General features: G+C 57.4%; 49 protein-coding genes and 1 tRNA gene. 30 read left to right on the top strand and 20 right to left on the bottom strand.

The genetic code is table 11. The features are described 5' to 3' along the window. Positions 1 to 135 precede the first annotated feature (135 nt). The 4 genes from ABYV26_RS00330 (at position 136) to ABYV26_RS00345 (ending at position 3,772) form a co-directional block, all read left to right on the top strand. A complete protein-coding gene (locus ABYV26_RS00330) occupies positions 136 to 621 on the top strand; it encodes a hypothetical protein (RefSeq protein WP_372677056.1) in 486 nt (161 codons plus the stop codon). A 504-nt stretch (positions 622 to 1,125) separates the two neighbouring features. Beyond that, complete coding sequence (locus ABYV26_RS00335) at positions 1,126 to 2,067, top strand: hydrogenase small subunit (protein ID WP_372677057.1); 942 nt, start codon at positions 1,126 to 1,128, stop codon at positions 2,065 to 2,067. A gap of 55 nt (positions 2,068 to 2,122) precedes the next feature. Next, positions 2,123 to 2,314, top strand: a complete 192-nt coding sequence (locus ABYV26_RS00340; protein ID WP_372677145.1) for a nickel-dependent hydrogenase large subunit — start codon at positions 2,123 to 2,125, stop codon at positions 2,312 to 2,314. Beyond that, a complete protein-coding gene (locus ABYV26_RS00345; protein WP_372677142.1) occupies positions 2,231 to 3,772 on the top strand; it encodes a nickel-dependent hydrogenase large subunit in 1,542 nt (513 codons plus the stop codon). Before ABYV26_RS00340 ends, ABYV26_RS00345 begins: the two co-directional genes overlap by 84 nt. Before the next feature lie 62 nt (positions 3,773 to 3,834). Here the strand turns inward: ABYV26_RS00345 and ABYV26_RS00350 are convergent, their stop codons facing one another. Further along, positions 3,835 to 4,257, bottom strand: coding sequence for a 4Fe-4S binding protein (locus tag ABYV26_RS00350; protein WP_372677059.1), 423 nt, complete (start codon positions 4,255 to 4,257; stop codon positions 3,835 to 3,837). Positions 4,258 to 4,305: 48 nt separating this feature from the next. After that, entirely contained in the window at positions 4,306 to 6,264 is a 1,959-nt protein-coding gene (locus ABYV26_RS00355; RefSeq protein WP_372677061.1) for an aldehyde ferredoxin oxidoreductase family protein, read from the bottom strand. 139 nt (positions 6,265 to 6,403) lie between these two features. Between ABYV26_RS00355 and ABYV26_RS00360 the strand changes: the two genes are divergently transcribed. The 14 genes from ABYV26_RS00360 (at position 6,404) to ABYV26_RS00425 (ending at position 19,881) form a co-directional block, all read left to right on the top strand. Continuing rightward, positions 6,404 to 6,895, top strand: a complete 492-nt coding sequence (locus tag ABYV26_RS00360) for a carboxypeptidase-like regulatory domain-containing protein (RefSeq protein ID WP_372677063.1) — start codon at positions 6,404 to 6,406, stop codon at positions 6,893 to 6,895. Positions 6,896 to 7,090: 195 nt separating this feature from the next. Then, positions 7,091 to 7,603, top strand: coding sequence for a HyaD/HybD family hydrogenase maturation endopeptidase (locus ABYV26_RS00365; RefSeq protein WP_372677065.1), 513 nt, complete (start codon positions 7,091 to 7,093; stop codon positions 7,601 to 7,603). Beyond that, a complete protein-coding gene (locus ABYV26_RS00370; protein WP_372677066.1) occupies positions 7,581 to 7,823 on the top strand; it encodes a HypC/HybG/HupF family hydrogenase formation chaperone in 243 nt (80 codons plus the stop codon). Before ABYV26_RS00365 ends, ABYV26_RS00370 begins: the two co-directional genes overlap by 23 nt. A gap of 15 nt (positions 7,824 to 7,838) precedes the next feature. Further along, positions 7,839 to 10,121, top strand: coding sequence for a carbamoyltransferase HypF (gene hypF, locus ABYV26_RS00375; RefSeq protein ID WP_372677068.1), 2,283 nt, complete (start codon positions 7,839 to 7,841; stop codon positions 10,119 to 10,121). 162 nt (positions 10,122 to 10,283) lie between these two features. Next, positions 10,284 to 11,375 carry a hydrogenase formation protein HypD gene (gene hypD / locus ABYV26_RS00380; RefSeq protein WP_372677070.1) on the top strand — a complete coding sequence of 364 codons (1,092 nt, stop codon included), beginning with the start codon at positions 10,284 to 10,286 and terminating at the stop codon, positions 11,373 to 11,375. A gap of 65 nt (positions 11,376 to 11,440) precedes the next feature. Beyond that, entirely contained in the window at positions 11,441 to 12,451 is a 1,011-nt protein-coding gene (gene hypE / locus ABYV26_RS00385; protein ID WP_372677072.1) for a hydrogenase expression/formation protein HypE, read from the top strand. Between the two features lie 75 nt (positions 12,452 to 12,526). Beyond that, positions 12,527 to 13,570, top strand: a complete 1,044-nt coding sequence (locus ABYV26_RS00390) for an FAD:protein FMN transferase (protein ID WP_372677143.1) — start codon at positions 12,527 to 12,529, stop codon at positions 13,568 to 13,570. 194 nt (positions 13,571 to 13,764) lie between these two features. Next, the gene (locus ABYV26_RS00395) at positions 13,765 to 14,535 is read left to right on the top strand and encodes an electron transfer flavoprotein subunit beta (RefSeq protein ID WP_372677074.1); all 771 of its coding nucleotides are present in this window, start codon (positions 13,765 to 13,767) and stop codon (positions 14,533 to 14,535) included. A gap of 91 nt (positions 14,536 to 14,626) precedes the next feature. Then, complete coding sequence (locus ABYV26_RS00400) at positions 14,627 to 15,592, top strand: electron transfer flavoprotein subunit alpha/FixB family protein (RefSeq protein ID WP_372677075.1); 966 nt, start codon at positions 14,627 to 14,629, stop codon at positions 15,590 to 15,592. Further along, entirely contained in the window at positions 15,593 to 16,921 is a 1,329-nt protein-coding gene (gene rimO, locus ABYV26_RS00405; protein WP_372677076.1) for a 30S ribosomal protein S12 methylthiotransferase RimO, read from the top strand. It abuts the gene before it with no gap. Next, positions 16,918 to 17,898, top strand: a complete 981-nt coding sequence (locus ABYV26_RS00410; RefSeq protein ID WP_372677078.1) for a polyprenyl synthetase family protein — start codon at positions 16,918 to 16,920, stop codon at positions 17,896 to 17,898. Before rimO ends, ABYV26_RS00410 begins: the two co-directional genes overlap by 4 nt. Before the next feature lie 99 nt (positions 17,899 to 17,997). Then, entirely contained in the window at positions 17,998 to 19,188 is a 1,191-nt protein-coding gene (locus tag ABYV26_RS00415; protein ID WP_372677080.1) for a hypothetical protein, read from the top strand. A gap of 61 nt (positions 19,189 to 19,249) precedes the next feature. After that, positions 19,250 to 19,324, top strand: a tRNA-Val gene (locus ABYV26_RS00420). An 83-nt stretch (positions 19,325 to 19,407) separates the two neighbouring features. Next, positions 19,408 to 19,881, top strand: coding sequence for an EVE domain-containing protein (locus ABYV26_RS00425; protein WP_372677082.1), 474 nt, complete (start codon positions 19,408 to 19,410; stop codon positions 19,879 to 19,881). Positions 19,882 to 20,163: 282 nt separating this feature from the next. Here the strand turns inward: ABYV26_RS00425 and sat are convergent, their stop codons facing one another. Further along, on the bottom strand, positions 20,164 to 21,435 hold the full coding sequence (gene sat, locus ABYV26_RS00430; RefSeq protein WP_372677083.1) for a sulfate adenylyltransferase: 1,272 nt from the start codon (positions 21,433 to 21,435) through the stop codon (positions 20,164 to 20,166). Positions 21,436 to 21,624: 189 nt separating this feature from the next. Then, entirely contained in the window at positions 21,625 to 22,422 is a 798-nt protein-coding gene (locus tag ABYV26_RS00435) for a sulfite exporter TauE/SafE family protein (RefSeq protein ID WP_372677085.1), read from the bottom strand. 138 nt (positions 22,423 to 22,560) lie between these two features. Here ABYV26_RS00435 and ABYV26_RS00440 point away from each other — a divergent pair, with 138 nt between their 5' ends. Continuing rightward, the gene (locus ABYV26_RS00440) at positions 22,561 to 23,304 is read left to right on the top strand and encodes a type 1 glutamine amidotransferase (protein ID WP_372677087.1); all 744 of its coding nucleotides are present in this window, start codon (positions 22,561 to 22,563) and stop codon (positions 23,302 to 23,304) included. Here ABYV26_RS00440 and ABYV26_RS00445 read toward each other — a convergent pair. The 6 genes from ABYV26_RS00445 to ABYV26_RS00470 all read right to left on the bottom strand — a co-directional run bounded on the left by ABYV26_RS00445 (position 23,291) and on the right by ABYV26_RS00470 (position 28,604). Beyond that, positions 23,291 to 24,121 carry a M48 family metallopeptidase gene (locus tag ABYV26_RS00445; RefSeq protein ID WP_372677089.1) on the bottom strand — a complete coding sequence of 277 codons (831 nt, stop codon included), beginning with the start codon at positions 24,119 to 24,121 and terminating at the stop codon, positions 23,291 to 23,293. The genes ABYV26_RS00440 and ABYV26_RS00445 overlap by 14 nt on opposite strands. Next, on the bottom strand, positions 24,122 to 24,571 hold the full coding sequence (locus ABYV26_RS00450; RefSeq protein ID WP_372677091.1) for a YbjQ family protein: 450 nt from the start codon (positions 24,569 to 24,571) through the stop codon (positions 24,122 to 24,124). A gap of 10 nt (positions 24,572 to 24,581) precedes the next feature. Continuing rightward, positions 24,582 to 25,277: a YbjQ family protein gene (locus ABYV26_RS00455; RefSeq protein ID WP_372677093.1), complete on the bottom strand. Its 696-nt coding sequence runs from the start codon at positions 25,275 to 25,277 to the stop codon at positions 24,582 to 24,584. Positions 25,278 to 25,426: 149 nt separating this feature from the next. Then, on the bottom strand, positions 25,427 to 26,404 hold the full coding sequence (gene cmoB, locus ABYV26_RS00460) for a tRNA 5-methoxyuridine(34)/uridine 5-oxyacetic acid(34) synthase CmoB (RefSeq protein WP_372677095.1): 978 nt from the start codon (positions 26,402 to 26,404) through the stop codon (positions 25,427 to 25,429). Further along, on the bottom strand, positions 26,401 to 27,126 hold the full coding sequence (gene cmoA, locus ABYV26_RS00465) for a carboxy-S-adenosyl-L-methionine synthase CmoA (RefSeq protein WP_372677097.1): 726 nt from the start codon (positions 27,124 to 27,126) through the stop codon (positions 26,401 to 26,403). Before cmoA ends, cmoB begins: the two co-directional genes overlap by 4 nt. A 158-nt stretch (positions 27,127 to 27,284) precedes the next feature. Beyond that, positions 27,285 to 28,604, bottom strand: coding sequence for a uracil-xanthine permease family protein (locus ABYV26_RS00470; RefSeq protein WP_372677099.1), 1,320 nt, complete (start codon positions 28,602 to 28,604; stop codon positions 27,285 to 27,287). 225 nt (positions 28,605 to 28,829) lie between these two features. Here ABYV26_RS00470 and ABYV26_RS00475 point away from each other — a divergent pair, with 225 nt between their 5' ends. Then, positions 28,830 to 29,429, top strand: a complete 600-nt coding sequence (locus ABYV26_RS00475) for a transglycosylase SLT domain-containing protein (RefSeq protein WP_372677101.1) — start codon at positions 28,830 to 28,832, stop codon at positions 29,427 to 29,429. An 11-nt stretch (positions 29,430 to 29,440) separates the two neighbouring features. Here the strand turns inward: ABYV26_RS00475 and ABYV26_RS00480 are convergent, their stop codons facing one another. The 4 genes from ABYV26_RS00480 to ABYV26_RS00495 form a co-directional block, all read right to left on the bottom strand. Then, a complete protein-coding gene (locus tag ABYV26_RS00480) occupies positions 29,441 to 29,626 on the bottom strand; it encodes a DUF2065 domain-containing protein (protein ID WP_372677103.1) in 186 nt (61 codons plus the stop codon). Positions 29,627 to 29,702: 76 nt separating this feature from the next. Continuing rightward, positions 29,703 to 30,146, bottom strand: coding sequence for a LuxR C-terminal-related transcriptional regulator (locus tag ABYV26_RS00485; protein WP_372677105.1), 444 nt, complete (start codon positions 30,144 to 30,146; stop codon positions 29,703 to 29,705). Positions 30,147 to 30,303: 157 nt separating this feature from the next. Beyond that, positions 30,304 to 30,543, bottom strand: a complete 240-nt coding sequence (locus tag ABYV26_RS00490; protein WP_372677107.1) for a sensor histidine kinase — start codon at positions 30,541 to 30,543, stop codon at positions 30,304 to 30,306. Beyond that, complete coding sequence (locus tag ABYV26_RS00495) at positions 30,537 to 30,794, bottom strand: cache domain-containing protein (protein ID WP_372677109.1); 258 nt, start codon at positions 30,792 to 30,794, stop codon at positions 30,537 to 30,539. The genes ABYV26_RS00490 and ABYV26_RS00495 overlap by 7 nt, the downstream gene beginning before the upstream one ends. A gap of 350 nt (positions 30,795 to 31,144) precedes the next feature. On the opposite strand from ABYV26_RS00495, the gene ABYV26_RS00500 reads away from it, so the two are divergent. Both ABYV26_RS00500 and recQ read left to right on the top strand, forming a co-directional pair. Next, positions 31,145 to 32,326 (top strand): phospholipase A, encoded by a 1,182-nt coding sequence (locus tag ABYV26_RS00500; RefSeq protein WP_372677111.1) that lies wholly within the window; start codon positions 31,145 to 31,147, stop codon positions 32,324 to 32,326. Between the two features lie 155 nt (positions 32,327 to 32,481). Next, positions 32,482 to 34,392 carry a DNA helicase RecQ gene (recQ, locus tag ABYV26_RS00505; RefSeq protein ID WP_372677113.1) on the top strand — a complete coding sequence of 637 codons (1,911 nt, stop codon included), beginning with the start codon at positions 32,482 to 32,484 and terminating at the stop codon, positions 34,390 to 34,392. A gap of 137 nt (positions 34,393 to 34,529) precedes the next feature. On the opposite strand, the gene tatA is transcribed toward recQ, so the two are convergent. Both tatA and ABYV26_RS00515 read right to left on the bottom strand, forming a co-directional pair. Beyond that, positions 34,530 to 34,712: a twin-arginine translocase TatA/TatE family subunit gene (gene tatA / locus ABYV26_RS00510; protein ID WP_372677115.1), complete on the bottom strand. Its 183-nt coding sequence runs from the start codon at positions 34,710 to 34,712 to the stop codon at positions 34,530 to 34,532. A 78-nt stretch (positions 34,713 to 34,790) separates the two neighbouring features. Next, positions 34,791 to 35,189, bottom strand: coding sequence for a hypothetical protein (locus ABYV26_RS00515; RefSeq protein ID WP_372677116.1), 399 nt, complete (start codon positions 35,187 to 35,189; stop codon positions 34,791 to 34,793). A gap of 194 nt (positions 35,190 to 35,383) precedes the next feature. On the opposite strand from ABYV26_RS00515, the gene ABYV26_RS00520 reads away from it, so the two are divergent. The 3 genes from ABYV26_RS00520 to ABYV26_RS00530 all read left to right on the top strand — a co-directional run bounded on the left by ABYV26_RS00520 (position 35,384) and on the right by ABYV26_RS00530 (position 38,639). After that, positions 35,384 to 36,463 (top strand): hypothetical protein, encoded by a 1,080-nt coding sequence (locus tag ABYV26_RS00520; protein WP_372677118.1) that lies wholly within the window; start codon positions 35,384 to 35,386, stop codon positions 36,461 to 36,463. Positions 36,464 to 36,591: 128 nt separating this feature from the next. Continuing rightward, a complete protein-coding gene (locus ABYV26_RS00525; RefSeq protein ID WP_372677120.1) occupies positions 36,592 to 37,446 on the top strand; it encodes an AAA family ATPase in 855 nt (284 codons plus the stop codon). A 2-nt stretch (positions 37,447 to 37,448) separates the two neighbouring features. Further along, entirely contained in the window at positions 37,449 to 38,639 is a 1,191-nt protein-coding gene (locus ABYV26_RS00530; RefSeq protein WP_372677122.1) for a VWA domain-containing protein, read from the top strand. 71 nt (positions 38,640 to 38,710) lie between these two features. On the opposite strand, the gene ABYV26_RS00535 is transcribed toward ABYV26_RS00530, so the two are convergent. Further along, positions 38,711 to 39,499, bottom strand: a complete 789-nt coding sequence (locus tag ABYV26_RS00535; RefSeq protein ID WP_372677124.1) for a TatD family hydrolase — start codon at positions 39,497 to 39,499, stop codon at positions 38,711 to 38,713. 204 nt (positions 39,500 to 39,703) lie between these two features. Here ABYV26_RS00535 and ABYV26_RS00540 point away from each other — a divergent pair, with 204 nt between their 5' ends. The 3 genes from ABYV26_RS00540 (at position 39,704) to ABYV26_RS00550 (ending at position 43,042) form a co-directional block, all read left to right on the top strand. Continuing rightward, on the top strand, positions 39,704 to 40,540 hold the full coding sequence (locus ABYV26_RS00540) for a sulfide/dihydroorotate dehydrogenase-like FAD/NAD-binding protein (RefSeq protein WP_372677126.1): 837 nt from the start codon (positions 39,704 to 39,706) through the stop codon (positions 40,538 to 40,540). 108 nt (positions 40,541 to 40,648) lie between these two features. After that, complete coding sequence (gltA, locus tag ABYV26_RS00545; RefSeq protein ID WP_372677128.1) at positions 40,649 to 42,061, top strand: NADPH-dependent glutamate synthase; 1,413 nt, start codon at positions 40,649 to 40,651, stop codon at positions 42,059 to 42,061. Positions 42,062 to 42,151: 90 nt separating this feature from the next. Next, complete coding sequence (locus ABYV26_RS00550) at positions 42,152 to 43,042, top strand: phosphatase PAP2 family protein (RefSeq protein WP_372677130.1); 891 nt, start codon at positions 42,152 to 42,154, stop codon at positions 43,040 to 43,042. 133 nt (positions 43,043 to 43,175) lie between these two features. Here the strand turns inward: ABYV26_RS00550 and ABYV26_RS00555 are convergent, their stop codons facing one another. Further along, positions 43,176 to 43,502 carry a hypothetical protein gene (locus tag ABYV26_RS00555; RefSeq protein WP_372677132.1) on the bottom strand — a complete coding sequence of 109 codons (327 nt, stop codon included), beginning with the start codon at positions 43,500 to 43,502 and terminating at the stop codon, positions 43,176 to 43,178. Between the two features lie 318 nt (positions 43,503 to 43,820). Here ABYV26_RS00555 and ABYV26_RS00560 point away from each other — a divergent pair, with 318 nt between their 5' ends. Beyond that, positions 43,821 to 44,498: a zinc ribbon domain-containing protein gene (locus ABYV26_RS00560; RefSeq protein WP_372677134.1), complete on the top strand. Its 678-nt coding sequence runs from the start codon at positions 43,821 to 43,823 to the stop codon at positions 44,496 to 44,498. Between the two features lie 149 nt (positions 44,499 to 44,647). Beyond that, on the top strand, positions 44,648 to 45,208 hold the full coding sequence (locus tag ABYV26_RS00565; RefSeq protein WP_372677136.1) for a hypothetical protein: 561 nt from the start codon (positions 44,648 to 44,650) through the stop codon (positions 45,206 to 45,208). Between the two features lie 172 nt (positions 45,209 to 45,380). On the opposite strand, the gene ABYV26_RS00570 is transcribed toward ABYV26_RS00565, so the two are convergent. Together ABYV26_RS00570 and ABYV26_RS00575 are read right to left on the bottom strand one after the other, a co-directional pair. Beyond that, on the bottom strand, positions 45,381 to 45,920 hold the full coding sequence (locus ABYV26_RS00570) for a type I restriction enzyme HsdR N-terminal domain-containing protein (RefSeq protein WP_372677138.1): 540 nt from the start codon (positions 45,918 to 45,920) through the stop codon (positions 45,381 to 45,383). 63 nt (positions 45,921 to 45,983) lie between these two features. Next, on the bottom strand, positions 45,984 to 46,623 hold a 640-nt coding region (locus tag ABYV26_RS00575; RefSeq protein WP_372677140.1), incomplete at its 5' end, for a DMT family transporter.

Here is a 46,623-nt window from a genome sequence, read left to right on the forward strand (position 1 = left end):
ATTATCATTTCGGACCATCAGCGTCAATCCTTTTATCCCAATAACTTAAATGATGGTTGACATCAAAGATGTTTTGTGATGTTCCTCCGTGCACGAAAAAAAACAGCGAAATATCGCCCCTGGAGGAAGACGCTTATGAAACAAAAATATTTGGTTCTAAAGGACGATGAAGCCGGGAAGCTGGCCATTCAGGAATACGCTGAACTGGACAAGGAGATGCTCTCCCTGCTGTGTGAAGAAACCTACGATACCGCAGCCATCAAGGCTGCCATGGAAAAAGATCGCAACGCCCTGATACAGGCGCTTCGCACACACAATATGTATCCACCGGGCACATACACGGAACGTATCGCCGATGCCATTGTCGAGATGTTTCAACCTGGCGCTAACCCCTCCGCCGAACTTTTCTTCGAAGAACGGGACATGTTTGAACCGGTGGTCGAGTCGGTCGTCAACGATCCTGACGACGACGACGATGATGATGACACCGAGATAGAGGTGGATGATCTGCTCGATGATGACAGTGACATCGATGAAGATTTCGAGGAAAAGGGGATAATCAAAGGCCTTAAAAAATCCATTAAGGCATCCGATGAGGACACCAGCCTCGACGATGCCTGACCCAGTTCCACACCATCGAACCCAAAAGCGTCCGTGCTGGTATGCGGCGCTTTTGGGTCTCCTTTTGTGATTTCCACCCAGCGAAAAAGCTTCCTGCCTTAGGATCCTCAACCAGCTTGAACAATAGCCAAAATAAGCTTTTTACCTTGACTTGCCCTGGGCCTTCCACTAATAGGTAAGGACGCCGTTTAGTTTTAATTCATCACCTGTGAATCGGTATTCATTCAGAATTGTCGAAGCTCTCAGGCCGTTGTGCCTCCGCTTGACAGCCGCACGCGTCCGTGAGTTGTACAGCGATCACCGAATACCGGGCCTGATAACGGAATGGTTCCAAAACACCATTGATTGTTTCCCCAAAAAACGTTCCAACGCCTTTGAAAAGACAAGTGGAACCTGTGCGACCATGACCGCGCCGATGTGTTTCGTTACGGATGGCTTTCTCATGGACGACTGGTTCTCTTTTTTTGCTCCACACTTATCCATCATCTGCATCAGGAGGTGCTAATGGGACAGGAAAGATCATTTTATCAACGGTTGAAGGAAAAAGGCGTCTCACGAAGAGATTTCATGAAGTACTGTACAGCACTGACGGCGACCATGGGATTGTCATCATCCTTTGTCCCCAGGGTGGCCGAGGTGTTTGCCGCACCGGTGCAGCGCCCGCCGGTGGTTTGGCTGCATTTCGCCGAGTGCACCGGATGCTCCGAATCCCTGCTGCGATCCCAGTATCCCTACATTGACGAATTGGTCCTCGAGGTGCTCTCGGTGGAATACCACGAGACCATCATGGCCGCCGCCGGTCACCAGGCCGAAGAGCAGCTTCACAATGCGATCAAGAAGTATGAAGGCAAGTTCATCTGCGTCGTCGAAGGCGCTGTGGGCACCAAATACAACGGCGGCTACGGCAAAGTCGGCGGCCGATCATTCTTGGAGATTGCCAAGGATGTCTGTCCCAAGGCCGCGGCCGTCATCGCCTACGGCACCTGTGCGACTTTCGGCGGCATTCAGGCTGCAGCGCCCAACCCGGGCGGCTACAAGGGCGTCGGCGAGGCCATCGGCATCAAACCCTTACAAATTCCCGGATGTCCGCCCAACCCAATCAATCTGGTGGGCACCGTGGTCAACTATCTGCTGCTCGGCAAACTGCCCGAACTGGACGACATGGGCCGGCCGTTGTTTGCCTTCGGCAACACCATCCACGACAAATGCCCCCGGCGCTCCCACTTCGAAAACGAGGAATTCGTGGAGGAGTTCGGCAGCGAAGAGGCCGCCATGGGCTACTGCCTTTACAAAATGGGCTGCCGCGGGCCGGAGACCTACAACAACTGCCCCACCGCCAAATTCAATGACGGCACCAGCTGGCCGGTGGAGGCGGGTCATCCGTGCATCGGTTGCAGCCAGCCCAATTTCTGGGACACCATGAGCCCGTTTTACGAAGAGATGTAGGTTCTGTCATTTCAACTTGAAAACGTCCTTTGACGAATAAATGGAGGTTCTAAATATGGGCAAGCGAGTCGTAGTGGATCCAATCACCAGAATCGAGGGCCATCTTCGCATCGAAGTGGAAGTGGCCGGGGGTAAAGTCGTCAATGCGTGGAGCTCGGGCCAGATGTTCCGGGGCATCGAGCTGATTCTTCAGGGGCGCGACCCGCGCGACGCGCACCATTTCGTGGCCCGATCCTGTGGCGTCTGAACGTACACCCATGCTCTGTCCTCGGTGAGGGCAGTCGAAGCCGCAGTCAATGTCCAGATTCCCAAAAACGCCAGACTGATCCGGAATATGATGCATGCCGCCCAGTTCCAGCATGACCACCTGGTTCACTTTTATCACCTGCATGCGCTGGACTGGGTGGACATTGTCAGTGCCCTGAAGGCCGATCCCAAGAAAACCGCCGAACTGGCCGACAACGTCAGCAACGCCAAAGTGGGTGGCTCGGCCTACTACAAGCAGGTCCAGCAACGCATCCAGACATTTGTGGACAGCGGTCAGTTGGGCCCCTTCTCCAATGCGTACTGGGGCCACCCGGCCTACAAGCTGCCGCCGGAAGCCAACCTGATGGCCTGTGCTCATTATATCGAAGCGCTGCGCCTGCAGGCCAGGTCCGCGCGCATGCACGCCGTCTTCGGCGGCAAGAACCCCCACCCGCAGTTTTTGGTGGTGGGCGGCATTACCAGCGTGGCTGACCTGAAACCCGACCGCATTGCCGAGTTCCTCTACCTTCAGAAAGAGACCCAGGAGTTCATCGAAAACGTCTACATCCCCGACCTGGTGGCCGTTGCCTCCTTCTACAAGGACTGGGGCGCCATCGGCGGCACCACTAATTTCCTGGCCTGGGGCGAGTTTCCCCAAGGCGAGAATGAGCCGGACAGCCTGTTCATGCCGCGCGGCTTGATCAGCAAACGGGACCTGGCCAATATCCCCATGGCCATTCAGGAAAAGGTGGCCGAGAATGTGACCCGCGCCTGGTATGAGGACGGACCCGATCTGCATCCGTATAAGGGTGAGACCAAGCCCCTTCAGGAAGATCCCAAGTACCGTCCGGACAGCGGCAAGTACTCCTGGTTCAAGGCCCCCAGATACGAAAACGAACCCTGCGAAGTGGGTCCATTGGCACGTGTGCTGGTGGCCTACGGCAAAGGCCACAAAGAGATCAAACCGCTGGTGGACGCCACGCTCCAGAAACTCGGCATCCCTGCCGCCGCCCTGTTCTCCACCCTCGGCCGGACCGCCGCCAGAGGACTGGAGACCATCGCCATCGGCCAGGCCATGCCCGGCTGGATCATGGAACTGCTGGAAAACATCAAGAGCGGCGACACCCAGACTTACACCCCCTGGGAAATGCCTGATGAAGCCATGGGCCTGGGGCTCAACGACGTGCCCCGTGGATCGTTGGGGCATTGGATTAACATCGAAGGCGGCAAGATCAAAAACTACCAATACGTGGTCCCGTCAACCTGGAACTTTGGTCCCCGCGACGACAAGGGCAAACTGGGCCCGGTGGAAGAGGCGCTGATTGGCACACCCGTGGCCGATGCCAAGCAGCCCCTGGAAATTCTGCGCACGGTCCACTCCTTTGACCCGTGCGTGGCCTGCGGCGTCCATGTGATCGATCCGGACTCCAACCAGGTTTATAAATTCAAGGTGATTTAGTTTTTAAATTCCCCCTTCCCGGGTCTTTTGGATCCGGGAAGGGGTTTTCCCATTCCCGCTATCTAAGTAGTTTCTTCCATTCTTACCGCATCAACCGGACATTCCAGCATACAGAAGGCGCATCCGATGCAGTTGCGCACTTTTTGTAAAACCGGATAACGAATGGTTTCACGGGTGCCCCGATCCGGTTTCAAATCAATGCAATTCGTGGGGCAGGCCTCCACGCAGATGATGCATCCCATGCAGCGCTTATCGTCGAACACCGGCTTGGGCCAGCGTGAGCGAATGCGGATCCGTTCGCACACCTGACCTTCAGGGTCCTTTACACTGACGTAGGGGCAAATTCGGCCGCAGGCCCCGCAGTCGATGCAGACATCCGATACAATGCGATGGCGCTCTTTGGGTCTGCCGATGATGGCATCCACCGGGCAAACACGCATACAGACGCTGCACCCGTTACATTTATGGGTGATGGTATAGGCCATGGACTATCCTCGGCGCGTTGGCCACGCCCTCCAGGGCGTGCGGGTATATCATATTTCCAAGTTCAAACTGGCCAGACATTCCGGCGTCGGCACCCCGGTATCCGGGCTGAAGCCCATGGCAGACCAGTAGTATCGCCGCAATTTTTCCAAGGGGACCGTCACGCCTTGATTGGCCCCTTCCTGCTGGGGCGGGTCGCCGATGACCCGTTTGCTGAGGCGAATATCCGTGGGGTTGATGCCCTGCTTGATGTTGAACAATTGCTTGACGGTCTGAATCCGATGGCCGACGACCATGAACGCTTCGGGCGACTGCCCCCAGCCGGTGGCGGCGTTCAGCCAGTCAAACAGCGGGATCCGGTGGGCCCCCATGAAGGTGCCGAAAAGGCAGCAGCCGGCACCATTGACCACGTTCATGTACTGGCTGCAGGCGGCCCCCATGGCGGCCTTTTCCCGGTTTGCCTGGTACTTGCTGCGCTTGAGGTAAAACAGGGAGGGGTCGGGTAAATCCGGTATCACCCGCCAGAGCTGGAACATCTCGTAGTACATGTAGGCGCCGATGGTGTGGCGGCCGGGGGTGGGTTCGACCACGTTGTGTAGGGCAAATCCAGGATCGTAGCGGCCGTCGTGCATGCCCAGCTCCTGCCCGCCCGCATGGACTGCCATGGTTTCGGCGCCCCGGCCGATTTTCTGTGCCGCGCGTTTGGCGCCATCGGCCAGCAGGTCGCCGATGCCTTCCCGTTTGACCATCTTTTCCACCAGGCGGACGATGGCTTCGGTGTTGCCCCAGGTCAGCGTCAGCCCATCCGTGTCCGTGGCGGTCAACAGCCCCTTTTCAAAGCACTCGATGGCAAAAGCCACCGTACCGCCCACGGAAATGGTGTCCATGCCGGCGCGGTTAAGCAGTTCGTTGAGGTAGCAAATGCTGTCGGCATCTTCGTTGAGGCACAGCCCTCCCAATGCAATGGTCGATTCGTATTCGGGCCGGTGCACCTCGGTCTTGCCGTCTGGCGCCAGGCTGATTCCGCCGCAGCCCAAGGGACAGGAGTAGCAAAAATATTTGGCCACCACCGGGAGGGTGAATACGTCGGGGTCGATCAGCTTGGATTTGTCCCGTCCGAAATCGCGGTTGGAGCCTTTCCAGTTCATCACCGGGGCATCGCCGATTTCGATGGCCATCTGGTTCTGATTGATGGTGCCCCACTTGCTCAACATGATCTTGTAAAGCATGCCGTCGAGCTCCATCTGGGCAGGCAGCAGGCGCATGAGTGCGCCTAAATAGGCGGTCATGGTGCCGTTTAAAAAAGGCGGCTGAAAGGCCACATGCTTGTTGCAGGCCAGGCTCAGGGTCTTCATGGCCTTGCGGTCATGAACCTGAACGCGATGGGCGCCGCACAGGACAACGGCCTTGAGCCGCTTGGCGCCCATGACCGCCCCCAAGCCGCTGCGGGCCGCCAGCCGGCCGCCGTGGTTCACGATACCGGATATGAGCGAACGGCGCTCTCCAGCCATGCCGATGCAGGCGACACGGGCCCGCTGTTTGCCGCCGTGTTCGTCTATCAATTGCCGCTCCGTTTCGATGGCATCCCGGCCCCACAGATGGGTGGCATCGCGCAGCCCGGCCCCTTTGGTGTCGGCATACAGGTAAACCGGCCGGCTACTCTGGTCGGTGAAAAAAATGCCGTCGACCCCACATGCCTTGATGGCGGGAGCCAGATTGCCCCCGCAGTTGGCATCGCCCCAGGTGCCGGTGAGGGGGCTTTTGCCGACCACCATCCAACGGCCGGTGAACAGGGAGCCGCTGGCGGTCAGTATACCGGACACGAACCCCAAGATATTGTCCGGCCCCAGGGGATTCGCCCCGGCCGGAATCCGTCGGTAGAGCAGCCATGCGGCCAGACCGGTGCCGGATAAAAAGCGATGGTATACGTCATCGGGGACGGCTTCGGTGGTGATGCGGCCGGTGGTCAGGTCAACCCACAAGACCTTTCCCATGTAAGAACGGTTCATCGGGCCCCCCAAGCAATGCGGATCGAAAAGGATGATTTTTCAGGATGCGGCAAAAGAACCGCTTTACTATTCCACGTTTTGAGTATAATTTCAATACTGATCGCATGGGGAATAAAGGAGGTGCGGGATCTTTAAGTACATGATCAGTGTTTTCAGCGTTTTGTTGTCCTTCGTGGGGCCTGCAGGCATTGGCCAAGCGCTCGCCGGCGATTGGATTGTAGGGTCCATTTCTATTCGGAACGATGCCGGCCACAAGGCGTATGGCGAGCGCCTGTCGGTGTTTCTGGTGAGCGATAAAATCCCCGTATCGGCAAAAAAATGCCTCGACGAAACCCACCATCAGCGAAAAGTGGACTGCATCAACAACTGCCACCTCGATTTTTACAAGCGCTTTCAGCAAAAACAGATGCAAACCGGCTATCTCATCGCCCAGACCGTGACCTCGGCAACCGGTAATTTTGCCTTTCTGGACCCACCCCCCGGTACCCACTATGTGCTGGTGAAGTTTCCTGCCTTGATCGACGGATACAAGGTCGCCTGGCAGGAGCCGGTGACCGTGAAGCCGGGTCGGATTGGCGTCGTGTCCCTATACGATGAGAATCTGGTCCTGCCCAAAAATCGCCGGCACTGATCCGGAGCGGAAAGACCAGCGTCTCCGGATGTCCCTTTATCGACCGGCGGATCATGCCTTGAACCGTTTATCAATCCATGCTACCACTTCCACTTTATGCCCTTCCCATGTCCGGTCATTCGTTTCAGACGACTGCCGTCTGTGGTGGTTGAAGGCTCAGCCTATTAAAAGGTGGAAAGAACGGATGCAATGGCGATGGACCATGTAATGATCCTGGGCGTAGGCAATCTATTATTCTCTGATGAGGGCTTCGGTGTCAGGGTCGTGGAGGAACTGGAGCGCCGATATACCTTCCCTGAAAACGTTTCCATTGTCGACGGCGGCGTGCTCGGGGTAAGTCTTCTGGGTGTCATGTCCGAAGCAGACCAGCTGATCGTGGTGGACGTGATTCGCAATCAAGGCGTCCCCGGTGACCTCTATCGCCTCGAAGGCGAGGTTATTCCCGAGCGAATCCGGGCCAAAAACTCATTGCATCAAATCGATTTCCTCGAAGCGCTGACCCTCTGCCAGGCCATGGATAAAGTGCCCGAAACCGTCATCCTCGGTGTGGAGCCCGAAGATATCAACACCCTGAGCACGGAGCTGACTGAAACAACCAGAAACCGAATGGAAGATGTCATTCGGATGGTGCTGGGTGAACTCGAACGACTGGGTGTCACCTGTCACGATAAAGGAGCAGACGACCATGTGTCTTGCAATCCCATCTAAAATAACCCATATCGAAAATGAAATGGCCACCATCGACGTGGACGGCGTCAGGCGATCGGCCAGCCTCATGCTGTTGGAGGATTCGGCAGTGGGTGACTATGTCATCGTGCATGCCGGTTTTGCCATTAAAAAGCTGGACGAAGAATCGGCCATGGAAACCATCCGACTGCTCAAGGAGGCCGCCGCGTTCGTAGACAACCTGGAAGCCGGTAAAGGGTAGCCGCCAACACCGGCCATGACAGATGCACGCACCGCATATCGCCTGGAGATCAACGGCATTGTTCAAGGGGTGGGCTTTCGGCCATTCATCTACCAGTTGGCCAACCACCACGGCCTGATGGGGGAAGTGGCCAACACCGCCACCGGTGTGTCCCTGGTTCTGGAGGGCCTGGAAACGGACATCCGGCAGTTCATCGACGACCTCCCCAATAAAAAGCCGCCCCTGGCACACATCGTCGAGGTGTCTGAAACACCTGAAGCCGTGAAGGGTTTTGCGGCGTTTTCCATCGTCAAAAGCCGCGGCAGTGCCACCCGAGCCACACTGATTTCACCGGATGTAATGGTCTGCGAGGATTGTCTGGCTGAGATGCGCGATCCGGTGGATCGGCGTTTCGGCTACCCATTCATCAACTGCACCAACTGTGGTCCCCGCTACACGATCATCGACGATATTCCCTATGACCGGCCCAAAACCAGCATGCGGCGCTTTCGCATGTGCCCCATGTGTCAGGCTGAATATGACGACCCCGACAACCGGCGTTTTCATGCCCAGCCCAACGCCTGTGCGGTTTGTGGTCCACAGGTGACCTTATGTGATGCCGGCGGGAAAGCCGTCGACACCGACGATCCCATCGCCGAAGCGGCCAACCGCCTCAGGCAAGGGCGTATCGTGGCCATCAAGGGGCTGGGCGGTTTTCACCTGGCCGTGGATGCCACCCACGCGGATGCCGTTTCGCGACTTCGCCGGCGCAAGCACCGCGAGGAAAAGCCGTTGGCCCTCATGTGCAGCAGTTTGGATCGCATCCGGGAGATTGCCCGTGTGCAGACCGCGGAAGAGCGCTTGCTGGTCTCCATCCAGCGTCCCATCGTTCTGCTGGAAAAGCGCGACCACACCGCCATTGCCGATTCGGTATCACCCCGCAACCGCTATTTCGGCATTATGCTGCCCTACACGCCCTTGCACCACCTGCTGCTCGATGTCGGTTTCGTTGCCCTGGTGATGACCAGCGCCAACCTAAGCGAGGAGCCCATTGCCATCGACAACGCTGAAGCCTTTGGGCGTTTGGGAGGGATTGCCGACGATTTCTTGGTCCACGACCGGGATATCCTCCTGCGCAGCGACGACTCCATCGTCCGTCACAGTGCCGGCCACATGCGTCCTATCCGACGATCCCGCGGCTATGTGCCCGTACCCGTTTTTTTAAAGGATGACATGCCGCCGGTGCTGGCCTGCGGGGCTGAACTGAAAAACACCGTCTGTCTCACCCGGGGCCGGCAGGCTTTCGTGAGCCAACACATCGGTGATATGGAAAACCGGGCCACCGACGATTTCTTCCGCCTCACGGTGGATCATCTCAAGCGCATTCTGGACATCGACCCGCAGGTCGTGGCCTGCGATTTACATCCGGATTACATGAGCACCCGCTATGCCAGGGAATTGCGGGGCATTGCCTGCATCGCGGTGCAGCACCACCACGCCCACATCGCCGCCTGCATGGCTGAAAACAAGGTCGACGGGCCGGTGATCGGCCTATCCTTCGATGGAACGGGACTGGGAACGGATGGCACGGTCTGGGGGGGCGAGGTGCTGGTGGCGGACTACCACACCTTTACCCGGGCGGCGCATTTGGCACCGGTGCCCATGCCCGGCAGCACAGCTGCTATCAAGGAACCGTGGCGCATGGCCGTGGCCCATCTGAACGCCGCTTTCGGTGAAGAGGCGGGATCGCTTCGCCTGCCTTTTTTGCGATCGTTGGGCAGACAGCCCGTGGAGACCATGATGGCCATGATGGAGAAACAGATCAACAGCCCGCTGACGTCCAGTCTGGGCCGACTGTTCGATGCCGTTGCAGCGATAACCGGGCTGCGCGGCCAGGTGGCCTTCGAGGGCCAGGCCGCCATGGAACTGGAGATGATCCTCGACGCCGCCGAATCCGGCAGCTACGATTTTTTCTGGGAGGGCGACGGACCCTGCCGGATAGCAACCGTGCCCATCATTCAGGCCGTGGTGCGGGATGTCGAAAGGGGCGTTTCTCCGCATACGATCAGTGCCCGTTTTCACAACACCTTGATCCTGCTCTTTGACCAGTTGTGCCGCCACCTGCGCTCCACCACGGGCATCGACCGGGTGGCCCTGAGCGGCGGCGTATTCCAAAACCACCGTCTGCTGGTCGGGTTGGCGGCCGCTTTGAAAGCAAGCGGTTTCGACCTGCTCACCCATCGGCTGGTGCCGACCAATGACGGCGGTCTTTCCCTGGGGCAGGCAGTGGTGGCGGCAGCAACAGTGACGGAGTCGTAAAAAGTCCGATATCTGCGTTACGCTTCATCCCTCGTCAATGCGGCGTATCGTCAGTACGCCTCATTACTCGGGGTTTGCAAGCCTTGATCTCGAACCTTTTAGGAAGCCGTCGGAAACCCGATTTCTAAGAGTTCCATAAGTAAATAAGCCATGAGGGACATCATGACCCTGAAAAAAAACGATGCCTTTCACGATCCGCAAATCGCCCGGCACTTAGCCCAACGCATCACCCGAACCAGCCGCAGGCCGGTTCGTTTCATGGAGGTGTGCGGCACCCATACCGTCTCCATTTTCAGGAGCGGCATCCGCTCCCTGCTGCCGGAAACCATCGCCCTGCTGTCGGGGCCGGGTTGCCCGGTGTGCGTCACCGCCCAAAAGGAGATCGACGCCTTTATCGCCCTGGCCCGGGAACCGGAGACCATCGTGGCCACCTTCGGCGATCTGATCCGGGTGCCCGGCAGCGGCTCCTCGCTGCAGCGTGAGAAAGCCGATGGCGCCGATGTGCGCATCGTCTACTCCACCTTCGATGCCGTGAAACTGGCCAGTCAAAATCCGGGCAAACGGGTGGTCTTTTTGGGGGTGGGTTTTGAAACCACCGCGCCCACTGTGGCAGCCGCCATTTTAGCCGCCCACCAGCAAAAGCTCGACAACTTTTCGGTGGTGTCGGCGCACAAAACCGTGCCCCCGGCCCTCGAGGCTCTGGCTGACGGCAAGATCAATATCGACGGGTTCCTGCTTCCCGGCCACGTGTCCGTGATCATCGGCTTGGATGCCTATCGACCCTTTTTCGAGACCCACCGGGTGCCGTGCGTGGCGGCCGGTTTCGAACCGGCAGACCTGCTCCAGGGTATCGCCATGCTGGTAGACCAAGTGGAATCCAGGCAGCCGGCATTGCAGAACGCCTATCCCCGAGCCGTTTCACCCGCCGGCAATCCCAAGGCCATGGCGATCATGAACGAGGTGTTCGAGATGGTGGATGCCGAGTGGCGGGGCATCGGGACCATTCCGAGCAGCGGTTTGGCCATCCGCGAAGCATATGAAGCTTTCGACGCCGTCAAGGTTTTCGGCATTCGGCTGAAACCCGCTCCGGAACCCAAGGGGTGTGCCTGTGGTGAAGTCCTTACCGGCTTGAAAATTCCACCCCAGTGCCCATTGTACAAAACGGTGTGCAACCCCATGGCGCCGGTGGGCCCATGCATGGTCTCCAGCGAAGGGACTTGTGCGGCTTACTATCGCTACCACGGCGACGGTTGAACCATCGATTTTTCGACCTATAGTTTTTTAGCCATTTGTATTCATAAAGGAAACAACCCTATCCCATGAAATCGGACAAAATCCTTTTAGACCATGGCAGCGGGGGAAAGATGTCCCATCGCTTGACGGCCGACCTGTTGCTGCCCGCATTCGACAACCCGGCCCTGGCCATGCTCGATGACGGCGCCACGCTCCGTTTGGCCGGCGGCCGCATCGCCTTCTCTACGGATACCTATGTGGTGGACCCCATCTTTTTCCCAGGCGGCAGCATCGGCGACCTGGCCATCAACGGGACGGTCAACGACGTGGCCATGTGCGGCGCCACCCCCTTGTACCTGAGCGTGGGGATGATCATCGAAGAGGGCTTCCCCATGGCTGACCTGGAACGGGTGGTGGCCCAGATGGGACGTGCCGCCCGGCTGGCCGGGGTCATCGTGGTCACCGGCGACACCAAGGTGGTACCCAAAGGGGCGGCGGACAGGATTTTCATCAACACCGCCGGCATCGGTACGATCGACGAGAACGTCCATGTCTCCGGTGCCAATGCCCGACCCGGAGACGCAGTTATCCTCAGCGGCACCATGGCCGACCATGGCATGACCATTCTCACCCAACGCCAGGGGCTCGCTTTCGAATCGGACGTCAAGAGCGATTCGGCCCCCTTGAATCACATGGTGGCCGACATTCTCGGGACCGGTTGCGACATCCATGTCCTACGAGACCCCACCCGGGGCGGCGTGGGCACGACGTTGAATGAGATTGCTGACCAATCAAAAGCGGGCATTCGCATCTATGAGGACCGACTGCCCGTCAGGCCCTCTGTCTCAGGTATCTGCGAGTTGTTGGGCTTCGATCCCCTCTACGTGGCCAACGAGGGCAAGCTGCTGGCCGTTGTGCCGGGGGATCAGGCCGGTCAGGTGCTGGAGGTGATTCAACAATCCCCGTACGGCAAGGATGCCTGCATCATCGGCGAAGTGACCGACGACCATCCCGGCCGCGTTTTTATGAGAACCCGCATTGGCGGCGAGCGCATCGTGGACATGCTTGCCGGTGAACAGCTTCCGCGCATTTGCTGACGGCTTCGCAACCCGTTCGATGTCTGCGCGACCCTTCATCCTTCGTGGGAATATGATTCGTTTAGCGTGCATCCTATGTTGAATCTGCTTCGACCCGAGCTGATCCGAAAGACCCGACTTGCCTCGGTGATTTTGATGATCCTGGTGTGCATCGCCTGCCAGCCGAAAAGGGAGCTGCAGTTGTCCGGCAAGACCATGGGAACCACCTATCACATCAAGGTGGTGACCGGGTGGTTGACGTCCGGCGCCCATCTGCAGCGGCAGATCGACGATCGCCTGGCCGCGATCAACACGAGCATGTCTACCTACGACCCGACCAGCGAGATCAGCCGGTTCAATGCAATCACCACTGCCAACGAACCCTTTTCCCCGTCCGCCGATCTGCTCGAGGTGCTGAGGGTGGCGGCCGAATTGCACAGGCTTACCGATGGCGCCTGGGACGGCACGCTGGACCCATTAGTCAACCTGTGGGGTTTCGGACGAAAAGGGTCGGTCAGCCAAGTCCCGGATGAGCGTGAAATCCGGCAGGCGCTTGACCATGTGGGATTCGACCGCATCCTTTTGGAGCCGTCGGGTACCATCAGTAAAAGGGATCCCGTCGTCACCTTGGATTTGGCGTCCATTGCCAAAGGATTCGGGGTGGATGCGATTGCCCGGCTGTTGGGCGACAACGGTTTTTCCCACTTTTTGGTGGAGATCGGCGGAGAAGTATACGCCCGTGGCCGGCGAAAAGACGGGAACGCCTGGCGCGTGGGCATCAACCGCCCGGACAAGGAGGCCCCATTCAATGATGTCTACCGGGCGGTGCCCCTCACTGACCGGGCCATGGCCACCAGCGGTGATTACCGGATTTTCTTTCAAGTCGACAACCAATCCTACGCGCACATTCTCGATCCGCGTACGGGCAGACCGGTAACCAACGGAGTGGTGAGTGCCACGGTGGTGGCGGCCAATTGCACGGTGGCCGACGGTCTGGCCACCGCCCTGATGGTAATGGGGCCGGAAAAGGGACTGGCTTTGGTCAACCGATTGGCGTCTGTGGAGGGCCTTATGGTTGTCCGACTGCCTGACGGGTCGCTCGTCGACCATCCGTCCGATGGGTTTGGGATCGGGCGATAGCCCGCGGCTTCAAAAAGGGGTCCGGAGATGATTTCCCGTTGACAACCCGTCCCTAGTTCTATAATTGACTTTGAAGTCATAACAATTCTCATAATATTGATAGGTTATATTCTCATTAAAAGTTAATATTTGGAAAAAGATACAGGGCCCTTCACGTAAAATGCGACGGTATCGGCCCCAAAGGAAGGTGAAACGTGGAAATTGCCGTACTGCTCAAGCAGGTTCCGGCCACAGAGTCGATGATCGAAATCAGCGACGACGGGACCGCCATCAAGACCGAAGGCATCAACTGGGTGATGAATCCCTATGACGAAATGGCCGTTGAGGAGGCGCTTCAGATTCGCGCCGATACCGGCGGGACGGTCACCGTTTATTCCCTGGGACCTGAAAAGGCTGCTGAGGCGCTGCGCACCGCCCTGGCCATGGGCGCCGATACCGCCGTCCGCATCGATCCGGAAGGAAAGCCGTTGGACGGACTGGCCATTGCCAAGGTGCTGGCTGGAGAACTGAAAAAGGGTGCCTTCGACCTGATCATCGCCGGCCACCGGGCTGTGGATGACGATAATTTTCAGGTCGGTCCGGCCATTGCCGAACTCATGGGGATCCCCCTTGTATCCATGGTTGTCAAGCAGGACCTGGCCGACGGCAAGATCCGCTGCACGCGGACCATCGATGGCGGCACGCTGGTGCTGGAAACGACCCTTCCGGCGCTGATCACCACCCAGCGCGGTCTCAACGAACCCCGCTATGCCAGCCTGCCGGGCATCATGAAAGCCAAGAAGAAACCCATTGACACGCGCCGCCTGTCGGAAACCGGGACCGATCCAGGCGTGCCCATGGTAAAGACGCTTGCCATGCGGCTGCCCCCGCAACGAAAGGGTGGCCGGATCATAGACGGCGACAGTGCAGCGGACAAAGTGGCGGCACTGGTCAAAGCCTTGCGGGAAGAGGCCAAGGTGATTTAATCGATCGGCAGCAGTGGTCACTTAAAATCCAGACAACGCCCGATGCAGATGCCGATGTACGATCGGGCGTCACCCAACAGGGAGAAAGCTCATGTCACAGGGAATACTGGCCGTCACCGAACAGGTTGACGGTGCATTCAAACATATTTCGTTCGAAGTTATTTCTGCCGGAAAAAAGCTTGTCGAAACGACCGGTGGGGCGCTGACCGCGGCTGTCATGGGCGCTGGCGTCGACGCCATGGCATCGCAGGCCGCCGAATATGGGGCGGACCGGATATTGGTGGCGGACCATGAAGGCCTGAAAGACGGCCTGGCCGATGCATGCATCCAGGCTGTCGGCCAACTGGTGGCAGCCTCCGACCCGGCGGTGGTGTTGATCGGGGCGACGTCGCTGGGCAAAGACATCGCCGCCCGGCTTTCCGCCCGCTTGAACGCGCCCTTGGCCATGGATTGCGTGGACGTTCGTGCCGATGGCGCCCGGATCGTGGCCACCCGTCCCATGTACGGTGGCAAAGTTCTGGCCGACGTGAGCCTGAACGGTTCTCCGGCCATCGTGGCCATCCGCCCCCGAGCCATGGAGGCCGTGGCTGCCAAGGGCGCCGGGGAGGTGGAAAAGGTGGCCGTCAGTTTGGACGGAACCCCGTTGCGCCTGGTTGAAAAACACATGGAAACCGGCAAGATCGAACTGACCGAAGCAGATGTAGTCGTCACCGGTGGACGGGGCATGGGTGGGGACGATTTTGCCGTCGTGGAAGCCCTGGCCAAGGCCCTGGATGGGGCCGTGGGTGCATCCCGTAGCGCCGTGGACGAGGGCTGGCGGCCGGTAACCGATCAGGTGGGGCAGACCGGCAAAGTCGTAGCGCCCAACCTGTACATCGCCTGCGGGGTTTCCGGAGCCATTCAGCATCTGGCCGGCATGGCCTCATCACGTGTGGTCGTGGCCATCAACAAGGATCCTGAAGCGCCGATTTTCTCCAAATGCGACTTCGGTATCGTGGGCGATCTTTTCGAGGTCCTCCCTGCCCTCACCGCTGAAATAGAAAAACTGAAAGGGTAGATGGGCCGTCTATACATTGAGAGTCTGGGCTGTGCCCGTAATCAGGTGGACAGTGAGAACATGGCCGGAGCGTTGCGCCAGGCCGGCTGGTCGCTGACCCGGGATCCGGCCGATGCCGTTGTTATCGTGGTCAACACCTGCAGCTTCGTCGAATCAGCGATCAACGAATCCATCGACACCATCCTCGAACTGGCCCGGTTTAAAAAAACGGGACGCTGCAATCGATTGGTGGTCGCGGGTTGTCTGCCTGAACGGTTTCGTGAAGCCATCGCCGAGGCCTTGCCCGAGGTGGACCAGTTTCTGGGTACCGGGGCGTTTTCGCGCATCGTGGATGCCGTGACCGGCGGATTGGGCCGCGGAACCTGCCTGCTGCCCGACCCAGACCGCATAACCATGGGGCAAACCACGGCCCGTGAAAGGAATCCCTCCCACACCGCCTACTTGAAAATTGCCGAAGGGTGCAGCCGCCACTGCACCTACTGTATCATTCCCCGGCTGCGGGGCCGCCAGAAAAGCCGACCCATGGAATCTATCTTGGCCGAGGCCAGGGAACTGGTTGACAGCGGCGTCAAAGAGTTGAACCTGGTGGCCCAGGACACCACCGCTTACGGCCGCGACCTTTCCCAACCGGTGAGCGTTGACACCCTGCTGGTCCGCCTTGCCGAAGTGGCCGGGGAGACATGGGTCCGATTTCTCTACGGTCACCCGGAAAGCATCACCGACGGCGTGATCGAGGCTGTTGCCGCCCACCCCAATCTATGCCCCTATTTTGATCTGCCGATTCAGCATGCCGCCGCCGCTGTATTGAAGAAAATGGGACGAAATTACGATAAGCGGCAGCTGCTGGACCTGTTTCAGCGAATCCGATCGAGGGTTTCCGGGGCTGCCCTCAGAACCACCCTGATCGTCGGCTTCCCCGGAGAAACAGAAACCGATTTTCAAGAACTGCTGGAATTTGTAGAACAGGTCCGATTCGACCATCTGGGGGTGTTCACCTATTCCGATGCCGAGGATTTACCTTCCCATGGTTTGCCCGGGCACGTATCCAAACGAGTGGCTCAGTACCGCCACGACACGCTGATGGCGCGGCAGATGGCGATCTCCGAAAACAACCTGGCATCCATGATTGGAAAGACCTTGCCGGTCCTGATCGAGGCTTCATCCGAGCCCCATCTCTACGAGGGTCGAACCATCCTACAAGCACCCGAAGTAGACGGCCTTACTTTTGTGAAGACGCAGCCGGACGGCCCCGCGGCAACGATCGGAAATTTTGCATCGGTTGCGATAACGGACACCTTGGCGTACGATCTGATCGGAAAGGCGCTATGACCGACCTGAAAAACAAAATCCTGGCCGCCGTCGGTGAAGATCTTAAGGTCATCGAGCAGGCACTGGCCGAGAACCTGAATCCCCATTTCAATCTGGTATCTCAAGTGGCCAGGCATATTCTGTTTGCCGGAGGAAAGCGACTGCGACCCCTTTTGATGGTTCTGGGCGCCCGGCTTTGCGGATATTCAGGCGATCACACGGCACGGTTTTCCACCATATTCGAATATCTTCACGCCGCCACCTTGCTGCATGACGATCTGATAGACGGCGCGGACATGCGGCGGGGTCGTCAGGTGGCCAACCAGCTGTGGGACAATTCCACGGCGGTGCTCACTGGAGACTTCCTGTTGGCCCGAGGGCTCTCCATCGCCGCGGACACCGGTCTTTGCGAGGTGATCCAGACCATTGCCCGGATCACCGAAAACATGTCCCAAGGCGAAATTCGTCAGCTCGAGAAAAAGGGGGACCTCACACTCAGCGAGGACGACTACTTAGAGGTGATTCGCTGCAAGACGGCCGTGCTATTCGAGGGCGCCTGCCGGACCGGTGCCTTGGTTGCCGATGCGAAACCGGCTGCAGTCCAGGCGCTGACCGACTACGGGTATCATCTGGGACTGGCGTTTCAAATGGCCGATGACCTGCTTGACTACACCCAGGATATCGCTTCTCTGGGCAAACATGCCGGGGCCGACTTGAGGGAGAGGAAGCTGACCCTGCCGCTGATTCATGCTTTGTCCCGTGCGCCCAAAGCGGATCGGCAATGCATGATCGCCATTTTCGAAAAGCGAGATTTTAGCGAAACCGAGTTTGCGTCACTGGTGGAGATGTTGAACCGCCATGGCGGCATCGCTTATACTGAAGCACGGGCAATGGCGCATGTTCAACAGGCCAAGACGGCACTCTCACCGTTTGCGGACAGTCCGACGCGGGAAATCCTGATGGATATTGCCGACTATGCGCGGGTCAGAAAAACTTAGCGCCGCCGGCCCGCTCAGGGCCATCCACCCAACCACGTCCGGATCGACCTGTCCGGCATTAATGCCCTGGTATCCGAAGGATCCGGGCGGGAGAAACCCATGTCTGACCGGAACACGATGAAAATATGGATCAAGCGAAGCTGCCTTTTGGTTGTACTCTTGCTGGCCTGGACCAGCAGCTACGGTGCGGACAGCCGCGTGGTCAAGCAGTTGAACGTATTGGGATCGGCCGTTATCCACGAAAAAAACCTGGCTGATGGAAGGCAAAATGCGGTCAATGATGCCTTGGCCGCCGCTGTAGGCCAGGTGGTCATGGATATGCTCACCGGTGAGACCGTGGTGCGGCGATTCCAGCAGATCAACGACAGTATCCTGGCTGAACGGGATAACTATATCCAGAACTACCGGGTGCTCACCGAGTCCGTATCCGGAACCACGGTCAGGACGTTGGTTCAGGTGGACATTGCCGCAGACCGGGTCAGCCGGGACCTGTCTCGCCTGGGCCTCGCGCTGGCTGGCGCCGTGTATCCGAGGATCCTCTTCATGGTGGCGGAAAGAAACGTGACCGATGCCGATTTTAGCTACTGGTGGGGGGATCGTCGGCTTCGCAGCCGGACCATCAGTGAAGGGGCGCTGGCGGCGACGCTTAAGTCTGCCGGCTTCAAGATCGTCGACCTGCCCGATCTGAGTTCTCCCCTGTCGCTTCCCGTGAATGCCCCCGAGGCAGACATGGTGGCCCTGGCAGGACGGCTGGGTGCGGATGTACTGGTCACCGGCCATGGCACTGCCGCGGCTGCACCCAACACCATGGGGGGTGGGGGCAACGCCTATGAAGCCGTCCTCGAGGCACGGGCCTTCGATGTCCAGACCGGCCAGCCGATCGGTCGGACACGCCAGAAATCGGTGATTTCCGGTCAGGATGAGGTCGCGGGGGGGCGCGAAGCGCTGTCCGGTGTGGGGGTCTTGGCCGGTGATGACTTGGCCCAAAAGATTATGGCCGTCTGGCAGCAGGAGCAGGATCGCAGTGCCGTCATCGAGATCGCGGTGGCGGGCACCGGCGGCCATATTGCCAATTTCGTGCGTCTGCGCACGGCCATCGCTTCGTTATCCGGAGTCAATGAGCTGAAAATGAAAGAGATGTCGGCTGACCGTGCCAATATGGCCGTCACCTACCAGGGTAGTGCGCGGTCTCTGGCCGATGCGCTGTTGCTGAAAACATTCAGCGGTTTCGGTATCGACATCTTCGAGGTTGCGCCCGAGGCCATCCGCATCCGTCTGGTGAACCAGTGATCCTGAAGTCGTAAATTCCTTGACAGCCCCATGAGCAGGTGGTATCTGCTTTTTTTCATGTAGGCGCGTAGCTCAGGGGGAGAGCGCTTCCCTGACACGGAAGAGGTCGTTGGTTCAAATCCAATCGCGCCTACCATCTATGAGTGAAAAAGACCGACCATACTAGATTTCGTATGGTCGGTCTTTTTTTCCGCGTCAGGCCTGCCCAAGGAGCAATCAATGAACTATTGGCTGATGAAATCCGAACCGTCAGCGTTCAGCATCGATGATCTGAAAACAAAACCGGACCAGACGGAACACTGGGACGGCGTGCGCAATTACCAGGCACGCAACATGATGCGCGATCAGATGAAGGAAGGCGATCGCGCATTCTTTTATCACTCCAACTGCCATGTGCCGGGGATCGTCGGGCTGATGGAAGTCGTGCGCGAAGGCTACCCGGACCATACGGCCTTTGACCCCAGCAGCAAGTATTTCGACGAGAAAAGCAATCCGGAACAACCGCGCTGGTATATGGTCGACGTCAAATACATGCGCCACACGAAGCGAGCCATTCCCCTGGCCGAACTGAAGGCACATGCGGCTCTCGAAAATATGCCGCTGGTGCGCAAGGGTAATCGACTCTCGATCATGCCGGTCTCCGAGGCCGAGTGGCGCTATATTCTATCCATCGAGAATCGACCGGTGCGATAACCTGAATCATCTAAAAGACATCTCGCAGCACATTAAGAAACGCATTGGTAAAATGACATTACTGCCGCTTGCAGCGGATGATAAATCAAGGACTCGCTGAAGTGTACCCGATAGACAGGGTTCGGCCCATGGGAATTATTAAAAGATGGCGGATCGCCCTCGGATACGCCACAGGCATTCACGTTCAAGTACCGGGCGTTTTGGGTGAATAAAAAAAGCGGGGCACACCTGAAGGGTGCGCCCCGCTTTTTTAATGTACATCTCACTGCAGAAATCGGTAGATTAATTGCCGGTGGCTGCCTTGTGGGTCTTGATTTCCACCTTTTCGGTGAGGCCTTCGTAGTAGGTGCGCAGGATCGCGACAACTTCGTCGCGGCCGAAGTGATCGGGCAGATCGCCGCCCTCGGAGAGCATCTTGCGCAGCATGGTGCCGGAGAGCAGCACGCGGTCTTCCTTGCCGTGGGGGCAGGTTCTCAGGGAAGCCATGCCGTCGCACTTATAGCAGTAGAAGGTCCAGTCGATTTTCAGGGGCTGGCAGAGCAGGCCCTTGCCGCCGGCCGGGGTCGGGATCTTGTCGAAGATGGTCTGGGCTTCGAACATGCCGTAGAAGTCGCCCACACCGGCATGGTCGCGGCCGATAATCATCTTGGAGCAGCCATAGTTCTGGCGGAAAGCGGCGTGCAGGAGGCCTTCACGAGGACCGGCATAGCGCATATCCAGCGGGTAGCCGCCCTGGACCACGTTTTTTTCCACAAAGTAGCCCTTCACCAGGGCGTCGATGCATTTAACGCGCACGGATGCGGGAATGTCACCGGGTTTCAGGTTGCCCACCAGGGAGTGAATGTAAACGCCGTCGCACACTTCCACGGCGATCTTGCACAGGTATTCGTGAGAGCGGTGCATGGGGTTCCTGAGCTGCAGGGCAGCCACATCGCTCCATCCGCGTTCGTCGAAGATTTTACGGGATTCGGCCGGACGGTAATAAACGCCTTTGTAACGGGTGGGGTACTCGCCTTCGCTGAGCACCTTGACCGGGCCGGCCAGGTTGAAGGCTTTCTGGTCCATAACCATCTGGACGCCGGGGTGATCTTCTTTGGCGATCTTCCAGAAATCTGCGGGCGTCGGGGTGCCTTCACCCATGAAGACTTTTTCGCACTCCCATTTTTTGTCGGCATCGGTCAACTCGTATTTCTCGGTGACCTTCATGGTGGCCATGATCTCTTTGCCCTCGGGATCGTACAGGGCCACTTCGTCGCCGACTTTGATCGCATCGGCGTCTTCCTTGGTCACGTCCAGGCACACCGGCACCGGCCAGAACGTGCCGTCTGCGGTCAGGAAGTTGTCACAAACGCCTTTCCAGTCGGCCTTGGTCATGAATCCGGTCAGGGGGCTGAAGCCGCCGATGCCGATCATGATCAGGTCGCCTTTGACGCGCGGGGAAATTTCGACCTGCTTGAGGCCTGCGGCTTTTTTCAGTTCGGCTTCTTTTTCAGCGCCTTCGAGCAGACAGACAGTGAGGCCTTTGCCGCCATGGGGGGGAATAAGATTGGACATGTGATCTTTCTCCTTTCGATAATGTGATTTTCGCAATCTGTATACACAGATGATTAGCCTGGAAGGAAATAAAATACCAAGTAGAAATAACTATGCGGGAACGGTTTTTTTGTCAAGAATATTTCGGAGCCTTGAGGCTGATCCAGGCAGATAGGCTGGCTGGCGATTTTAAGCTTATGGTCAAAGCGATCACAGGATTCCGATCAGCATGCGGGTCGCCACCACCAACAGCAATATGGCAAAGACGCGCTTGAGCCGGTCGACGGGCAGGCTGTGGGCCAGGCGAACCCCTAGTGGGGCCGTCAGGACACTGGTGACAACGATGCCCAAAAGAGCCGGCAGGTAGATATACCCCAATGAAAATTCAGGTAAGCTTTGGACTGACAGGCCATTGTACAGGTAACCCATGGTGCCGGCAATGGCAATGGGAAAGCCGATGGCCGCAGAGGTGCCGATAGCGTGGTGAACGGACATGTTGCACCAGATCATGAACGGTACGGAAAGGGTCCCGCCGCCAATGCCCACCAGGCTGGACACGATGCCGATGACGTTGCCGACGCCGAACATGGCGCCGTGTCCGGGAATCTGCCGAGAGGGCCTGGGCTTCTTGTTGGACAGCATCTGAACGGCCACGTAGTATAAAAAAACGACAAAGAAGCCTTTTAGAAAGCGGGTAGAGAGCTGGGCGGCAATGCAGCTGCCAAGAAACGTGCCCGAAAATATACCGATAACGATTTTGCGCACCACATCCCAATGGACAGCGCCGCGCTTGTGGTGGGCCCGGAAGCTGGACACGGCGGTAAACATGATGCTGGCCAGAGATGTACCCAAGGCCAGGTGCATGATCACGGCATCGGGGACGCCCTGGCGAACAAAACAAAACACCAGCATGGGTACGATGACCAGCCCGCCGCCGATGCCCAGCAGGCCGGCCAAGACCCCGGCTACCGCTCCGACCAGAACATACATGAATACAATTGCCGTCATATTGGCGCCTCGCAAATCCCTTGGTTTCTGGCAGTGAAATCGGTTGACGAATCGAACGGACCCGTTATCATGTTTGCCCGGGACCCACAAGGTGAATCCCATCTTTTGTCCCACACGCACACCATCGAGGAGTGAAATATGAAAATTCAATGGCTGCAGCATGTTGCGTTTGAGGGTTTGGGACGCATTGCCGGCTGGGCGGCGGAAAACGGCTGCCGGGTGACCGGCTCACGGATGTTCGACGGTGATGCCCCGCCGCCTGTGGCCAACCTGGACATGCTGGTCATCATGGGGGGTCCCATGAGCGTCAACGATGAGGTTGCCTATCCCTGGCTGGTCGGTGAGAAGCGCTTCATCAGCCAGGCCATCCAGGCGGGCAAAATGGTGCTCGGCATCTGCCTGGGTGCGCAGTTGATCGCCAGTGTCGCCGGTGCCCGGATTCGCCCCGCCGACCACAAGGAGATCGGATGGTTTGCGGTGGAGAAAACGCGGGCCGCCAGAAACGCGGCGGTCGGCTGCGCTTTGGCGGACAAGTCGGAGGTCTTCCACTGGCATGGTGAAACCTTCGACCTGCCCCATGGTGCGGTGCACCTGGCCCGCAGTCGGGTCTGCGAAAACCAGGCATTTGCCATGGGGCAACACATCGTCGGCCTCCAATACCATCTGGAGACCACACCGGAATCGGTCAGTGCAATGATCCAGCATTGTCGTCACGAACTGGTGAAGGCGCCCTATGTTCAGACCGCCACCGACATGCAATCCCAACCCGATCGCTTTTATGCACTGAACCTTGAGATGGACCGGCTGTTGGACTATTTTTTGTCCATCCACCGCACACACAAAAAACAGCCAATCAATCATCGGATCGTCAGGGAGGGCTGATTTTGGCGGTCAGATCGACCGGCAGGGGAAGCGGATGTCCGGTGGGGTACCCTCGTTTTTCGGTTAGTTCTTTCAGGCGAGCGATGCGGCGGCGGTTTTCCGGATGGGAGGCGAAATAGTGGCCGAAGCGGCCCGGATCCCCGTCTTCGGGGATTTTGTTGAAAAAGGAGGTGGCGTCCGCCACGTGTCCGTAATGGCAAAACAGCGTTTCCAGGGCAAATTCATCGGCCTGGCTCTCTTGCTTGCGTGAAAAGCTCAGTTCGGTGAGCCCCAACCCCTGCCCGATCATGCGGTTGATGCTGTTGTCCGCGCCCAGCAACATCGTGGATGCACTCATCAGCACCAGGGCCCGCCCCAACCCCCGAAGGTGATCCCTGTTGGCATAGTGTCCCAACTCATGAGCCAGGACAAATGCCAGCTCGTTTTCCGAGGTCATTTCAGCCAGCAGGCCGGTGAAGACAACCATGTGCCCGCCAGGCAGGGCTGCCGCGTTGACGGCATCGGACTCGGTGACATGCACGGTGATGGTATAGGGCAGGAGGGCGCATGGATCCTGGAGGCGATCCACCAGGGCCTGGACGGACCGGGTGACGTCGGCGGCATCTTCTTCAGCGAACTGCCCGATAAAGGCGTCGGCCAGCACTTTCTCCACGTCCATGGAGAGTCGGGGGACAATCAGATCGACCGCCAGGCCGAGGGCCAGGTAAACGCCGACCACGATGGCCAGCAAGCCGCCGGCCAGTATAGCGAACTCTTTGAGCGGATGGGTGGGGGAGACATTGACGTTGATTCTTGGCTGCCGGGCGGTAAATTTCACCTACTCCTCCACGGTAAGCGCCGTGCCGTAAGCCATGGCCTCCAAGCAGCCGATATTTTTTCGCTTGGACTGTTTGCCGATGGCCGATGTTTCGATGCGCACGTTGACAATGACCGTGGAATCCCCGGCCATCTCTTTCATGCGCAGCAAAGCCTCCCGTCGTGCCCGGTCGAGAAGGCTCTCGTAGGATTTTACCTTTCCCCCGAAAATGTTGCGCAGGCCAGCCAGAATCCTCTTGAAATAATCCACGGAAATCACGGCGCTGCCCCACACCAGCCGCGCCGACCGAATTTTATGCTCGGGGATTTCCACGGATTTAAGGGTAACGGCCGGCAGGTTGATGGTTGCATTTTCCCGGTTGGCAATCGAGCGATAATGCCGCTTTTCGGCCCAGCTCCCCGCCGCGTATCCCACCGCCAGCAAAGACAAAAAGATAATCAGGTCAATCATCGACGTTCTCCTATCCCACCCGGACGGCGGTCCCGTAGGCGTAGAGCTCAGCTGCACCCTGGGCTACGGAAGATGTGGAAAAGCGGACGTTAACAATGGCATTGGCGCCCATCAGGCGAGCTTCTTCGATCATCCTGTCCATGGCTTGCTGCCTGGATTCTTGGAGCAGTTGCGTGTACCCTTTGAGTTCTCCGCCAACGAGGTTTTTCAGACTGGCCATGAGGTCGTGGCCGATGTGCTTGGCCCGGATGGTGCTGCCGGAAACCAGTCCGAAATGCTCTGCCACGCTTTTCCCGGGAACCGTTTCGATATTCGTGATTATCATTTTGCCTCCATCAGATGTCGTGGTATGGTGAACCTTGGCTTGAGAAACCGGCGGCTGGGACGGCGGAGCGGGCGACCGCGATTGGCTGGAAGCGTTTGCCTCTGCTGCCGAATCGTCGGAAGGCGGCGCCGGCGCCTGGTTTTCGGGTGCACCGTCCTTGCGAATGTCGCAGAATGCGCCGGCAGCGGCGAATACCTGTTGGAATTTTTCAGCTGTCTCCAGGTCCGTGTCCTTGCGGACGGCAACGGGGCTGCCGACGAATAATTTCGCGATACCCTGGTCGTCGGTTTTGAGTGCGGCCTTCAATCGATCCTTGACCATTCCGGCGCTTTTTCCGGGCATTATTCTGCCTTCGAAGATGACGGTGTATCGATCACTCATGGGTTGCTTTCTCCTTGTCAGAGTGTTGATGACCAACCGCCGAACCGATCCGCGAACCGAAGCTAATGGAAATGATTCGACTTGCTTATATGTCATAGACCGTTATCGGACAACCGCCGATGAAACATGAGGGAAAAATGATACGGCCGTTATCGGTGTCTTGAAGTGGCCAGAATCATGGCACGGACCGGCCCCGGGTAGCCTTCCACGGTCTTTTCCGGATCGTCGGGATCCAGAAAGTCCGCCAGGCTCTCCGAGTCGATCCAGTCGGTTTTGCGCTGTTCCTTGGCGGTGGTCCTGGATACGTCCACGCATCGGATAGCGTCGAATCCGGACCGCGTCAGCCAATGGGTCAGGCAGGCCACGGTCGGGATGAAGAAGATGTTGTTCATTTTAGCATAGCGCTTTTGCGGAAACAGCGCCATCTCACCATCCCCTTCCAGGACCAGGGTTTCCAACACCAACTGCCCGCCTGGCACCATCATCCCATGAATCTGAAGCAGGGTGTCCAGGGGAGACCGCCGGTGATACAAGATGCCCATGCACATCACCATATCGAAACAGCGGTGCATCGACGGCATTTCTTCCAATTTTAAAGGCAGACAGTGAATCTGGGAAAAGGCCAGGAAGCGGGAAAGGGCCAGAAACTGAAAATAATAATTCAGGTAAGGCTCGATTCCCACAATGACGGACGGCTGTCTGGCGGCTAACCTGAACATGTAGTAGCCGCAGTTGGAACCGATGTCCAGGACCCGCTTTCCGGACAGCGAACCCAGGTGCTCGGCCAGTCGGTTCCATTTGATGGAACTGTCCCATTCGCTGTCTACGTGAATGCCGAAAATCTCGAAGGGGCCCTTTCGCCAGGGTTTCAATTCACCCAGTGCAGCATCGAGAGATGCCATTTGATTGGGGGCAAGATCATCGGCGGTGCCGATGCGGATGCGGGCCTGGTTCACATCGGTTGAAGACGGTCGAACGTCGGGCAGGCGGTCAAGTGCACCCAGCAGCGCAACCCCCTTTTTATCGCAGCCATGGATGCCACGTATTCGCCCGTTGACCGTCGCTGCCAGTTCAGGCAGGTACGGTCCGAGGACCGGATCCCGGGCAAGGTCATCCAGCCGATTCATTTGATGCAGATCCAAGAGCAGAAGTTGAACCATTTCAGCCAGACGTTAATGCGTGAGAAACCGCAGCGGCGCAGACGCTCATGGTGCGTTTCCACCGTTTCCGGAACCAGCACGTTTTCGAGGGCTTCGCGCTTCTGGCTGATTTCCAGCTCGGAATAGCCGTTTTCCCGCTTGAACCGATAGAAAAAGTCGACCTGCAGATCCGACAGCGCCTGATTCGGGTGCATCGTCTTTTCCGAGAAAAGCAGTATCCCGCCAGGCACCAGTGCCTCGTAGATCTTCTGTGTCAGGGCATCCCTGTCCTCCGGTGGAATGAACTGCAAGGTAAAGTTAACCACCACCACGCCGGCCTGCTCTATTTTCACCCGGCGAATATCTCCGCATATTGGCGTGATACTCGTAGACCGGCCGGCGTCAACGATGCGCCTTTTACATACGTCCAGCATGGGCGGGGAACTGTCTACGGCGACCATCTCGAATGCACCGGCAGGCAGGTGTGCGCAAAGGGCGACGGCCAGGTTTCCGGTAGAGCACCCCAGGTCATACACCCGCGTGCCGGGGCGGAGGAACCGTTGCACCAGTTGGGCCTGACGGCGGATGATTTCGCTATACATGGGTACTGATCGGTGGATCATGTCGTCGAACACATCGGCCACTTCCGCGTCAAATTCAAAGGGCGGCACCGGGGTTCTCGGTGCGCGGTAGATTGTGTCTTTGCCCATGGTTTCTCTCCGCTCGTGCAAGCATGCCTGCATACAGCGACTGGATGGTTATCCGGCAGAAAACCGCCTGCGGCCAGGATCCCCATTGCCATAGAAACGCCCCTGCCGGGTCAATTCGAAAGGGGCGCTGGGTGGACATCATCAAAATCAATGACGGCTCAGTTAGGCTGTTTACCCGGCAGTATCAGGTTGAGTAGGACCCCCAAAATTCCGGAAAGGCCAATGCCCCCCAGGGTGAATTTGCCAAAAGGAAGCACCATGCCACCGATGCCGCAGACCAAGATCAGGGCAACGATCGCCAGGTTGCGGGGTTCCGTGAGGTCCTCTCCTGCCTTCACCAGTGTGTTTAGCCCCACGACGGTAATGGCGCCGAAAAGCAGCAGCATAATTCCGCCCATCACCGGCACCGGAATGGTCTGGAGTAGGGCGCCCATCTTGCCGATAAACGCCAGGGCGATGGCGAAAATGGCGGCCCAGGTCATGATGCCGGGATTGAACATCCGGGTGAGGGTCACCGCACCGGTCACCTCGCTGTAGGTGGTGTTGGGCGGCCCCCCTAAAAAAGAGGCAACAGAGGTGGCGATGCCGTCGCCCATCATGGTGCGGTGAATGCCCGGCGCCTTGACGAAATCCTTTCCGGTGACACTGCCGATGGCCAGGATGTCCCCGAAATGTTCGATGGCTGGGGCGATGGCGACCGGTACGATGAAAACGATGGCCTGAAGATTCCATTCGGGTAGGACGAAATCAGGTACGGCAAACCAGGGTGCGTCTGCCAGCGGTTTGAAGCTGACCAGAAGGGGGCCGGTAAAGTTTTCCAGGGCGCCGGCATCGAAACCGGCCTGAATCGAACCGGAAACACCGATAAAGTCGAGAATCAGCGCTGCCGCGTAGCCGGCTCCGACACCGACGAGAATCGGTATCAGACGAAACCAGCCTTTCCCCAATAGCGAGGTGAGAATGGTCACCAGAAGGGACACTCCGGCTACGATCATGGCCGTGCTCTGGGGCACCAGCCATGCCGAACCATCGCCGGTGCGGCCCATGGCCATGTGAACGGCCACCGGTGCCAGAACGAGCCCGATGACCATGATCACCGGGCCCACCACCACCGGCGGCAGCAGTTTGTGCAGAAAACCGGCACCGAAGGCTTTGATGCACAAGCTCAGCACGACGTAAAGCAGTCCGGCAGCCGCCAGGCCGCACATGGTGCCAGGAATGCCCCAGGTGTTTACCCCATAGATGATCGGCGCGATAAACGCAAAAGAGGATGCCAGGAAAATAGGCACCATGCGCTTGGTGATGAACTGGAATATAAGGGTTCCCGCGCCGGCGGTGAACAGGGCGACGTTGGGATTCAAGCCAGTGAGCAGGGGAACCAGCACCAGGGCGCCGAAGGCGACAAACAGCATCTGGGCGCCCACCAGGCTGTGTTTCAGGCTGAATTCGTAATCGGTGGCGGACGGTTGCGCGGACATAACACCTCCTATGGGAAATTGGGATAGCGTGGGGAATACGAGAAAGTTGAACCGGTCTATATGCGGAAACCAAAGTTGTGTCAAGCTTCGTGCCGTCGCCGCAACCGCACCCTTTTTTCTTGCCATGAAGAAGAAAAAACTTTACAAATCGACATGTTGTGCCGATACCATCGGAAATGAAACCAGGATGAAGGTCGTTGCATTACCTTTGATGGCAGAAAACGCATGCGCACGTCGATTCTAAACAATCCGATCTGGAGACCCGGTACCTGGATCGCCGTCTTTCTAATGGTGTTGCTGGCGCTGCCTGCTGCGGCCGATATCTACATGTACATCGACAGCCAAGGGGTCATGCATTTCACCAATGCTCCCACCTCCAGCGACTATCGCATTTACATCAAGGAGCGCCCCAAACGCCAGGGAATCCAGATGGACGCCGATCGGTTCGACCGATATATTGACGAAGCCGCCGGTCTTCACGGGGTGGACTTTCCATTGCTCAAGGCGGTGATTCGCGCCGAATCGGCTTTCGACCCCAAGGCGGTATCCAAAAAGGGAGCGCTGGGGCTTATGCAGATCATGCCGGCGAACCTGGAGGCCTTCAGTGTTTATGACCCGTTCGATCCCTGGCAGAACATCATGGGCGGCGCTCGCTACCTGAAGGCTTTGATTCAGCGGTTTGACGGACAGGTGCCGCTGGCCCTGGCCGCATACAATGCCGGTCCCCGGGCTGTGGATACGCACCGCGGCATCCCGCCCATTGCGGAAACGGAGGCGTATGTTAAAAAGGTGATGAAATTCTTTTACTTGTACAAGAATGGATAAATGGACACTATCTATCGCCGCCCCATATAAACCAACACCAACCCAGCCACCATCATCACCAATCCGAACCGGCGAAGGGATCCAGGAGCCATTTCCATTATTTTGGCCATCCAACCCTTCATCAGATCCGGTGCCGCAAAATAGGGAACGCCTTCGATGATCATCACCATGCCTATCACGCAGAGAAAATAATCCATGATCGTCCGATTTTTCGAATGTTGGCGGGAATGCCGGGACACCGACCGGGTGACAACGGCGGTGTTGGCTGAAGGATCAACGTGACGGCGCTCCGTTTGGATTTTTACCGGTCTTCTCCCGGTGAACGGCATGGCGCACCAGTTCGTTGGCGTGCTTCAGGTTTAACGTCTCTTTGATCCATTCGCGGTAGGTTCCGATGGGCTTGATGCTCAGGTGGAGCGTGGAGGCGATTTCGCGGGTGGAGAAACCCTTCCCGATCATGCAGAACACCTCCAACTCCCGATCCGTCAGCCGCTCCATGGGGGATCGGCCGCCTCCGGTATTACCGTCGGCCAGATTGAAAAGGATTTGATCCTTGACTTGGTCGTTGAGATCGACTTTTCCTGCAAGCACTTGGCGGATCGCGATGACCACCGACTCCATGGCCTCCTGTTTCATGATATATCCCCGTGTGCCGGCGTGAATGGCGCGTTCGGCGCAGAGAAACTGGTCGTGCATGGAAAGGACTAAGACAGGCATGTTTTTGTTGACTCGGTCATGGGTTGGTCGGGGGCGCTGAAACGCGATAGCAAGCGCAATCCCCGCCGCTTACGGCGGAGCTGGCGAGTGAACTGGAAATCGCTTATTTTTTCCTTCCGATGAATCCTTCCAGCGGTAAGCCGCGGGGAGGATTCAATTACCGCTTAAGGGAAACCTGCACCGCGGTTCCGCCGCCTTCGGAGGTCCGGATGTCCAGCGCAACGTGGATCATATTGGCACGAAACCCCATGTTACGCAAGCCCATGCCGTCGGTTTCCGGACCTGGCGGAATGCCCCGCCCGTCGTCGTCAACGGACAACTTCATACGTTCTCTATCACCGTCCAGCGTGATGGTAACCGCTGTTGCTTTCCCATGGCGAACTGCATTGTTCACCATTCCTGAACGATGTGAAACAGGTGGATGATCACCTTGCCCTTGTTGTCGGTGACGAATGCATAGCCGCTCTGGTTGAACTTCAGGGATAGCACGCTGTCCTTGTCATTCTCGATGTTCGCCAGTGTACAGAACGCCTTGCGATAGGAGGGTACGGCAATGATCCAGTCCCTGGGTTCGAAATAGGCCATATACATGGGTTTGGGGCGGGCGTCGGCTTCTCCGGGGTTTTTCCAGCCGCATCCGTCTGACAAATTCGCAGCGATTGATGTCCTGGGTGATCCGTTCGGCCTCCGGATGGACCACGATAACCCCGCCGTTGGAGGCGCAGGCATTGTAGCCCGTGGTGCGATGCGCTGGCTCAACAACAAGGACTCGGTCATCTTTCATCCCCGTGATAAAGATCGACTGCCAGCCTGCACAAAACCGTGAAAAACCTCTCCCGGTATGCTAAGAATACATCTCGATCGACCGCTGCCATGTTTCGGCACCCCCATGCCGGCGGTGCGGGCCCATTAACCATCGGTCAGCACAGGTGGCAGATAACCTGCCGGCCCTGGCATTCCAGGTCAATGGTGGTAATCTCATTCTTAAGGAGACGACGATGAAAATACCAGTGCAATGGGCAGTTGTGCTGACACTGCTGATGACCACCATGGCCTGGTCAGCCGATCTGGAGATGGTGCTGACACCGCCTCGAGAACCGGCCCAGGGTGCGGATACGGTGATGCTGGATCTATATCTGCACAACAACACACCCGTCGCCATCACCCGCGAACTGCCGCCAACAGTGACCTGCCGAATAGACACCGGTCAATCAACGGTCTTTGTCGATGCCGATCTGGTGGGGAGTGAGGTGGATTCCCATGTAGAAATCCCCGGACGGGGATTTGCCAAACGGCAATACGCCATACTTCTGCCGGTCTACGCCATGGGTTCAGTCCGGATCATGCTGGAGACGATCGATACGAATCCACTCATCATCTCGGTGGAGAAAGCCCCCCCGGAAGCGTGGGTCGGCCAGCAAGTGCCCCTGGATGAGGGGCCCACCATGCTCCAGTCTTTTCTGGATGACCTGTCCGTCTATGAACCCATGTATTTTTTGCTGGGTGTGGATCCGGGTTTGGACCAAAGCAAATTCCAGTTCAGCTTCAAATACCGGCTATTCAACCCCAAGGGTTATCTGGCGGAGATAGCTCCCTGGGTGACCGGATTTCATCTCGGATATACCCAGCGGTCTATCTGGGACCTGAAAGGCGATTCCAAGCCATTTGACGACACCAGCTACATGCCGGAAGCTTTCTATCTGCTGCCAACGCTCGATCTGAACCTGGCGCGCATCTCCGCTTTCGGCATCCAAGGTGGCTTTCAGCATGAATCCAACGGCAGGGCCGGTAGCGCCTCCCGCAGCACCAACTACCTATATATCAAGCCCATCATGGGCCTTCACCTGGCCGGCCCCTACCATATGAAAATCGCACCTAAGGTATTTACCTATGTGGAAAACGAAAATGAAAACAATGCTGACCTGTCGGACTATCGGGGGTATGTCGATCTGGAAGTGGGCATCATGAATCCGGAGGGGCTGGCTCTGAATTCCCACCTATGGTGGGCCAGAAAAGGGGCATCGGTGCAGTTGGACCTGACCTATCCCATGGCGCGGCTGCTGGGGAAAAGCCTGAATTTCTACTTGCAGGCCCAATATTTCAGCGGATATGCTGAGACCCTGATTCGTTATGACGAGCGAAGTGACGCCTTCCGGGTAGGTTTTGCCATCGTTCGTTAGCCCGGAATCTATATGAAAGCAAGAATATCTGCTGCCCCAAAGGCCGATCTGCCTTTTCTCTCAGTCGGGATGGCGCCAGTGCTGAAAATGTCGAGGTTCATTGCCCGTCCTGCGGTCATGCAAACCCGTTGGCCCTTTCAATCCAGAAGGACGAATTGCCGCCTGAATGGGGCTTCGGTGAAGAGGGGGAGCTGGAACCGATGGTAGAAGACAGGAAAGATAACCCCTCGAGCCGATCCCTCGCGCCAGGCGACGCCAATCCCGAATCCATCCTCAAGCGGGTCTTCGGTTTTCCATCCTTTCGGGACAACCAGAAAGCGATCGTCGACACCCTGCTTCGCGGCCGTGATGTTTTCGCCCTCATGCCTACCGGCAGCGGCAAGTCCCTCTGCTTTCAGATTCCAGCCATCATCCGGTCTGGTGTCGGTGTGGTGATTTCTCCGCTGATCGCCTTGATGCAGGACCAGGTGACAGACTTACGCCAATATGGGATCCGGGCGCATTTTCTCAATTCCAGCCTTGCCGCGGAGGAGGCCCTGCGGGTGGAAGCAATCGCCGTCCGCGGCGATTGCGACTTGCTCTATGTGGCTCCGGAGCGGCTACTCACCGATCGGTTCCAGCGTCTGCTGACCAACATGAACCTGTCCCTGTTCGCCATCGATGAGGCGCATTGCGTCTCCCACTGGGGACACGATTTTCGGCCGGAGTACCTGCAGATCGCCGACGTCACCCGGCGTTTTCCGGGTGTGCCGCGAATCGCCCTGACCGCCACGGCTGATCCGGCCACCCGACGGGAGATCGTAAGCAAACTCCACCTGGCCGATGCTGCCCGGTTTGTGGCTAGTTTCGACCGTCCCAACATCTTCTACCGTGTCCAGATCAAGCAGAACGACAAACAGCAGCTGCTTGCCGTGCTGCGGGAGCGGCATGACGGGCATGCGGGAATCGTATATGTGCGCACCCGCAAGCGGGCTGATGCCACTGCCCGCTGGCTCAAAGAGAAAGGGTTTTCAGCCTTGCCTTACCATGCCGGGTTGGATGCCGATGTCCGCCGCCGGAATCAGCGGCGGTTTTTAATGCAAGACGGATTGGTGATGGTGGCCACCGTCGCCTTTGGTATGGGCATCGACAAGCCGGACATACGTGTCGTGGTTCACTTGGATCTGCCGTCGAGTATGGAGGCCTACTACCAGGAGACGGGTCGCGCCGGTCGTGACGGGCAACCGGCCGAGGCCTGGCTGTTTTACTCGATGTCCGATGTGGTGGCCATGCGCAACCTGCAGGACCTGTCCAACGCAAACGAGGCATTTAAATCGGTTCAGCAGCGCAAGCTGGGGGCTTTTCTGGGCTTCTGCGAAAGCCCCGAATGCCGGCGAAAAGGGCTTTTGGGCTATTTCGGCGAAACATACGCTCCCCCGTGCGATGGCTGCGACAATTGCACCGAGCCGGTTGACACATGGGACGGCACCGTCGCCGCCCAGAAGGCCCTGTCTTGCGTCTACCGCACCGGCCAGCGTTTCGGCGCGGTCTATCTTATCGATGTGCTGACAGGCAACGCCACCGCACGCATGCAGCGATTCGGTCATCATCGCATTAAAACCTTCGGTATGGGCCAGGAACTGGCACCGAAGCAGTGGCACTCGGTATTTCGTCAGCTGCTGGCAGCGGGCTGTCTGGACACGGACCTGGCCGCCAGAAGCGGGTTTCGCCTGAACGAAAACAGCTGGAAAATTTTAAAGAACGAGGCACCGGTTGTCTTCCGCAGGGATCCGAAACCGATCAAAGCGGCAACCTACCGAAACAACGAAAGCGCGGCGGATGTCGCGGTCAGCGAATCCGTGCCGCCGGCACTCTGGGAACAGTTGAGGCGGCTTCGGCTGGAACTCTCCAGGGAATTGAGCGTCCCTCCCTACGTGATATTCCATGACAAGACTCTCATGGAGATGGCGGCCCGCCGCCCCGTCGCCCGGGAGGACCTGCTGGATATTTCAGGCATCGGTCAGAGCAAGCTGGAACGCTACGGGGATCAGTTTATTGCGGTTTTCAAGCGTTGGCGCAGTCAATAAACACGCTATCGAATCCATGTTTTATGCTCAATCCGATTTTCCTCCCCTCGCTTTAAAAGAAAAGCCGGTCCTGCGAGGGGATCGGACATCCGCAGGAACGGCTTGAATGGCGTACCAGTCCTCTCAAAAGTCAACGGCTACGCTTTTTTATCGTCTTCCAGTTTTTCCGGCGGCTCATTTTCTGCTTCCTTGGAGGCATTTTTAAAATTACGGATGGCCTTTCCCATGCCGCCTCCGATTTCCGGCAGTTTGCCCACTCCAAAGATGATAAGAATGATGACCAGGATAATGATTAATTCCGGCATTCCGATTCCAAACATAGGTTCCTCCTGTGGTAAACCGCATTAAAGCGCAACGCTCCCGGTCCGGCCTGCCGTTGCGTTGGGGGATGTGCCCAATCAGGTCTGATTCGGTTTCAATTCGTCGAGCAGTCGCTCAAATTCTTTTGACTTCAAGTAGCTGTCAACGGCGCCCTGGTGCTCGATCCAGGAGGACCACACATTCATCCAGGCATCGTTGTGCCAATAAAAGTCCTCGTTTTTCTTGCCTTTGAGTGTTTCGATATACTCGACGTACTCTTCCGAACAGCTGTCGCAAAAATTATAGGGGACCCTGTATCCCGGTACTGCCGGATTGGTTCCCGTCGTCATCTGGACACCGCACTTTTCGCATTTGGCAACGCAGTGTGTACATCGGAAAATTTTTCTGACGGCCAACAGCTTTCTTTTTCTGATGATGGCGTCTTGTTTTTTTTGGGTGCACTTAAGTTTTTCGTCAAGGGAGATAATGTTTCCCATGGCTTGCCCACCGTAACCGCGTGAAGTGTTTGATGTAAGGCCAGACAATATCATTGTGTCCCATGGGTGTCAATCCGACCCGTGTGAAAATGCCCGTTGAGGATTCCAAAGGGAGATATTCACCGCATCCTTGTTTAACCGCCGGCGCCATGGTAAAAAGCGGCCTATCCCCAAGTCAGCGAAAGGAACCGCCGATGCTTCAGACGTTCACCCCCGACTGCCTGCCGCTGCTGATTGGCAGTTTTCCCATGAACGACCACCTGGCGGCTTCCCGCCTGATCATGAATTACACGCCGGCCATTCCACTTTGGGTGCAGCTGCCGATTTTCCCGGAAGAGGGTATGCTGATGCAATTTCTGCCGGGAATGCCGGGTGTGGTCAGCCAGGGCGGTAAATTCTTCATCGACGCCGCCGCCGGATCCTTCGACGACGACCTGCTTTTATTTTTCGAAGACTACATGGCAACCCAAGAGGATCCAGACCGGCTGCCCGCTTCCCGTTTTGCGCTGACTGAGACCACCGGAAAGGGTATGGCGGCCTTGCTGGCCGCACTGAGCCGGTTGGCGTCTCAACCCGCCGCGGTCAAAGGGCAGGTGACCGGCCCTGTTACCTTCTGTACCGGGGTTAGGGACCAGGACGGCCGGGCAATTTTCTACAATGAAACCTTGCGCGAGGCGGCGGTCAAGCACCTGGCCCTCAACGCCCGCTGGCAGGTCCGCACCCTCTCCGGGAAGGGATGCCCGGTAATCATCTTTATCGATGAGCCGGCCCTGGCCGGTTTTGGGTCGTCCGAACTGATCAGCATTTCCAAGGAAGAGATTCTCGGTTGCCTCAGGGAGGTGGTTGAGGCCATCCACACCGATGGCGGACTGGCCGGTATCCACGTGTGCGCCAATACGGACTGGTCTCTGGTGCTGGAATCCGGTGCGGATATCGTCAATTTTGACGCCTACGCCTATTTCGACCGATTTGTTCTCTACGGCCCCCAAATCCGCAAGTTTCTGGAATCCGGACGGTTTCTCGCCTGGGGCATCGTTCCCACGTTGAAACCCGAGGAGATTGAGCGGGAGACCGTCGACTCGCTCTATGCCGCGATGACGCGACGATTTTGTCAGATTGAAGCCCTGGGCATCGCTCCAGCGACCTTGCGTGCGCTATCTTTCATCACCCCCAGTTGCGGTCTCGGCTCCCTGACCCTTGACCAGGCTAATCGGGTTCTGGTATTGACCCGGGATCTGTCGGCAACCGTTCGCGAAACGTTCTATAGACTTTAAGATAATGTTTTTGGGTGCGTAATTGGTCGGCGGCGCATTGCAATACAGCCTTCTCCCTCTGGCCTTCCCAAAAACATTATCTTGAAGCCTATAATTCAGTTTACCATTTATTCTTGAGAGAGGTGTTCATGACCGCACTACCATCAGATGCGTCATTTGCCGGGGCGACACGCTACGTGCTGGATGAAGAACTGGCCCAAATCGTCAATATTTCCATGTCCTTGGAAATGCCCCTGCTGCTCAAGGGAGAGCCCGGCACTGGCAAAACCATGCTGGCCCACGCCATCGCTGAGAGCCTCAACATGCCGCTGATTGTGCTCAACGTCAAATCCAGCATGAAGCTGGTGGAGGCGTTGTACCAGTATGATACGCTCACCCGGCTCAACGACAGCCGGTTCGGCGACAGTCGACGGGATGTGAGCAACATCGAAGAGTATATCAAAATGGGAAAAATCGGTCAGGCGTTCGTGGCCGACCAACGCACGGTGCTGCTTATCGATGAAATCGATAAAGCGGACACCGACTTTCAGGACGACATGTTGGATGTCCTGGACCAGATGGAATTCGACATCATCGAGATCGACAAAACCATGTCGGCCCGGCACCGTCCGGTAATCATCATCACCTCCAATGCCAAAAAAGACCTCTCCGATCCATTTCTGGGCCGCTGCAACTTCCACCACATCGCCTTTCCGGATCCCAAGATGATGCGCAAGATCATCGGTGTGCATTTTCCCGACATCCATGATGATCTGGTGGACAATGCCATCGCCGCCTTTTACCACATGCGGGAGTTGGAAGCTGTGGAAAAACGGCCGGCCACCCGGGAGCTGATCAACTGGATCCGCGCCTTGAACGCCGATCCCGATTTCAAACCCAAACGGCTGGCCAAGGGCGACGTGCCCTTTCTCGGTGTGTTGTTCAAAAAAAGCGGCGATTACGAACGGGCCAGCGCCTTTGTCAACCGCCGAAAGATGTTCTGATTATGTTTCTCGCTTTTTTTTACAAGCTGAAGGAGATGGGCGTGCCGGTCAGTCCCACGGCATTTTTAACCCTGCACCGGGCTCTGGCCAACCACCTCATTTCCTCACTGGACGAATTCTATACCGCTTCACGGACCATCCTGGTCAAAAGCGAGCGTTACTTCGACCTTTTCGACCAGGTGTTCGCCCACCATTTTCAGGGAACCGAGCTGCCCGACGCGGAGGGGCTGGCGATCGACGAAATGGCCCGCGCCCTGCTGGAGCAGTGGCTCAAGGATCCCAAGGCCATGGCCGATGCCCTGGGCATGGATGAAGACCAGCTCAACCGCATGACCCCGGAAGAGCTGATTGCCTACTTCAAAGAACGCCTCAAGGACCAGGATGGACGCCACGACGGGGGCAGCAAGTGGATTGGCACCGGTGGCACCTCGCCGGTGGGGCACTCCGGCATTCACCCCGGGGGTATGCGCGTGGGGGGGGTGTCGCGCAACAAATCGGCCGTCAAGGTGGCCCTGGAGCGTCGCTATAAAGACTACTCCCTGTCCGGCCCCTTGACCCAGGCCATGGTGGGCGAAGCGTTGAAGCGGCTGCGCAACATGGTACCCGCCGGCCCCCGTGATGAGTTGAACATCCATGAAAGCATCTACCGGACCATGAAAAACGGCGGAGAGATCGAGATCGCTTTCGACCGCCGCATGAAGGACCGGCTTAAGGTGATCCTGGCGATCGACAACGGCGGGTGGTCCATGGACCCCTATGTGTCCGTTGTGCAGACGCTGTTCGACTATGCCCGTGCCCAGTTCAAGGAGGTCAAGACCTTTTTCTTTCACAACACCATCTACGACACCGTCTGGCAGGATGCGGCCCGCTACCGCAAACCCGTCCGGATGGCCGAACTCTCTCGCATGGACCCGGAAACCCGGCTCATCGTGGTGGGCGACGCCAGCATGGCACCCTACGAACTGATGTCCCGGGATGGATCCATTTACGTCCAGGACCGCACTGGCCAACCCAGCATCGAGTGCCTGCGCATGCTCGTGCAAACCTTTCCCCACAGCGTATGGCTCAACCCGGTATCCGCCGCCATGTGGAATTACACCCGCACCGTTATGATGATTCGCCAGATTTTTCCCATGTTCGAACTGTCCATCGACGGTCTGGAGAAGGCCGTGCAACACCTAATGGCTGCATAATAGGGACGGTTCATAGGTTCACGGTTCAATGAAAACAAACCCAGAAGGGTGAACGCTGAACCGGTGAACATTCACAATGACGGATCGATGCGAAAGAGCCTGCAGGTGTTGTCCCAGATTCGTTCCGCCAGCGCTGCCGGATCTTCCTTGCGAACCTCGGCGACTTTTAACAGAATCTCGCGAACGAATGCAGGTTCGTTGCGCCGAAATTTGTTGCGTTGGGGGGTGGGCGTTAGATAGGGTGCATCGGTCTCGATCAATAGCCGATCCGCCGGAATGGACGGAATGATCTGCCTCAAGGGCTCTCCCCGTTTGCTGACAGTGACGATTCCCGTGATTCCAATATAAAACCCCATGTTAAGGTACCGGTCCAGCTCCGACACTGTCCCGCTAAAGCAGTGGACTACCGCGGGTCGACCGGTGCCGGTGGTGGCCTCGAGAATCTCCAGCAGACGCCCCTGGCTGTCCCGCTCGTGGAAAATCAACGGCAGATCCAGTGTTTCGGCTATCTCCAGCTGGCGGATCAGCCACCGTTCCTGGTCCTTTCTGGGGGAATACATGCGGTTGAAATCCAGGCCAATTTCCCCCCAGGCCACCACTTTTGGGCCGGACGCCAGGAGGCTCAGATGGGCGAGGGTCTCTTCGGTGCAGGCGCGGGCGTCGTGGGGATGAACCCCCACCGATGCAAAAATGCCCGCATGCCTGTTAGCCAGCCGTAAAGCCCGGTCCGAGGTGCGCTTGTCAATGCCGACAACCAGCATCCGGTGGACGTCCGCTTCCGCGGCACGATGCAGCACCGCCTCGAAATCCGGTTCGAACGATCGATCATCCAGGTGGCAGTGGCTGTCAAATATTTTCATAGTCTATCGTCGGCCAATCAATTATTATAATGAAAATAAAAGGTTAATAAGAACCGAGCCAATTCGGGTAAATATCGACATGCTTGTGTTTTGAGCTTGATTTCAAAACCCGGGAATGTATATTAGCCAAGTTCAGTTGATTAATAAAGGATATGTTTTGCGGCAAGGCGGCTGCAACGACAACGAAAAAACTGGAGGACGCGCATGTTCAAGATCGTAAAACGGGAAGAGATGGCCGAAGGGACCGTAATTTTAAATGAAATCGAGGCACCGCTGATTGCCAAGAAGGCAAAGCCCGGGCAATTCGTGATCCTGAAGGCCAATGAGGACGGGGAGCGGATCCCGTTGACCATGGCTGACACGGATCCGGACAAAGGCACCCTTACGATCATATACATGGTCGTGGGAAAATCGACGGCCTTGTTCAAGACCCTCGAGGTCGGCGATGCCTTCCAGGACGTCATCGGCCCGTTGGGCAAGCCCACCCATCTGGAAAAACTGGGTAAAGTGGTCTGTGTGGGCGGTGGCACCGGTGTGGCCGTACTTCATCCCATCACCCGCGCCCTGAAACAGATCGGCAACGAGGTCACCTGCATCATCGGTGCGCGGACAAAAGACCTGCTGATTCTCGAATCACAGATGAAGGCGGCATCCAACGACCTGCGGGTCTGCACCGATGACGGTACCTACGGGCATCACGGGTTTGTCACCGATGTCCTTAAAGAAGTGCTGGAAGCCGGAGACGTCAAGCTGGTGGTGGGCATCGGGCCGGTGCCCATGATGCGGGCCGTGGCCAACCTCACCCGGCCATACGAGGTCAAAACCCTGGTGAGCCTGAATCCCATCATGATCGACGGTACCGGCATGTGTGGGGGATGCCGGGTATCCGTTGGCGATGAAACCAAATTTGCTTGTGTGGACGGCCCGGAATTCGATGGACACCAGGTTAATTTTGATGAATTGATGCTGCGGCTGCAGGCGTATTGTGAAGACGAAAGAGCTTGTTATGAAGATTACTGCACCCTTCGGGATGCGACCTGATCGACGATCTGAAAAAAACCAGTTAAGGTCATGCTTTGAAAATCAAGGCTGGGCTGAAAGGCCTGCCAACAGCACAGCGCTCGGCAATTGTTGAGGCGGAGGAGATCCATGAAGGAAAAAGCGGTAAAAAAAGAAAAGGCATCCCGCGTGGCGATGCCCGAACAAAAACCGGAAATCAGAAAACGGAATTTCGAGGAAGTACCCACCGGCTACACCGTCGTCATGGCCCAGGAAGAGGCCGCCCGATGCCTGCAGTGCAAAAAGCCCGGGTGTGTGGACGGCTGTCCGGTAAGCGTGGACATTCCCGGCTTTATCAACTTGATCAGCCAAGGTGACTTTACCGGTGCCATTCGGCACGTCTGGACCAAAAACGCGCTGCCCGCCGTGTGCGGCCGGGTCTGCCCTCAGGAGATCCAGTGTGAGGGCAAGTGCATCGTGGGCAAACGGGGAGAACCCGTGGCCATCGGCAACCTCGAGCGCTTCGTGGCTGACTGGGAGCGGGAAAACGGTACGGGCGCCCTGCCTCCCCAAGCAGCCTCCACCGGCAAAAAAGTGGCCGTGGTGGGCTCCGGTCCCTCCGGCCTCACGGTGGCCGGCGACCTGATTCAAAAAGGGTACGATGTCACCGTGTTGGAGGCCTTTCACAAGCCCGGCGGCGTGCTGGTCTACGGTATTCCCGAATTCCGTCTGCCCAAGGCCATTGTGGCCCAGGAAATCAACTTCCTGGAGCGTCAGGGGGTCAACCTTGAAGTGAACGCCGTGGTCGGTCGCACTGTCAGCCTGGACGAGCTGTTTGAAGAAGGTTACGAAGCCGTTTATTTAGGTGTGGGGGCGGGTCTGCCGCGGTTCATGAACCTACCCGGCGAGAACCTGATCGGCATCCTGTCCGCCAACGAATACCTCACCCGGGCCAATCTCATGAAAGCCTACCGCTATCCGGATGTGGACACCCCGATTCCCAGGGGGAAAAATGTTGTGGTCCTGGGTGCCGGCAACGTGGCCATGGACTCTGCCCGGACCGCCATGCGCCTGGGAGCGGACAGCGTCAAGATCGTCTACCGCCGATCCCGGGATGAAATGCCGGCCAGGGCCGCCGAGATCCACCATGCCGAGGAGGAGGGCATCGAATTCTTCCTGCTGACCAACCCCACTCAGTTCAAGGGTGACGATAAGGGCCGGCTCACCGGCATGACGTGCCTGAAAATGGAGCTTGGCGAACCCGACGACTCCGGGCGCCGCCGTCCCATCGCCATCAAAGGCTCGGAGTTTCACATGGACACCGACCTAGTCATCGTGGCGGTGGGCTCCGGGGCCAACCCCCTGCTGACCCAATCCACCCCGGACATGCAGTTGAACAAGTGGGGCTACATCGTTGCCGACCCGGAAACCGGCAAAACCACCAAAAAGGGTGTCTGGGCCGGTGGGGACATCGTGACCGGCGCCGCTACGGTGATCTTGGCCATGGGTGCCGGCCGCAAGGCGGCCGATTCCATTCATCATTACCTGACCTGGGGATGGTAGCCGATTGATCAACGCGCGATATCAAAGCCGGCCGGGGAGAAACTTCCCGACCGGCTTTCTTTTGGGACGCCTTGAACCAGGCTGGACAAAATGATGGCGCTTTTATTCGACACATCGCTGATTGTGTGGCTACAGCAGTTCAGCCCGACACTCGATCTGCCCTTTATTCTCATCACCGCTTTGGGCAACGAGTCGTTTTTTCTGCTGTTCCTACCTCTCGTTTACTGGTGCATCCATAGGCGTATCGGGGCCGGGCTGGCCATCCTTTTTCTGACTTCTGCCTCGGTAAACGCCATTGCCAAAGCGTTGTTCGGCATGCCCCGACCCTTTTGGGTGGATCCGTCGGTGATGCAACTGGCAGCGGCCGGTGGCAATGGATTTCCCAGTGGCCACACCCAAGGAGCCGTGGTGGTCTGGAGCTACCTGGCCGTCCGATTCCAGAAAACCTGGCTGTCGTGGCTGGCCGCCGCATTGATCCTTTTCATCCCTCTTTCACGGCTCTACCTCGGCGTCCATTTCCCGGTGGACCTGGCCGGGGGATATTTGATCGGCGGTATGCTTTTAATTGCCGATTTATTATTGGAGCGCCCGGTTGCTGAGAAGATGGAAACGCTTTCACCCTTGAGATCGATTCCCGTTATGTTTGCAGCCACTGTTGTGGGCGCTTTTTTTGTGAAAGACCAGGACCCATATGTGATCAGTACCGTTGCCGCTTTGATGGGAACCAGCCTGGGTGTGGTTTTAGAGCGCCGGTGGATCGGGTTTCAAATCAATCCCGTTCTGGCGAAACGGTTAGCGTGCTACCTGACAGGTATCGGCGGCCTGTCAATAATTTATTTCGGGTTGAAGGTCGGTGGTGCCGGGATAGAACCGACATGGCTGTTTCGATATGTCCGCTATGGTCTGGTGGGATTGTGGATCGCTGCCGGTGCACCGCTGCTGTTTCATCGGTTCATTAAACTGCATAAGCCGATGCTATGATATGAACCGCGGTAACGCCTGCATTCCCCGTTTCCTTCCGGAGCGAAGCAGCGGTCCCGCTCACCGGGGGCCGCGGGGAACGGTCAATCGGCTTTCGTGAGCGCGGGTGTTGGCTGAGCGTGTGCTGTTTCGCTCAGGTGAAAAGATCAATCGCTTTCTGAATTGCGTGATTGGAAATTGAGAGGTTGGTTTGGGATAACTGCTTGGCGGCCTGCTGAGCCACCCGGGCAGCGTCTTCTTCGGAAAGGTCGGCCTTTTCGGCCCCCCGGCCGGGTGCCTGAGCGGGGGGCAGTTCGCCAACGGCCTTTTTAGATGCATTAGACAAGCTGATCCGGTAATCCGGGCTTTGTTCGGACTGCGCTGCCTGCCGGCCCGGCGCGTCTTCTTTTTCACGCTTGACGTCACTGATTTTTGTCGCGGTTTTCAGCTCCTGGACCTGATCGGTTGTATTGATTTCCATGATGCCTCTCCTTTTTATTCATGCCCGATGGTAACTCCTTTGCTTATCCTTCGGGCGGATCCCGCTGGTTGACGAGCAGTTGCCGGCACAGCCGGATGGTTTGCAAACGTATCGAATTTTATATCGGCACCTGGTGGGTGGAACTTTAGTCTTATTTTAATTTTTTTCCGGCGCAGGCGTCCGATGGTTTTCGGCCGGACAGATCAGGACTGCCTTCAGCTCAGTTGACAATACCCAACCACGCCTTAAATTAATCGCTAATGTTTATCGCCTGGCGTTTATGAATCACTATTCACCTTGCATGATGGAGGGCTGTTAATGGCTTTTGAAACCAAAGAAGAAGTTTTCGAGAAGATAATGGGTATGGTCCGGCCTGCCTGCCCCCATTGCAATGCGCAGATGAGCATCTGGGAGGTGCCGTCCATCAACGTCGGCGACGGTTTGGGCTGGGGGACACCCTACCTGTTCATGTGCTTCAATGACGAGTGCCCTTTGTACACCCAGGGCTGGGGCGACATGATGGAAAACTACGCCCATCACGCGTCTTACCGCTGCATGAACTATCCCGGTACGGAGCAATTCGAGCTGATGCCGGTATTCAGCCCGGTTGGGGCAACCGGCCAGGTGATCGATGATCAGGTGCTTGCCGAAGAAGAGGTCCTGAAACAAAACATCAAAAAAGGTTTCTCGATTCTTGCAGACTGTTACGTGAACCAGGACGGGGTGTCGATTCTGAGGCTGCTCATGGATTCGGCTGAACCGGTGCGGGTTCGTCTCAAGGCCGCCGAAATGATAGGGGATATTGGTGAGTTGGAGGCCATCGAACCTATCCGCAACCTTAAATTCGGCAACCAGCGCCTGCAGGAGCAGGTGGATGCCACCGTGAAAAAGATCCACGAACGATTCTACACCCGCGAATGTCCTTTTTGCGCGGAAATCATCAAAAAGCGCGCCAAGGTCTGCAAACATTGCGGTAAAGAAGTGGCTGGCCATTAGAACCCAGGCCTGCTGAACGCCATCCGATGCGCCGTTCCCGATGCCTTTCAGGCAGATGGTGCGGCGCCTTGCCTTTCCTTGTTGGTCCCGCTACAATCACGCTTCCAGTCCTTGGCTTGTCTGAACCTATTTCCCAACTGGGAGGCATGGTGGAAAACGACCATCATCTGGCACCAATGCTGTCCGCCATCGAACGGGTTAAAGCAGATCTTACGGAATATCACCCCAAAGCCCTGCTGTTGTTCGGCTCACTGGCCAGACATCTGGCCGGTGACCCCGGCGACCATCTTCCCAACGACGTGGACCTGCTGGTGGTCACCAACAATACCCCATTTATGGTCATGAGCAAGGATTACGGGTGTGCGACAGAGTTGCACAGCTTCCCGGTGGCTCGGATCGTGGGCATTGCCAAGAGCCTGCGGTACGACAGCCGACCGGTTCTCCTTTCCAAGCTTTACAGCCGGGTGCTGGCCAAAGCCCACGCCATCGACGTGATCGCCGCCGCGATGATGCTGGGTCCGGCTTACGGTGATGTCGGCATCGAACAGATCGAGGTCAATGGCATTCTCGACACCCGGGATTATTCGATCCATCGGGTCCTGACGGGAGGCGGGTGGTGGGAACGGCTTTGTCGCTATGCGGCCGAACGGCGCGGACCGCTGATGCGGTTTACCGATAAGATGGTGCGCAATTATGACTTTGAAGAATGACGGATCCGTAAAAAATCCGATATCTTCGTTACGCTTCATCCCTCGTCATTGCGGAGTAGGGTAAGTACACCTTCATTCCTCGGGATTCGCAAGCCTTGATCTCGGCCTTTTTACGGATCCGTCTAAAATCCGACTATTTACGGGTCCATCAAGAATGAACCGTGAACGCATCTCAGCTGCCCCGGCTGCGTCTATTGACATTCATGGAATCATAGGATCGAAATACCAACCGCTCCCGGGCCAGGTGGTCGGGCGCTAACAGGGGCAGCGGGTCTGTCCGGGATAGGATCACCGCCTCGTCTCTGCTGGGAATGGCGGCAAGTCCATCCCCTGTTTTCCTGCCGGTCGCTGCATCCAGAACCGTAGCGGCAGTCCCGTCGGACACCACCGCCAGCGGCAACGGCGGCGTGCTGAAAAGCCTCGCCGCCGAAAGGATTTCGCGCTCTCTTGATCCCAGTGCGCCGGCCGCGCATTTGACGGCCATTATCGGTCTGTTCTCGATTTGAATGATCAGGTCCACTGCCGACCGATACACGTCCCCGTCGATCTCCACATCGATCGGGGCATCCACGATCACATCTTCACGCCGATAGCCTTTGACGTCGATCAGATATCGTTCCACCTGCTGACGGTTAGCCTCGGCCCCCACATGGGTCACCGGTTCCCCGGTAATAAAATCAACGATGATGTCCGGATTGGTATCTTCTTTCACGAGTCGCTCCAAAAGTAATGGTTGGTTACCGCTGTTGGTGCATTTCACAATCCCATACCATTGTCAAACCACCGCCCGCCGAACCATGGCCAGCAGGGTGGTCATCAGAATCACAGCGCCTCCGGCAAGGGTGTAGACCGACGGTATTTCTTGCAGCAGAAAATAGGCCAAGACAATTCCATATACGGGCTCGAGACAGGCGATCACGGATGCCAGTTGGGCGCGGACAACAGTCAACCCGCGAATAAACAGGGCGTGGGACAGGGCCGTGCAGACCACACCCAACAGGGCCAGCATGCCCAAGTGACCGGCATCGATGTGCAGATTTGCCCATGCCGTCAACGGCAGCAGCAGCAGGGTCACACCGGCATTCTGGTAGAAGGCGATGACGACCGGTGGGTATTGCCTTACCCATTTGCGGTTCAACAGAGAGAGGACGGCAAATGTGAATCCGGAGACGGTCCCCCAACAGACACCGGAAAATACATCTCCGCCGAAAGACGACGGGTAGACCATGATGCACAATCCCAACACGACCAGAAGGGCTGTGGCCATATCCATCGGGCGGCGTTTTTCCTTAAACCACCACGGCTCGAAGCAGGTGATGAACACCGGGAAGGTGGAAAAGGCCAGCAGGCCCACGGCCACGCTGGAAACCTGGATGGCATGAAAAAAGGTGATCCAATGAACCGCCAGGATCAAC

The organism is Desulfosarcina sp., assembly GCF_041551955.1.
Taxonomy (GTDB): Bacteria; Desulfobacterota; Desulfobacteria; order Desulfobacterales; family Desulfosarcinaceae; genus Desulfosarcina.

What these genes read in the sequence shown, in the direction of transcription:
- ABYV26_RS00340 (WP_372677145.1), top strand. Translation starts at nt 2,123, where the DNA reads ATGGGCAAGCGAGTCGTAGTGGATCCAATCACCAGAATCGAGGGCCAT.
- ABYV26_RS00355 (WP_372677061.1), bottom strand. Translation starts at nt 6,264, where the DNA reads ATGAACCGTTCTTACATGGGAAAGGTCTTGTGGGTTGACCTGACCACC.
- cmoA (WP_372677097.1), bottom strand. Translation starts at nt 27,126, where the DNA reads ATGGGCAAAGACACAATCTACCGCGCACCGAGAACCCCGGTGCCGCCC.
- ABYV26_RS00560 (WP_372677134.1), top strand. Translation starts at nt 43,821, where the DNA reads ATGGCTTTTGAAACCAAAGAAGAAGTTTTCGAGAAGATAATGGGTATG.
- hypD (WP_372677070.1), top strand. Translation starts at nt 10,284, where the DNA reads ATGACCCTGAAAAAAAACGATGCCTTTCACGATCCGCAAATCGCCCGG.
- gltA (WP_372677128.1), top strand. Translation starts at nt 40,649, where the DNA reads ATGAAGGAAAAAGCGGTAAAAAAAGAAAAGGCATCCCGCGTGGCGATG.
- rimO (WP_372677076.1), top strand. Translation starts at nt 15,593, where the DNA reads ATGGGCCGTCTATACATTGAGAGTCTGGGCTGTGCCCGTAATCAGGTG.
- ABYV26_RS00450 (WP_372677091.1), bottom strand. Translation starts at nt 24,571, where the DNA reads ATGATTGACCTGATTATCTTTTTGTCTTTGCTGGCGGTGGGATACGCG.
- ABYV26_RS00500 (WP_372677111.1), top strand. Translation starts at nt 31,145, where the DNA reads ATGAAAATACCAGTGCAATGGGCAGTTGTGCTGACACTGCTGATGACC.
- ABYV26_RS00330 (WP_372677056.1), top strand. Translation starts at nt 136, where the DNA reads ATGAAACAAAAATATTTGGTTCTAAAGGACGATGAAGCCGGGAAGCTG.
- tatA (WP_372677115.1), bottom strand. Translation starts at nt 34,712, where the DNA reads ATGTTTGGAATCGGAATGCCGGAATTAATCATTATCCTGGTCATCATT.
- ABYV26_RS00485 (WP_372677105.1), bottom strand. Translation starts at nt 30,146, where the DNA reads ATGCCTGTCTTAGTCCTTTCCATGCACGACCAGTTTCTCTGCGCCGAA.
- ABYV26_RS00530 (WP_372677122.1), top strand. Translation starts at nt 37,449, where the DNA reads ATGTTTCTCGCTTTTTTTTACAAGCTGAAGGAGATGGGCGTGCCGGTC.
- ABYV26_RS00470 (WP_372677099.1), bottom strand. Translation starts at nt 28,604, where the DNA reads ATGTCCGCGCAACCGTCCGCCACCGATTACGAATTCAGCCTGAAACAC.
- ABYV26_RS00455 (WP_372677093.1), bottom strand. Translation starts at nt 25,277, where the DNA reads ATGAGTGATCGATACACCGTCATCTTCGAAGGCAGAATAATGCCCGGA.
- hypE (WP_372677072.1), top strand. Translation starts at nt 11,441, where the DNA reads ATGAAATCGGACAAAATCCTTTTAGACCATGGCAGCGGGGGAAAGATG.
- ABYV26_RS00440 (WP_372677087.1), top strand. Translation starts at nt 22,561, where the DNA reads ATGAAAATTCAATGGCTGCAGCATGTTGCGTTTGAGGGTTTGGGACGC.
- hypF (WP_372677068.1), top strand. Translation starts at nt 7,839, where the DNA reads ATGACAGATGCACGCACCGCATATCGCCTGGAGATCAACGGCATTGTT.
- ABYV26_RS00550 (WP_372677130.1), top strand. Translation starts at nt 42,152, where the DNA reads ATGATGGCGCTTTTATTCGACACATCGCTGATTGTGTGGCTACAGCAG.
- ABYV26_RS00350 (WP_372677059.1), bottom strand. Translation starts at nt 4,257, where the DNA reads ATGGCCTATACCATCACCCATAAATGTAACGGGTGCAGCGTCTGTATG.
- ABYV26_RS00360 (WP_372677063.1), top strand. Translation starts at nt 6,404, where the DNA reads ATGATCAGTGTTTTCAGCGTTTTGTTGTCCTTCGTGGGGCCTGCAGGC.
- ABYV26_RS00535 (WP_372677124.1), bottom strand. Translation starts at nt 39,499, where the DNA reads ATGAAAATATTTGACAGCCACTGCCACCTGGATGATCGATCGTTCGAA.
- cmoB (WP_372677095.1), bottom strand. Translation starts at nt 26,404, where the DNA reads ATGAATCGGCTGGATGACCTTGCCCGGGATCCGGTCCTCGGACCGTAC.
- ABYV26_RS00540 (WP_372677126.1), top strand. Translation starts at nt 39,704, where the DNA reads ATGTTCAAGATCGTAAAACGGGAAGAGATGGCCGAAGGGACCGTAATT.
- ABYV26_RS00425 (WP_372677082.1), top strand. Translation starts at nt 19,408, where the DNA reads ATGAACTATTGGCTGATGAAATCCGAACCGTCAGCGTTCAGCATCGAT.
- ABYV26_RS00520 (WP_372677118.1), top strand. Translation starts at nt 35,384, where the DNA reads ATGCTTCAGACGTTCACCCCCGACTGCCTGCCGCTGCTGATTGGCAGT.
- ABYV26_RS00435 (WP_372677085.1), bottom strand. Translation starts at nt 22,422, where the DNA reads ATGACGGCAATTGTATTCATGTATGTTCTGGTCGGAGCGGTAGCCGGG.
- ABYV26_RS00400 (WP_372677075.1), top strand. Translation starts at nt 14,627, where the DNA reads ATGTCACAGGGAATACTGGCCGTCACCGAACAGGTTGACGGTGCATTC.
- ABYV26_RS00525 (WP_372677120.1), top strand. Translation starts at nt 36,592, where the DNA reads ATGACCGCACTACCATCAGATGCGTCATTTGCCGGGGCGACACGCTAC.
- ABYV26_RS00480 (WP_372677103.1), bottom strand. Translation starts at nt 29,626, where the DNA reads ATGGATTATTTTCTCTGCGTGATAGGCATGGTGATGATCATCGAAGGC.
- ABYV26_RS00365 (WP_372677065.1), top strand. Translation starts at nt 7,091, where the DNA reads ATGGACCATGTAATGATCCTGGGCGTAGGCAATCTATTATTCTCTGAT.
- ABYV26_RS00335 (WP_372677057.1), top strand. Translation starts at nt 1,126, where the DNA reads ATGGGACAGGAAAGATCATTTTATCAACGGTTGAAGGAAAAAGGCGTC.
- ABYV26_RS00475 (WP_372677101.1), top strand. Translation starts at nt 28,830, where the DNA reads ATGCGCACGTCGATTCTAAACAATCCGATCTGGAGACCCGGTACCTGG.
- ABYV26_RS00370 (WP_372677066.1), top strand. Translation starts at nt 7,581, where the DNA reads ATGTGTCTTGCAATCCCATCTAAAATAACCCATATCGAAAATGAAATG.
- ABYV26_RS00390 (WP_372677143.1), top strand. Translation starts at nt 12,527, where the DNA reads ATGTTGAATCTGCTTCGACCCGAGCTGATCCGAAAGACCCGACTTGCC.
- ABYV26_RS00410 (WP_372677078.1), top strand. Translation starts at nt 16,918, where the DNA reads ATGACCGACCTGAAAAACAAAATCCTGGCCGCCGTCGGTGAAGATCTT.
- sat (WP_372677083.1), bottom strand. Translation starts at nt 21,435, where the DNA reads ATGTCCAATCTTATTCCCCCCCATGGCGGCAAAGGCCTCACTGTCTGT.
- ABYV26_RS00515 (WP_372677116.1), bottom strand. Translation starts at nt 35,189, where the DNA reads ATGGGAAACATTATCTCCCTTGACGAAAAACTTAAGTGCACCCAAAAA.
- ABYV26_RS00490 (WP_372677107.1), bottom strand. Translation starts at nt 30,543, where the DNA reads ATGGTGAACAATGCAGTTCGCCATGGGAAAGCAACAGCGGTTACCATC.
- ABYV26_RS00555 (WP_372677132.1), bottom strand. Translation starts at nt 43,502, where the DNA reads ATGGAAATCAATACAACCGATCAGGTCCAGGAGCTGAAAACCGCGACA.
- ABYV26_RS00415 (WP_372677080.1), top strand. Translation starts at nt 17,998, where the DNA reads ATGTCTGACCGGAACACGATGAAAATATGGATCAAGCGAAGCTGCCTT.